This is a genomic window from Micromonospora sp. DT227, assembly GCF_049841835.1.
Lineage (GTDB): Bacteria > Actinomycetota > Actinomycetes > Mycobacteriales > Micromonosporaceae > Micromonospora.
This window is the reverse complement of record NZ_JBNCLA010000014.1, coordinates 1-57,671: the sequence shown is the minus strand read 5'-3', so window position 1 is coordinate 57,671 and position 57,671 is coordinate 1. Positions and strand designations below refer to the sequence as shown.

General features: G+C 72.6%; 41 protein-coding genes and 1 pseudogene (1 of these 42 running past the window's edge). 18 read left to right on the top strand and 24 right to left on the bottom strand.

What is annotated here, in order from left to right; translation table 11 throughout:
* Both ACLQ2W_RS31345 and ACLQ2W_RS31340 read right to left on the bottom strand, forming a co-directional pair.
* A protein-coding gene (locus ACLQ2W_RS31345; protein WP_425791186.1) for a tetratricopeptide repeat protein crosses the window boundary here: on the bottom strand, positions 1-1,159 show its 5' portion. Its footprint begins 962 nt before the window's first position; the window shows 1,159 of its 2,121 coding nt (coding positions 1-1,159); its start codon is at positions 1,157-1,159; its stop codon lies beyond the left edge, outside the window.
* A 77-nt stretch (positions 1,160-1,236) separates the two neighbouring features.
* Complete coding sequence (locus ACLQ2W_RS31340; RefSeq protein WP_425791184.1) at positions 1,237-2,427, bottom strand: hypothetical protein; 1,191 nt, start codon at positions 2,425-2,427, stop codon at positions 1,237-1,239.
* 331 nt (positions 2,428-2,758) lie between these two features.
* Between ACLQ2W_RS31340 and ACLQ2W_RS31335 the strand changes: the two genes are divergently transcribed.
* Positions 2,759-3,358, top strand: coding sequence for a flavoprotein (locus tag ACLQ2W_RS31335; RefSeq protein WP_425791182.1), 600 nt, complete (start codon positions 2,759-2,761; stop codon positions 3,356-3,358).
* Between the two features lie 163 nt (positions 3,359-3,521).
* Here the strand turns inward: ACLQ2W_RS31335 and ACLQ2W_RS31330 are convergent, their stop codons facing one another.
* The 3 genes from ACLQ2W_RS31330 to ACLQ2W_RS31320 form a co-directional block, all read right to left on the bottom strand.
* On the bottom strand, positions 3,522-4,754 hold the full coding sequence (locus ACLQ2W_RS31330) for a glycoside hydrolase family protein (RefSeq protein ID WP_425791180.1): 1,233 nt from the start codon (positions 4,752-4,754) through the stop codon (positions 3,522-3,524).
* Between the two features lie 158 nt (positions 4,755-4,912).
* Positions 4,913-5,515, bottom strand: a complete 603-nt coding sequence (locus ACLQ2W_RS31325) for a response regulator (RefSeq protein WP_425791178.1) — start codon at positions 5,513-5,515, stop codon at positions 4,913-4,915.
* Positions 5,512-6,666 (bottom strand): sensor histidine kinase, encoded by a 1,155-nt coding sequence (locus ACLQ2W_RS31320; protein ID WP_425791176.1) that lies wholly within the window; start codon positions 6,664-6,666, stop codon positions 5,512-5,514. The genes ACLQ2W_RS31325 and ACLQ2W_RS31320 overlap by 4 nt, the downstream gene beginning before the upstream one ends.
* A 107-nt stretch (positions 6,667-6,773) precedes the next feature.
* Between ACLQ2W_RS31320 and ACLQ2W_RS31315 the strand changes: the two genes are divergently transcribed.
* The 6 genes and pseudogenes from ACLQ2W_RS31315 to ACLQ2W_RS31290 all read left to right on the top strand — a co-directional run.
* On the top strand, positions 6,774-7,655 hold the full coding sequence (locus tag ACLQ2W_RS31315) for an ABC transporter ATP-binding protein (RefSeq protein ID WP_425791174.1): 882 nt from the start codon (positions 6,774-6,776) through the stop codon (positions 7,653-7,655).
* Between the two features lie 24 nt (positions 7,656-7,679).
* Positions 7,680-8,399: an ABC transporter permease gene (locus tag ACLQ2W_RS31310; protein ID WP_425791172.1), complete on the top strand. Its 720-nt coding sequence runs from the start codon at positions 7,680-7,682 to the stop codon at positions 8,397-8,399.
* Positions 8,396-9,076 (top strand): GOLPH3/VPS74 family protein, encoded by a 681-nt coding sequence (locus ACLQ2W_RS31305; protein ID WP_425791170.1) that lies wholly within the window; start codon positions 8,396-8,398, stop codon positions 9,074-9,076. The genes ACLQ2W_RS31310 and ACLQ2W_RS31305 overlap by 4 nt, the downstream gene beginning before the upstream one ends.
* Before the next feature lie 74 nt (positions 9,077-9,150).
* The gene (locus tag ACLQ2W_RS31300; RefSeq protein ID WP_425791168.1) at positions 9,151-9,411 is read left to right on the top strand and encodes a hypothetical protein; all 261 of its coding nucleotides are present in this window, start codon (positions 9,151-9,153) and stop codon (positions 9,409-9,411) included.
* A 622-nt stretch (positions 9,412-10,033) separates the two neighbouring features.
* The gene (locus ACLQ2W_RS31295; protein WP_425791166.1) at positions 10,034-11,854 is read left to right on the top strand and encodes a PIG-L family deacetylase; all 1,821 of its coding nucleotides are present in this window, start codon (positions 10,034-10,036) and stop codon (positions 11,852-11,854) included.
* Between the two features lie 15 nt (positions 11,855-11,869).
* Positions 11,870-12,730 (top strand): annotated as a pseudogene (locus tag ACLQ2W_RS31290) (sugar-binding protein); the annotation flags it as partial.
* Positions 12,731-12,855: 125 nt separating this feature from the next.
* On the opposite strand, the gene ACLQ2W_RS31285 reads toward ACLQ2W_RS31290, so the two are convergent.
* Both ACLQ2W_RS31285 and ACLQ2W_RS31280 read right to left on the bottom strand, forming a co-directional pair.
* A complete protein-coding gene (locus tag ACLQ2W_RS31285) occupies positions 12,856-13,512 on the bottom strand; it encodes a response regulator (protein ID WP_425791165.1) in 657 nt (218 codons plus the stop codon).
* On the bottom strand, positions 13,509-14,642 hold the full coding sequence (locus ACLQ2W_RS31280) for a sensor histidine kinase (RefSeq protein ID WP_425791163.1): 1,134 nt from the start codon (positions 14,640-14,642) through the stop codon (positions 13,509-13,511). Before ACLQ2W_RS31280 ends, ACLQ2W_RS31285 begins: the two co-directional genes overlap by 4 nt.
* Positions 14,643-14,828: 186 nt before the next feature.
* On the opposite strand from ACLQ2W_RS31280, the gene ACLQ2W_RS31275 reads away from it, so the two are divergent.
* On the top strand, positions 14,829-15,305 hold the full coding sequence (locus ACLQ2W_RS31275; protein ID WP_425791161.1) for a DUF6326 family protein: 477 nt from the start codon (positions 14,829-14,831) through the stop codon (positions 15,303-15,305).
* A gap of 122 nt (positions 15,306-15,427) precedes the next feature.
* On the opposite strand, the gene ACLQ2W_RS31270 is transcribed toward ACLQ2W_RS31275, so the two are convergent.
* Positions 15,428-15,763: a hypothetical protein gene (locus ACLQ2W_RS31270; protein ID WP_425791159.1), complete on the bottom strand. Its 336-nt coding sequence runs from the start codon at positions 15,761-15,763 to the stop codon at positions 15,428-15,430.
* Between the two features lie 359 nt (positions 15,764-16,122).
* On the opposite strand from ACLQ2W_RS31270, the gene ACLQ2W_RS31265 reads away from it, so the two are divergent.
* From ACLQ2W_RS31265 to ACLQ2W_RS31225, 9 genes are all read left to right on the top strand, one after another.
* Positions 16,123-16,647 carry a hypothetical protein gene (locus tag ACLQ2W_RS31265; protein ID WP_425791157.1) on the top strand — a complete coding sequence of 175 codons (525 nt, stop codon included), beginning with the start codon at positions 16,123-16,125 and terminating at the stop codon, positions 16,645-16,647.
* 207 nt (positions 16,648-16,854) lie between these two features.
* Positions 16,855-17,397, top strand: a complete 543-nt coding sequence (locus tag ACLQ2W_RS31260) for a CDP-alcohol phosphatidyltransferase family protein (RefSeq protein WP_425791258.1) — start codon at positions 16,855-16,857, stop codon at positions 17,395-17,397.
* A gap of 172 nt (positions 17,398-17,569) precedes the next feature.
* Positions 17,570-18,139, top strand: a complete 570-nt coding sequence (locus tag ACLQ2W_RS31255) for a CDP-alcohol phosphatidyltransferase family protein (RefSeq protein WP_425791256.1) — start codon at positions 17,570-17,572, stop codon at positions 18,137-18,139.
* 864 nt (positions 18,140-19,003) lie between these two features.
* The gene (locus ACLQ2W_RS31250) at positions 19,004-19,693 is read left to right on the top strand and encodes an AfsR/SARP family transcriptional regulator (RefSeq protein ID WP_425791155.1); all 690 of its coding nucleotides are present in this window, start codon (positions 19,004-19,006) and stop codon (positions 19,691-19,693) included.
* Positions 19,694-19,765: 72 nt separating this feature from the next.
* The gene (locus tag ACLQ2W_RS31245; protein WP_425791153.1) at positions 19,766-20,707 is read left to right on the top strand and encodes a TauD/TfdA family dioxygenase; all 942 of its coding nucleotides are present in this window, start codon (positions 19,766-19,768) and stop codon (positions 20,705-20,707) included.
* 13 nt (positions 20,708-20,720) lie between these two features.
* Positions 20,721-21,236: a flavin reductase family protein gene (locus ACLQ2W_RS31240; RefSeq protein WP_425791151.1), complete on the top strand. Its 516-nt coding sequence runs from the start codon at positions 20,721-20,723 to the stop codon at positions 21,234-21,236.
* Complete coding sequence (locus tag ACLQ2W_RS31235) at positions 21,229-25,659, top strand: amino acid adenylation domain-containing protein (protein WP_425791149.1); 4,431 nt, start codon at positions 21,229-21,231, stop codon at positions 25,657-25,659. The genes ACLQ2W_RS31240 and ACLQ2W_RS31235 overlap by 8 nt, the downstream gene beginning before the upstream one ends.
* 33 nt (positions 25,660-25,692) lie before the next feature.
* A complete protein-coding gene (locus ACLQ2W_RS31230) occupies positions 25,693-26,742 on the top strand; it encodes a ketoacyl-ACP synthase III family protein (RefSeq protein ID WP_425791147.1) in 1,050 nt (349 codons plus the stop codon).
* A 10-nt stretch (positions 26,743-26,752) separates the two neighbouring features.
* On the top strand, positions 26,753-31,900 hold the full coding sequence (locus tag ACLQ2W_RS31225) for a type I polyketide synthase (protein ID WP_425791145.1): 5,148 nt from the start codon (positions 26,753-26,755) through the stop codon (positions 31,898-31,900).
* Positions 31,901-31,966: 66 nt separating this feature from the next.
* On the opposite strand, the gene ACLQ2W_RS31220 is transcribed toward ACLQ2W_RS31225, so the two are convergent.
* From ACLQ2W_RS31220 to panD, 13 genes are all read right to left on the bottom strand, one after another.
* Positions 31,967-33,310 carry an NAD(P)/FAD-dependent oxidoreductase gene (locus ACLQ2W_RS31220; protein ID WP_425791143.1) on the bottom strand — a complete coding sequence of 448 codons (1,344 nt, stop codon included), beginning with the start codon at positions 33,308-33,310 and terminating at the stop codon, positions 31,967-31,969.
* On the bottom strand, positions 33,307-33,588 hold the full coding sequence (locus tag ACLQ2W_RS31215; RefSeq protein WP_405090142.1) for an acyl carrier protein: 282 nt from the start codon (positions 33,586-33,588) through the stop codon (positions 33,307-33,309). The genes ACLQ2W_RS31220 and ACLQ2W_RS31215 overlap by 4 nt, the downstream gene beginning before the upstream one ends.
* A gap of 33 nt (positions 33,589-33,621) precedes the next feature.
* Positions 33,622-38,559 carry an amino acid adenylation domain-containing protein gene (locus ACLQ2W_RS31210; RefSeq protein WP_425791141.1) on the bottom strand — a complete coding sequence of 1,646 codons (4,938 nt, stop codon included), beginning with the start codon at positions 38,557-38,559 and terminating at the stop codon, positions 33,622-33,624.
* Between the two features lie 25 nt (positions 38,560-38,584).
* Positions 38,585-39,808 (bottom strand): cytochrome P450, encoded by a 1,224-nt coding sequence (locus ACLQ2W_RS31205; protein ID WP_425791139.1) that lies wholly within the window; start codon positions 39,806-39,808, stop codon positions 38,585-38,587.
* A 100-nt stretch (positions 39,809-39,908) separates the two neighbouring features.
* Complete coding sequence (locus ACLQ2W_RS31200) at positions 39,909-42,056, bottom strand: MMPL family transporter (protein WP_425791137.1); 2,148 nt, start codon at positions 42,054-42,056, stop codon at positions 39,909-39,911.
* A gap of 154 nt (positions 42,057-42,210) precedes the next feature.
* Positions 42,211-42,480 (bottom strand): hypothetical protein, encoded by a 270-nt coding sequence (locus ACLQ2W_RS31195; RefSeq protein WP_405090146.1) that lies wholly within the window; start codon positions 42,478-42,480, stop codon positions 42,211-42,213.
* Positions 42,481-42,510: 30 nt separating this feature from the next.
* Entirely contained in the window at positions 42,511-42,822 is a 312-nt protein-coding gene (locus ACLQ2W_RS31190) for an ArsR/SmtB family transcription factor (protein WP_425791134.1), read from the bottom strand.
* An 83-nt stretch (positions 42,823-42,905) separates the two neighbouring features.
* Entirely contained in the window at positions 42,906-44,495 is a 1,590-nt protein-coding gene (locus ACLQ2W_RS31185) for a tryptophan halogenase family protein (protein ID WP_425791132.1), read from the bottom strand.
* Positions 44,496-44,689: 194 nt separating this feature from the next.
* On the bottom strand, positions 44,690-45,346 hold the full coding sequence (locus tag ACLQ2W_RS31180; protein WP_425791130.1) for a DedA family protein: 657 nt from the start codon (positions 45,344-45,346) through the stop codon (positions 44,690-44,692).
* Positions 45,347-45,484: 138 nt separating this feature from the next.
* On the bottom strand, positions 45,485-47,998 hold the full coding sequence (locus ACLQ2W_RS31175; protein WP_425791128.1) for an amino acid adenylation domain-containing protein: 2,514 nt from the start codon (positions 47,996-47,998) through the stop codon (positions 45,485-45,487).
* 147 nt (positions 47,999-48,145) lie between these two features.
* Positions 48,146-48,994 carry an SDR family oxidoreductase gene (locus tag ACLQ2W_RS31170; protein ID WP_425791126.1) on the bottom strand — a complete coding sequence of 283 codons (849 nt, stop codon included), beginning with the start codon at positions 48,992-48,994 and terminating at the stop codon, positions 48,146-48,148.
* On the bottom strand, positions 48,991-49,707 hold the full coding sequence (locus tag ACLQ2W_RS31165; RefSeq protein WP_425791124.1) for a thioesterase II family protein: 717 nt from the start codon (positions 49,705-49,707) through the stop codon (positions 48,991-48,993). Before ACLQ2W_RS31165 ends, ACLQ2W_RS31170 begins: the two co-directional genes overlap by 4 nt.
* Before the next feature lie 10 nt (positions 49,708-49,717).
* Positions 49,718-50,149 (bottom strand): aspartate 1-decarboxylase, encoded by a 432-nt coding sequence (gene panD / locus ACLQ2W_RS31160; RefSeq protein WP_425791122.1) that lies wholly within the window; start codon positions 50,147-50,149, stop codon positions 49,718-49,720.
* A gap of 205 nt (positions 50,150-50,354) precedes the next feature.
* Between panD and ACLQ2W_RS31155 the strand changes: the two genes are divergently transcribed.
* Positions 50,355-50,570: an MbtH family protein gene (locus ACLQ2W_RS31155; RefSeq protein WP_281939232.1), complete on the top strand. Its 216-nt coding sequence runs from the start codon at positions 50,355-50,357 to the stop codon at positions 50,568-50,570.
* A gap of 64 nt (positions 50,571-50,634) precedes the next feature.
* Here ACLQ2W_RS31155 and ACLQ2W_RS31150 read toward each other — a convergent pair whose 3' ends face one another.
* From ACLQ2W_RS31150 to ACLQ2W_RS31140, 3 genes are read right to left on the bottom strand one after another with little or no spacing between them, the layout of a single operon-like run.
* Positions 50,635-51,384: a thioesterase II family protein gene (locus tag ACLQ2W_RS31150; RefSeq protein WP_425791120.1), complete on the bottom strand. Its 750-nt coding sequence runs from the start codon at positions 51,382-51,384 to the stop codon at positions 50,635-50,637.
* Positions 51,368-52,618: an MFS transporter gene (locus ACLQ2W_RS31145; protein WP_425791118.1), complete on the bottom strand. Its 1,251-nt coding sequence runs from the start codon at positions 52,616-52,618 to the stop codon at positions 51,368-51,370. The genes ACLQ2W_RS31150 and ACLQ2W_RS31145 overlap by 17 nt, the downstream gene beginning before the upstream one ends.
* Positions 52,615-57,657, bottom strand: coding sequence for an amino acid adenylation domain-containing protein (locus tag ACLQ2W_RS31140; RefSeq protein WP_425791116.1), 5,043 nt, complete (start codon positions 57,655-57,657; stop codon positions 52,615-52,617). The genes ACLQ2W_RS31145 and ACLQ2W_RS31140 overlap by 4 nt, the downstream gene beginning before the upstream one ends.
* Positions 57,658-57,671: the final 14 nt, after the last annotated feature.

Below are 57,671 nucleotides of genomic sequence, written 5' to 3'. Positions count from 1 at the left end.
ACACCGAGTGGAAGGCCCGCTTCTCCAGGTCGGGCAGGAGCGAGGCGATCGCGATGGAGTTGTTGATGTAGCCCCGGGCCAGATGGTGGTCCCGCAGCTCGTCGGGGTGGAACCGGGTGTAGAGCATCGCCAGCGCGTACCCGGTGGACATCTGCAGCTCCGGGTCGGCGTACCGGCTGCGCAGGTCCAGGTAGGTCGGTTCCGCCTCCACGGTGCGCCCGAGCACCACCATCGCCGAGCTGGCCCGCGTGCTCAGCAGCCAGAACCGTTGCATCTGGGTCTCCGGGTCCACGATCGCCCGGCCGCGGGTCCCGTAGTCGATCACCGCGTGGTAGTAGCCCATCGCGCCGCAGTGCCGGGCCGCCTCGTAGAGCGCGTCCGCGCCGGCGCCGGCCGGATCACTGCCGCGCTCCAGGTGCCACGGGATCGCGCCCAGCTCCAGGCTCCACTCGCCGCGCTCACGCAGCCGCGCCGCGCGCGCGTCGTGCAGCCGTACCCGGTGGTCCGCGTCCGTCTGTTCGTACGCGGCCAGCTCCGCCGGGTCGGTGGAGGTGCCGTCCGCGTCGACGTACGCCTGCGCCAGCTCCTCCCGGTCCCGGCCGGCGGCGGCGCCCGGCCGGGGCAGGTCCGGCAGCCGGGTCGCGTACCGCTCGAGCGCGGCGGACAGCTCGGGCTCCAGGGGGCCGCCGTCGGTGCCGATGGTCACCTGCACCCGGTCCGGCCGGACCCGACGCAGGAAGATGGCGAGGAACTCCTGGTCCGTCGGGTCCGCCTGGTCCACCCGGTCGAACGCCACCCGCAGCGGCAGCCGACCGGTGGCGGCGGCGTGGCCGGCGACGAACTCGGTCGCCCCGTGCGCCAGCCGCCGGGTCCGGTTGGCCGGGTAGATCCTGGTCCGCTCCTCGGGTACGGCCAGGGAGGTGAGGGTCTCGGGCGCGGCGTCGATCGCGCCCCGCAGCTCCGGCGCGGCGGAGAGGATCTCGGTCAGGTGCCGGCGGACCAGGTCGGGCCGGCGCTCGTAGGTCTCCGGCACGATCAGCCGCAGCAGGCTGCCCAGCCCGGTGTACGGACCCCGCAGGCCCCGGTGCGCGTCGACCACGAGATCGGCCCGCTCGCCGTCGGCCGGCGACGGCCCAACCCGCCATTGGTGTGCAGTCATGCCTTGCTCCTCGGTTGGGATGGGTCCGGCGGCTCGGTGGCCGTCGTGGACGGTCGTGGTGGGCGGCCGGGCGGCGGTCAGCCGGCCGGAGCGGGGCTCGGGCCCTTCGCCCGCCGACGCTGGACCCGCCCGGCCAGCAGCGGCAGCAGCACCAGCTCGAACGCGACCAACAGGAGGGAGGCGACCGAGTCCCAGAAGCCGGGCCCGGTGGGCGAGCCGTTGACGAGGGCGCTGACCACCCGGGTGCCGAACCCCCAGATCAGCGGCGCGGTCCAGAGCGCGACGGTGACCAGCAGCACCCCGACGCCGGCGCAGGTGACAAGCGCGAACCAGGGGGCGAGCCGCCGGTCCCGCGGCGACCAGTCGCCCTCGGTCCAGTCGGCGCGGCGCACCCAGGGCAACCAGCCGAACCGGTCGCGCAGGTACGCCCGACTCACCTCGTCCAGGTTGGTGCAGCCCAGGGCCGTGGTGGCGACGTAGTACATGTCGGTGCGCAGGAAGACGTAGAACTGCCAGGACATCCGCAGCAACACGGTGTACGCCACCGCGAGCGCGAGCCGTCCCGGCCAGGACAGACCGTCGGACAGGTCGGCCGCGGCGGCGAGCACGAGCGCGCCGAAGAGCACCGCGTCGGCCAGCAGGCCGGCCGTCATCGGCAGGTAGCGCCGCCGCGCCGGCACGGTGAGCAGCGCGTCCAGCTCGGTCTCGACCACCACGTAGTAGAGCCGGCGGCCGATCTGCATCCGGGTGGGCAGGCCGAGCCGGCGGGCCGCGAGCAGGTGGTAGAACTCGTGCCAGAGGATGGCCGGCGACTGGCAGAGGGCCAGGCCCAACTGCACGCCGAGCAGGGACGGCACGAAGAACACGTGGTCGGCCTGGGGGCGCAGCTCCGGTCGGTTCACCATGGCGACGACGGCGGCGCCCATCACCAACAGGTAGACGAGCCAGGCCAGCGGGGAGAAGGCGAGCCGGCCGAGCCGGTGGAAACGCACCTTCGGCGGCGTGGCCAGCGGTTCCCCCTCGGCCCGGAGGAACCTCAGCTCGCGCATCGCGTCCACGAAGTCGGCCATGTCGACGGTCTCGCCGTAGGTGCGCCGGTACCACTGCTCGGCCTCGTCGACCGGCATGCCCCCGGCCAGTCGGCGCAGCAGCGCGACGCCGTCCTCGGGCAGCATGGCGAAGGAGGCGGCGTCGACGCGGCCGACCGTGATGCCGTCCCGCTCCGGCACGTAGGTGAGCGGGTGGAACTCCAAGCGGGTGGGTGACATCGGCCCTCCATCGCGGTGACGGCCGGTGACGGCCGCCCCGGCGCCACAGGCGTCGGGGCGGCCGGACCGGTCAGCAGCAGTCCGTGCAGTACAGCGGCGCAGACGTGGTGAGCTTGATGGAACCGGTCTTGCGGATCGTGATCTTCTTCATGACGTTCACCTCCTCGGACGGGCGTCGGGGTGGCTGGCCGGCCGGGGCCTGGGGAAGAACCTGCCACCCGGCCGGTCCGGACGGCATGGGGAACGGCCCCCAAACTCCCGGCGGGCGGGGGCGCGAAGACGGGGCCGCTCCCCCATGTCCGGGACCGGCTGGCCACGCCACGCTGTCGCCATGCGAGATGACGCACTGTCGGTGATCGTCAGCGGCTCGAGCGCCGCGATGGCGACCTCGGGGTACCTGTCCTGGCTCCGCCAGGAGATCGACCTGCCGCTGCGGGTGCTGCTCACGGCGAGCGCCGAACGTTTCGTGCCGCCCCAGGTGGCCGCCTGGTACGCCGACGAGGTCTGGACCAGCGCCGATCCGGCGCTGAATCCGACCGAGTTCGCGAAGCGTTCCCTCGGCCTGGTGGTGCTGCCGGCGACGGCCAACATGCTCGCCGCGACGGCCCTCGGCCTGGCCGGCACGCCGGCGCAGACCGCGCTGCTGGCCAGCGACCGCCCGTCGCTCTTCTTCCCCAGCATGAACCGCTCCATGTGGGTCAAGCGGGTCACCCAGCGACACGTCGAGGCGTTGCGCGACGAGGGGCACACGGTGGTGGAACCGCAGGAACGCGTGATCTTCGAACTGTGGCAGCGGGAGAACACGATCGGCATCGCCATGCCGCCGCCGGACACCGTCGCCGAGCTGATCGCGAGCTGGCTGGAGACCACCCTCGCCGCCGAGGGCGAGGAAGCCACCGAGGCCGAGCAGACCGCCGACCCGGTGGCCTGAGGCGGCCCACCACGGGCAGTGCTGCTCGCCTCCCACTACGCGCGGTGCACTCCGGGCCCCCGCTCGCACGCCGTCCGGCATCGCCGCTCCGGTGGACCTGAGCGCCGGTCACGGCCGCCACTCAGGTCCACCGGAGCAGGTCGTCCTCATCCTTGCGGGCGGCTCACGACCCGCGGTACGCGTCCCCGGCCGGGGTCAGGACGCCGTCCTCGCGATACAGCCCGAGTGCCGCCGCCTCCCCCGACGCGGGCAGCGCGAACAACGCGTAGCGCTCCACGTACGGGGCCGCCTGAAGCCGGGCGGTGGCCTCGCGGACGAACTCGGTCAACTGCCCGGCGCTCGGGTAGCGAGGATGACCGGTGAAGTTGGTCAGGCTGAACTCGGTGACCCACACGGGCAGTCCGTAGCGCTCGTGCACCGCCTGCACGTAGTTCATCAGGTGTTGCGGGGCGGCGGGGCCGAAGTCCGAGCCGTACCAGTGCAGGGCGATGAAGTCCACCCGCATGCCGCGCTGACGCGCCCCGCTCAGGAAGCGGTCCAGCCATCCGCCCGGGACCTCGCCGCCGAAGGCGACGGCCGGGCTGCCCAGCCGCATACCGGTCCGTTCGAGGCTCGGCCACAACGTCAGCGCCTGCTCGACGCTCATGTTCGCCTGCTGCGGCAGGTCGGGCTCGTTGAAACCGAGCAGCGTGGTGCCGGAGCGCCGCGCGCTGTCGAGTTCGCCGTCGTTGACCGCGCCGGCTCCCCAGATCATCGGTACGAACTCCGCCTGCGCCGGGACGTCGTCCGGGTTCGCGGACCAGTCGTAGTACCAGCCGGCCCCCACCGCGTGGACGCCGTCGGCGACCCGGGGGAAGGCCCACGTGCTCACGCCCTTCTTCCCCGCCGCGCCGGCCGGACGCGGTGCGCCCGGCACGCTCCACCGCTGGGCCGGGCCGCCGGTGCAGGTCCACAGCCGCAGGTGCGTGCCGTCGGCGTCGCCGGGGGCGTCGAGGCACTTGCCGGAGCCGGTGTTGACCAGTTGCCCGTCGGTGAACCGCCACTGCTGCGCGCCGGTGCCGTTGCAGTCGAACAACTGGATGCGCGTGCCGTCCGCCCGGCCGCCGCCCGCCACGTCGAGGCACTTCCCCAGCGCCCGCACCGGCCCCGAGCCGTCGTGGAACCAGTCCTGGGCGACCGTGCCGTTGCAGTCGGCGACCTGGATCGGCGTGCCGTTGGCGGTCTGCGTCCACGCCACGTCGACGCATCTGCCGCCGGCGCCGACGATGGTCGGATGGGAACTGGCCCGCGCGGTGGGCACCACGGCCAGACCCGCGGCGAGCACGGCCCCGACCGCACCGAGGACCACCACGGCGCGCACCGCCCGGTGCGCGCCGCCCCGCTGCCACATCTGCATTCGACCCCTCCACCACTCGCCGGACCCGCTCTACGACAGGCGGGACTGCGCCTTCAACGGTCGGGGACGACAGTCGGTTCACCGATCACGCGATCCGATCGGACCGCGACGCCGACAGGTGAGCACGCCGAACACCCCGAGCGGTCGCCGGACGGCCGCTACAGCCAGTCGTGTTCGCGGGCGTACCGGGCCGCGTCGTGGCGGGTCCGGGTCTGGGTCTTGCGCATGGCGTTGGAGAGGTAGTTGCGCACGGTGCCCGGGGCGAGGTGCAGCCGGGCGGCGATGTCGGCGACCGAGTAGCCCTCCCCGGTGACCCGCAGCACGTCGATCTCACGGTCGGTCAGCGGGCAGTCCTCGGTGACGGCGAGCGCGGACACGTCCGGGTCGATCCAGCGTTTGCCCGCGTGCAGGGTGGCGATGACCGAGGTGATGTGGGCCGGCTCGGCGGACTTGCTGACGAAGCCCTGCACGCCGAGCCGCAACGCCTTGCGCAGCACGCCCGGCCGGGCGTGCCGGGTCAGCATGAGGATCACCTGCTCGGGCCGTACGCGGCGGATCTCCGCGACCGCGTCCAGGCCGTCCACGCCCGGCATCTCCAGGTCGATGACCAGCACGTCGGGCCGGTGTCGCAGGGTCGCGGCAATCGCCGTCCCGCCGTCGGTGGCCTCGGCGAGCACGATGATGTCGCCCTCCATCGGCAGCAGCGCGGCCAGGGCCGTCCGCAGCAGCACCTCGTCGTCGGCGAGCACGATGCTCGTCATCGGCCGTTCTCCCTCGCCACCGTGGGGGCCGCGTCGGCGCGGGCGGGCGCGAAGACCGCAGCCGTACGGAACCGCCCGTCCCGTTGTTCCACGGACAACTCGCCACCGTCGTCCACGACCCGTTGCCGCAACGCCGCCAGGCCCCGCAGTTCGGGAAGCCCGGTGGCGGCCACGCCGTCGTTGACGATCGTGATGCCGGTCCCGGCGAGCGTGATCTGCACCTGGGCGGCCTGCGCGTGGCGCAGGATGTTGGTGGTGGTCTCCCGCAGCACCTGGCCGAGCAGTTCGCTGACCCGGGTGTCGACCTCGGCCTCCCGGGTCACCCGGACCCGGATGCCGGCGGCCTCGAACAGGTTCTTCGCGTTCTCGATCTCCGCGGTGAGGTTGAGCCTCCGCTGGGCGTACGCGAGTTCCTTGGTCTGCGCGATGGTGTCGCTGACCAGCGCGTACGTCTCTCGCAGCTCCTTCTCCACCCGTACGGTGTCGCGGTCCAGCAACCGCTGCGCCAGGGCGATCTTGAGCTTGACCACGTGCAGGGTGTGGCCCTGGATGTCGTGCAGGTCGCTGGCGAACCGGACCCGTTCCCGGACCACGGCCAGCTCCGCCTCACGTTCCCGGGTCTGTTCGAGCTCCCGGATGAGGTCGTAGAACCGCTCCCCCACCACCGTCAGGACCGTCACGACGACGGTGAGGACGGTCGGCACGAGGACGTAGCGCACCACGACGTCGCCCGGCTCGTCCCGCTGCACCAGCAGCCGCATCGCGCCGACCACGGCGACGAAGGAGAACAGCCCGGCCATCACCAGGGCACGGCGCCGCCGCACCTGGCGCAGCGCGAGCGAACCCACGGCGCAGATCCCCCAGTACGCGTTGGGACTGCCGGTCACCAGCACTCCCAGTGGCCACACCGTTGCCGCGACGACCGCGCAGGGCAGTGCGAACCGGCCGAGGTCGCCGGCCGTCCACCGCTCGAAGGCCACCAGGGCCGCCACCGCCCCGGGCGCCAGGACGGCGACGTGCCACCAGGTACGCGCGTCGGTGTAGACCAGCACCACGGCGGCGAACACCACCGGCGGCAGTGAGGCGGCGAGGTTGAGCCGGCGCAGCCTCTTCTGCGTCGACGCGGTGAAGCGCGGCGTTGGTGCGGTCACCACCCCAGTATCCGACGATCACCGACGGCGACCAGTGACACCACGTCACACGCGGTCATGACACCGCGCCACTGCCACGCCGGGCACACCCGCGCTGTCATGGGTGCATGTCCACCACACCCGTCATGGAAGTCGACCGGCTGAACCTCACCTACGGTGACTTCCACGCCGTCAAGGACCTCTCCTTCGAGGTACGACCTGGGGAGCTCTACGCGCTGCTGGGCACCAACGGGGCTGGCAAGACCTCGACGCTGGAGGTCGTCGAGGGGCACCGGAGGCAGACCTCCGGCACCGTACTCGTCTTCGGGCATCGCCCCGACGACCGGCGGACGGTGCGTCCCCGCACGGGGGTGATGCTCCAGGAGAGCGGTTTCTCCCCCGACCTCACGGTCCGCGAGTCCGTCGGTCTGATCGGACGGCTCAGCGGGCGCCACGACGACGTCGACCGGGTGCTCGACCTGGTCGACCTCACCGACCGCGCCGGCCGGAGGGTGGCTCAACTGTCCGGCGGCGAGAAGCGGCGGTTGGACTTCGCCACCGCGGTCTACGGCACCCCGGAGCTGATCGTCCTGGACGAGCCCACCACCGGCCTGGACATCCAGTCCCGCGACGCCGTCTGGGCGACTGTCGACCGGCTGCGCGAGAACGGCACCACCATCGTGCTGACCACGCACTACCTGGAGGAGGCGCAGCAGCGCGCCGACCGGATCGGGCTGATGCACCAGGGCGTCCTCCACCGCGAGGGCACCGTCTCCGAGCTGACCCGCAGCCTGCCGGCCGTGATCCGCTTCTCCCTCGCGGAACCGGCGCCGATGCTGCCGGTGCGGGCCGCCGTCGACGCCGACGGGAACGTCGTGATCGAGACGTTCGCCCTGCAGAAGGACCTGCACGCCCTGCTCGGGTGGGCCCAGGACCACGCGGTGGAGCTGCGCGACCTGCACGCCGGATCGACCCGGCTCGACGACGTCTTCCGCGCCGTCACCCGCTGAACCTCTTTCGAACCGGAGCGTCCCATGTTGTCCATCGCGTCCAGCGAGCTGATCCAGATCTTCCGGAACCGGCTGGTGCTGATCACCAGCCTGATCATCCCGGTCGTTGTCTCCGCCGTCTTCGTCCGCCAGCACGACATCTTCGCCGAGATCGGCAGCCTCGGCTACATCGCGGCGATCGTGCTGTTCACCGTGGCCGCGTTCGGGCTCTACGCCACCGCCGTCACCACGTTGGCCTCCCGACGCCAGAACCTCTTCCTGAAGCGACTGCGCTCCACCGCTGTCGCCGACTCCACCATCCTGGCCGGCCTGCTGCTGCCGCCCACCACGATCGCGGTGGTGCAGGTGGCCGCGATCCTGACCGCGCTGGCCGTCGTCGCCGGCGGGCCGGCCAACGCCGCCCTGCTGGTGCTGGCGGTCCTGGCGACCCTGGCCATGATGATCGGCCTGGCCCTGGCCACCGCCGGTCTGACCAACTCTCCCGAGCACGCCCAGGTCACCACCCTGCCGGTCACCCTCGGCGTGATCGCCGTAGCCACCTGGGTGGGCATCAGCGGCACCGAGAACCTCGCCTGGCTCAAGCGGCTGCTGCCCGGCGGCGCCGCCACCGAACTGACCAGGAACGCCTGGAACGGCGGCGTGGCCGTGACCGACTCCCTGCTCCTGCTCGCGCCCACCCTGGGCTGGGTCGTCGTCGCCGTCGCCCTGGCCACCCGACTCTTCCGCTGGGAGCCCCGCCGATGACCACCGAGCGCCGGTCCGACCCACCGACCCTGGTGGAGGATCTCCTGCTGCTGCTGTTCCAGCCCGGGTCCGGGACCATCGCGGGTGAGAACACGCTCTTCTACGTGCTCGGCGGCGCCGTCCTCGCGGACCTCGCCCTCGGCGACCACCTGGCCACGGAGGCCCGGGGCCGGATCAGGAGCGTGGCGGGTCACCCACCGTCGGACGACCTCCTGCGTCCGGCGTGGGACTACCTCTCCGCGAAGCCGAGGGGCGCGCAGACCGCCCTCGCGGCGATCGGCCCCCCACTGCGCGAGCCGGTGCTGGACAGGCTGATCGCGCACGGCGACCTCGACCGGAGGCCGCACAAGGTCCTCGGCCTGTTCCGCACGACGGCCCTCCGGGAGGGTGGGACCGGACGCCGGGCGCGTCTGCTCGCCGACGTCCGGCACGCCCTCTCGACGGACACGCCGCCACCGGCCCGCATCGCCGCGCTCGCGGCGCTGCTCTCGGCGAGCGGAACTCTCCCGCAGTTCGACCGCGAGATCCCGTGGACGTCGTCGGTGAGCACGCGGGCCAAGGAACTGGAGCGAGGCGACTGGGGAGCCGACGCCGCAGCGCAGGCCGTGAGCCGTACCGTGACGGCCACGGTCGTCAACAGCGCCATCGTGGCGATCACCGTGCTTCCGCGCGGCTGACGCGACCGTCCCGAGAGACTGGATCTCACGACGGCGCGCTGCTCGCCGAACTCGTCCCGCTCGGCCCGGCGTACGTGCACCTGGCCGGCACCGGCGAGCAGGTGCTGCTCGGACTGCGTCGCGCCTGGCCCGGCACGCTCATCGTCAACCCCTCGGCGGCGAACAGTCCGGTGGCGGCGACCCGGGACGACGCCGAGCGTTGGCTGGCCCACGGGGCGGACCTGATCTCGCTCGGCCGCGCGTACCTCGCCAACCCCGACCTGGTCGAGCGGTTCCGGGCGGGTCCTGCGGGTCGGGGAAGCGTTCGACCCAGCAGCGCTGCTCGAACCGGTTGACGACGCGTCGCGACGCTGGCCGCGCCGAAGATGCGCGTCGAGATCCGGGTGACCGCCGTCGTCGGCCGCACCTGACCGGTCCCGCGCGACAGGCGACGACGCGCACCGGGTGCGCCGGGGCCGGCCTACCGCCGACCCGGCGCGTCCGGTCGGAAACGGCTCCCGGCCGGGTCTCAGCGCGCGGCGGCAGCACCACGTCAATCACGCTTACTTCATACGGCGAACGAATTAAGCGGTCAAGTGGCCGAACGGCTGATGCGGCGTACACCCGAAGCACTTTGGCAGCGAAAACACTGCCGGAACCGAGGACGGGGCGCACCGGCAAGGCCTGGCGCGCCGCACTCGCGCGCCGCGGTTTGCTGGACGACTTGTTTTCTTCTGGAAATTAAGAAAGTCCTTGCAAAGCATTGACGAGCCGCCGCGCCGGTCCCTAGCGTCTCCGGCGAAGGCCTTCCAGTGTGTACGGACCGCCGTGCTACCGGCACCCGTCCCACGCCGGCACTCCCGGGCCTGCCGCCCCCTGGCGGCCCCACTCAGCGTCCACCCGCGACCCCCGCCGTCGGCGCAGCCGCGCCCGACGTCGTCGGCCGCTGCGCGGACCTCGCCGCACGAAAGGATCTGCATGCGCATCAAGGCGTTCCTGCTACCCACGGCGCTCGCCCTGGCCCTGTCCGGGACACCGGTCGTCGCCCACGCCGCACCCCCCACCGCCCGCCCCACCGACGCGGTCGACCTGGACGTGCTCTTCGTCAGCGCGCACCCTGACGACGAGGCCGGCAGCCTCGCCACCCTCGGCCAGTGGAAGGAGAAGTACGGCGCCAAGGCCGGTGTCGTCACCATCACCCGCGGCGAGGGCGGGGGCAACGCCGTCGGCCTGGAGGAAGGACCGCCGCTGGGCATCATCCGGGAGCGCGAGGAGCGCACCGCGATCGGCAAGGCCGGGGTGGAGAACCTCTACAACCTCGACCGCGTCGACTTCTGGTACACGGCCTCGGCGCCCCTGTCGGAGCAGATCTGGGGCCACGACGAGACGCTGGGCCAGATCGTCCGGGTGATCCGGCAGACCCGGCCCGAGATCCTGATGACGATGAACCCGTCCCCCACCCCCGGCAACCACGGCAACCACCAGCAGGCCGCCCGGTTCGCCGCCGAGGCGTTCCACGCCGCCGCCGACCCCAGGGCCTTCCCCGAGCAGCTCACCCGGGAAGGGCTCACGCCGTTCCGGGCGGCCAAGCTGCTGCGTACCGGCGGCACCGGCACCTCGACGGCCGGGCCGCGGTGCGCCTCCAGCTTCGTGCCGACCGTCCCCACCGACCAGGTGTTCGGCGTCTGGGAGGGCACTCGCGCCGCCGACGGCCGGACCTGGGCCGAGATCGAGGTCGACGCCCGCCGGGAGTACGTCACCCAGGGCTGGGCGAGCACCGCCGCCGCCCCCACCGACCCCGCCGCGATCCGCTGCGACTTCTACACCCTGGTCGACAGCCGCGTCCCGTACGACCCGTCGGACACCTCACCCGAGGCGATCCTGCGCGGGTCGGTGCTGCCCCCGGCCGCCGGCGGACTGCCCCGCGGCACCGAGTTCCAGCTGACCGCCGACCGGTTCGACCTCGCCCCCGGGCAGCGCGTCACGGTCACCGCCCACGTACGGGCGCCCCGCAACCGGGCGCTGACCGCGCCCCGGATCGCGCTGCGGCTGCCCGAGGGCTGGACCGCCACCGGCTCCGGCGCGCTCCGCGGCGCCGTACCGGCCGGCAAGGAGCGTACGGCCACCTTCACCGTGACCGTCCCGGCCGGCGCCGGCACCAACGCCCAGCACCTGCTCGGCGCGTCGCTCACCACCGGCCAGGGCGCCGGCCGGACCGACCGCGCCGTCCGGGTGGTCGCCGACGTGCGCGGCACCCTGGAGCCGCTGCCCGAGGTCGGGCTGTTCCGCAGCTGGGCCGGCGACAGCGGCTACCCGCAACTGGACACCCTGATCAAGCCGGTGCTGACCATCGGCTCGGGCAAGAGCCGGACCGTCCGGATCGACCTGCGCAACCACGGCACGACGACGCAGAGCGGCACCGTCGCCCTCGGCCTGCCGGCCGGCTTCACGGCGGACGCGGCGACGAAGAGCTACACCGGCCTGGCGCCGGGCGCCACCGGCGCGGTCACCTTCACCGTCACCAACAGCGACGCCGGCCTGCCGACCGCCAACGAGGGCGGCGACGGCGGCGACTACGGATTCACCATCACCACCACCAGCGGCACCGGCAGCACGGTGGAGACCGGCGCCCTGGAGATCGTGCCGACCAGCGTGGTCCCGCGCGCCGGGCAGAACCACGCCGTCGACGGGGTGGCCGGCCCCGGCGAGTACCCGGGCGAGGAGCTGGACCTGTCCCGCATCTGGGAGGGACAGGCGACGACCCCGCAGGACGCCTCGGCCACCGGGCGGATCGCCTGAACCGAGGACGCCCTCCTCGTCTTCGTGCAGGTCACCGATGACGTCCTCGGCAAGAAGGTGGTGCCCCAGGACTGCAAGCGACAGCGGCGCACCGACAGCGTCGAGATCATCGTCGACCCCAAGGGGAACTCGACGGACACCTCCACCGTGTTCAAGGCGGGCATCTTCCCGGTCACCGACGACCCCGCCAACGGCGACCCGCCGTGCTGGCAGCGGGACGCCGACAACCGGCAGGGACCGGGTGCCACGACCGCCCCCGGCATGACCGTGGTCAGCAAGGTCACCGCCCCGTACACCGGTTACACCATCGAGGCCCGCATCCCGTTCGCGGTGCTGCCCGACGCGATCGACCCGACGCACATGGGCTTCAACGTGCTGGTCTACGACTCGGACACCCAGGACCTCAGCTCCCAGTCCCGGCTCGGCTGGTCCACGTTCACCGGCGTCCGCGCCGACCCGTACCGGTACGGGCTGGTCACCCTGCCCGGCCTCACGCCGGCGGACCGGCAGCCCACCGCCCCCGTCTTCCCGGACACCGCCGCGCGCAGCGTGCACAGCGCGCAGACCATCGCGCAGTCGGCGGTGGACGGCGTCGCGCCGGCCGCCGTGGCCCGGCTGCCCGAACGGGCGCTGCGACTGACCGGCCAGCGACAGGTGGCCGGCGGCGTGCGGGTGACCGTCCGGGCCGACCGCGCCGGCACGGCGTACCTGCACACCTACGACGGCGACCGGTCGCTCGGTGAGCGCACGGTGCGGCTCCGTCCCGGACGCCCGGTCACCGTCCTGGTGCCGGTGACCGGTGGTACGCCCACCTCCGTCCTGGCCGCCTTCGAAAGCGGCGGTGCGGCACTCGCCCGCCAGGTCCCGCTGACCTGATCCGCGTGCCGGAACCCCCGCCGACCGGCGGGGGTTCCGGCTCGTCCGCGACCCGCCCGAGGTGAGTTCCGCGCCTTGTCCGGCCCTCCGGCGCTCCCGCTTCCGGATGCGCATGCGGGCACCGGTCAAGCGCCGACGCGGCGTGTCTCGTAGGCCCACATGACGATCTCGACGCGGTTGCGGGCGTTGAGTTTGCGCATCAGGGCGGCGATGTGGGTCTTGACGGTGCTGAGGCTGATGGCCAGCTCGTCGCCGATCTCGCTGTTGGTCCGCCCGCGGGCGGCAGCGAGCAGGACCTGTTCCTCGCGAGCGGTCAGCGGCTCGACCGGCTCGGGGGGCACCGGACGCGGACGGCTGTTCGCGAAGGAGGACAGGAGCCGCGCGGTGATGTTCGGGGCGATCAGGGCGTCGCCGCGGGCGGCGGCATGGACGGCCTGGGCGAGCATCTCGGCGCCGGCGTCCTTGAGGAGGAAGCCTCGGGCGCCTGCCTTCAGCGCACCGTAGACGTACTCGTCGAGGTCGAAGGTGGTGATGACGACGACGGGCAGCGGATCGGCGACGTCGGTGCCGGCGAGCCGGCGGGTGGCTTCGATCCCGTCGACCTCGGGCATCCGGATGTCCAGCAGGCACACATCGGGACGCAGCGAACGGGCCAGGGCGATCGCCCGGCGGCCGTCGGCGGCCTCACCGACGACGGTGATGCCCGGCTGGGCGTCCAGGATCATGCAGAGCCCGGCCCGGACGATGTCCTGGTCGTCGGCGACCAGCACGCGGATGGTCATGACGCCCGCGCTTTCCGGGGCAGCGAGGCGTCGACGCTCCAGCCGCCGTCCGGGTCGGGGCCCGCCCGGAGGGTGCCGCCGAGCAGACTCGCCCGCTCGGCCATGCCGCGCAGACCGTAGCCGGCGTGCGGGGAGCGGGTCGTGGTCGCCGCACCGTCGTCACGCACCCGCAGGCGCACCTGGCCGCGGGATGCGGTGACGTCGACGGTGACTCCGGTGGCGCCGGAGGCGTGGCGGGTCGCGTTGGTGACCGCCTCGGCGGCGATCAGGTAGAGCGCGGTGCCGACCGCCGGCTCGACGGTCTCGACGTCGCCGGAGACCCGCACGCGGACGCCCAGCACCTCGCCGCCGGGACGAGCGAGTCGTTCGACGTCCGCAACCCCCCGTCGGGGGGCGAGGTCGGCGTCCGTTCCGTCGCGCAGCACCCCCACGAGGGCTCGCATCTCCCTGAGCGTCCGGGACGCCTCCTCCTCGATCGTGACCAGGGTGGCCAACGCGCGCTGCGGGTCCGCGGCGGACAACGCGCGACCTGCCTGTGCCTGGACGGCGATGGCCAGGACCCGGTGGCCGACCGTGTCGTGCAGCTCGCGGGCGAGTTCGTTGCGCTGGCGAAGCCGCACCTGCTCGATGTCGCGGTCGTGGCTTCTGGCGCGGTAGCGCACCGCCGCGCCGAGCGCGGCGGAGAACAGGAAGAACCCGTACCCGGCGGTCTTCTCCGCGGGTGAGGTCGGGTCCGCGACGAGGGTGACGGGTAGCCAGACGAGGATGATGCCGAGTCCGAGGGCGGCCTCTCGACCTGCCCCCCAGCGCAGCAGGGCGTAGGGCAGCACCAGCAGCCCCGCGATGCCCAGCAGACCTGTGGCATCGATGACCGCGATCCTCGCGATGTCGAACGCGAGAACGGTCCCGAAGGCAACGGCGACCGCCGCCAGCGGCCGCGTGCGTCGCCAGAGCAGACACGCCGCGACCACGACGCTGACACCGACCAGCAGCGGTGCCCAGGCCCGGTCGTCGCGCAGCAGTATCTCGACGAGCGAGATCGCGACGAGAGCCGAGGACAGCGCCCAGTCCCGCCAGACCCGCACCGGCGGGCGGGCGGGGCGTGGCTCAGCCCAGATCCCAGCAACCATGCTTCCCCCTCGCGGACAACGTAGGGGGGTCGCCGCTCGGGCGAATCAGCCGAAAGTACGGCGGCTTTCCCGTGCCGGGGACCGGGACAGCGCGAGCCCGCGAGCGGATGTGGCACCCGTCGGCGCTGCTCATAGTGAAGACGTCGGGTGAGCCGACCCGGCTGACACCAGCACCCAGGAGAACCGATGATCAGAACCGACAAACCAGCCGGTGCGCTCCAGGAGCCGCACCTCCCGGTCCAGGCGAAGCTCGCCGCGGCCTGGACCAGCTTCATGTTCCTCTACATCTACGTCGACTACCTCGCCCTGTACAAGCCCGGCTTCATCGACGAGATCCGGGGCGGCGTCGTTCACGAGTTCGACACCGGCCCCACCTTCGTCGCCCTCGCGCTCACGCTCATGGCCGTCCCGATCCTCATGATCCTGCTCTCCACGACACTCCCGGCCCGGGTCAACCGCACCGCCAACCTCGTCGTGGCGACGCTCTACATCCCCGTCTCGGTGTACAACGCGGACGGCGAGTCCTGGACGTACCTCTCCTTCTACGGCCTCTCCATCGGGATCGAGCTGCTGCTCCTGGCCTTCGTCCTGCGCGCCGCGTGGACCTGGCCGCGGGGAACTCGAGTCACCGCCGGCCGCGACCTCGCCGAGGCCCGGCGGTGACGGCGGCCCGGGACACGAGCCGGGGGTCCCCGACGGTCTGAGGCCGCGTCGCGTCGTACGACCCGGAAACACCTACGGTGCGGGGCAAGTGTCGACCTTGCCGCGCACCGTTCGGGGTTCGGTCACCAGGGGGGACAGCCGATCGAGACCTCGGGGCTCACCGCGAGCACCGTCCCCGCACCGTTTCGAATGGTCGCCTTCGCGGTGGCGAAGGCGATGATGTCCTCGGTCCAGAACGAGTGCCCGGCGATGGTGCCGTCAGGGGCCACGGTCTGGGTACGGCTTTCGGACTCCAGGTCGGACATCTGCCAGACGTCGACAGTGATGGTCACCGTCGTCCCGGGCGTCAACCCGTAGCCGTCCCCGTACCCCCAGATCTCGAGCTCGTTGCAACCTCCCCCCGCCACGGCGACAGGCGCGGCAGCCGCCACTGCCACCGTTCCGGGCGCGATCGCCAACAGGGCCGCCCCGGCCAGCGCAGTCGAGACGCGTCCTACCCTCGTCCTCAATCCGTTCATCATTTTCTCTCTCTCGACAAACAGCCGTTCGGGCGGGAGAAGGGTATGGGCGACATCTATAGCCGGCCTATGTCGACGGACCCGACCCGCTCGATCACCAGACGGACCACGGCAGCTCCCCGCGCGTCACGCGCCCGTGCAGGACAATGGTCCTCACGACCGTCCCGGTGCTCGCGACGCCCGTGCGCGATCTGCTCTCCGGGAGTCCATTCGTGGCGGCGCCGATCCGTCACTGCAGCCAGGGTGGTGCCGACCTCCATGGAGTCCCGATCGCTACGCCGCGACCTCCCTGAGGCAGCGTGATTCCCGAAGTACTGGGCACCGTGGGAGTCGGCTTCATCTCGGCCTTTCTTCCCGTCGTGCCTGCCGAGCCGTACCTCGTCGGGCTGGTCGCCACGACGACGACCAACCCCGCGCTGCTGGCCGTCGCGGCAGCCCTTGGTCAGAGCGTCGGCAAGCTGACGATCTTCCTGACCGCGCGCGGGACACTGCGGTCACCGATGCTGCGTCACTGGCTCGCCCGGAAGCGGGCCCTCGTGGCCCGGCGCGGCGATTCCGCGAGCCAGCACCCCGGTCGGCTGCGCCGCATGGCGAACAGGCTGGTCACGGTGGTTTCGGCGGATCGCCACCGGATCACCGGCCCGCTGCTGCTGTTCGTGAGCGCCTTCACCGGCGTACCACCGCTCATCGTGATGACCTTCACCGCCGCCGCCGGCAAGATGCGCACGGCGGTCTTCGCGGCCACCTGCCTCCTCGGCCGCACGGCCCGCATGATGGTCGTGGCACTGCTCCCCGCGCTCGCCGGCCTGTCGCTCCATCTCTGACAGTTCGACACCCGTCCGCTGATCGGACCGACGCCGCCCCGGCAATCCGCCAGGAAAAGCTTGCACGTGTCCCGTCGACTTAGGCGTTGGCCTATATGCTCGGTAACCCGAGAGGAGATCTTTATGATCACCACGGACGGACAGCCGACCCGGTCGCCGGTGGCGCTCGATGCCAGCCACGGATGGGCTCGCGACGTCCCGACCTCGATCACCAACGTCCCCAACGCGATCACCGTTGTCCGAACCGTGGTTTCCGTCTTCCTGGCCGTCACCGCGATCTCTTCCGGGAGTGGGCCACTGCTCGCCTGGGCCGTCGGCGCCTATTGGTTCGGCGACATCCTGGACGGTTGGGCGGCCAGGAAGCTGGGACAGGAGACACGGTTCGGCGCCGTTCTCGACATCGCCTGCGACCGGTTGTGCTGCGCGCTCTGCCTCGCCGGCCTGATGCTCCGCTTTCCGGAGATGACCGCACCCCTCGCGCTCTTCGCCGCGCAGTTCCTCGTCCTCGATCTCGTTCTCAGCCTGTCGTTCCTCCGGTGGCCGGTGCTGAGCCCGAACTACTTCCACCTGGTGCACCCCGGGGTCTACCGGTGGAACTGGTCGCCGGTGGCCAAGGCGGCGAACACCGGCGGCCTGGTGGTGCTTGCCGTGGTCGCGCCGTCGCCGGTCTGGCCGGCGCTCTTCGCCGTCGCTGTCGTCCTGGTGAAGGCGGCTTCGCTCGTGGTCGTCCGACGGCTGCCGCGCCCCTAGCCGCCCCGGCCGGAGCCCACCGCCCGGACGAGAAGCACCTGGACGAGGCGGGGCGTGGAGCGGCAGGAGCAGAGGTGATCGAACAACCGGGCTGGAGACGGCATCACTCCCCGCCACGCACAGGTGGGCACTCGGCCCCCGACGGGCCGGTGCGCAGCGTGCCGAACACGCCATCACCGCGGTACGCCTGGTGGTTTGCCTCGCCCTGGCGATCCCGGCCTTCGTCCGCAGCGGTGCCCCGCTCACGCTGGCCGCGATCATCGCCTACTCGGCCGGGGACGTCGCCGACGGCCAGACCGCCCGCCGGCTGCGCCAGGAGACCCGGCGCGGCGCCGTCTTCGACATCGTCGCCGATCGGGTGTCGGGCGTGGCCGTCATACTCGCGCTGACAGCGGTGCGGCCATCGATGGCAGTCCCCCTCCTGCCATTCCTCGTGCAGTTCGACGTGCTGGGCTGCATCCTCAGCCTTCGATTCTTGCACTGGCCGATCCGAAGTATCAACTACTTTTACCTCGTCCACCTCGGCGTCTACCGGTGGAACTGGTCGCCGATGGCCATGGCCGTCAATACCGCGATCCTGGTTCTGCTCGTCGCCTTCGTGCCGTCGCCGGCCTGCGCCACCGTTTTCGTCATCGCCGTGATCATGGTGAAAGTCGGATCATTGCGCGCGCTTCACCGCCTTGCCGCCACGTCTTCCGAGGTGAGCGCGGCAGCACGGCACCCTGTCCGAATTATACATTAAAACGGATAAGTAAATTTCGACGTCTGCTGATTGACGACTACGCAGCGGGGGCAACAATCGTTACAAATGCGGCATAGCATGCGTCCGGAAACGGCGCCGTAACCCTGCGATGACAGAGCGTCCCCGAACGATGGAGCCGCAGCGCCACCGGAATCCGCCCGGCTCGGCCCGCCACCGGGCCCGGTGGTGATCGGATGACCGTGACCTGCGCCGGAACCGTTCGGCCGGCAGGTCGCGGTCTTTGTATGGGGACCACCAATAGCCCGTTGACCGGCGGCGGATGCGGTCCCGGCCAACTAACACAGATCGCGGGAACCTGCCAAGTGCACGCGATCGGCGCCGCACGCAATCCTCCGCTCGGATTGCCTCTCCGGCGCGCCGATGTGTACCTTCCGTGTAAGCGGTGATTGACTGGTAGATCGCAGGCAGACAAGACACTTGTTTGTGGTTGCGGCCGACGGCGGATCGTTCTGCGGAGCACCTTAACGATCTGCTCCGGAGATGCCCTGTCCGTCCGGCTCGTGACCTACCACGGCAGTCAACGGGGGACGTCGTGCATTTGTATTCTCGTCCGGACAGTCGGCTCTTCACGCCCACGTTGGGAACTCCCCGCGGGTGCACCTCGTCCGGCCCCTCTCCTCGCGCGATAGCCGCGCCGCCGTCCCGGTCCAGGCCGGGGCGGAGCGCGCCGGACGGTCGCGCCGCCCTCGCCGGTCCGCCGGCGGCGACGAGCGCCGTCCGCTCAGGAACTGCCTCCCACCAAGCGCCCGCGCCGCGGGGTCGAACGAAAGGCAGACGATGCAGTTCCGCATCCTAGGACCGGTCGGCCTCTGGGCCGACGATGACGAGGTGCCGCTCCACGGCATGAAGCAGCGCACCCTGATGGCCGCGCTCATGCTGTCCCGCGGACGGGCACTCTCCGACCACCAGATCGGAGAGCTGCTGTGGGGCGCGGACCCGCCCGAGACGTTCCAGGCCCAGATCTACACCTACGCGTCCCGGCTGCGACGCCTGCTGCGCGACTCCATCCAGATCGTGCGGCGGGGGGCCAGCTACACGCTGCACATGCCGGGCACCCGCTTCGACTACGAGGAGTTCACCGACCTGTCGGCGAAGGGAACCGCCGCGCTGCGGGAGGACCGGCCACAGGAGGCGAGCGAGATGCTGCGCCAGGCGCTGGACCTGTGGCGCGGGCCGGCGATGACCGACGTCACCGAGCAGCTCTCCGACCGGGAGCGCCCGGCCATGGAGGAGGCCCGGCTCACCGTCCTGGAGAACCGGATCGACGCCGACCTGGCCAACGACCGCCACGAAGAGGTCACCGCCGAACTGCTCGGCCTGGTGCGGCAGTATCCGCTGCGGGAACGGCTGAGGGCCCAGCTGATGCTGGCGCACTACCAGTCCGACCGGCAGGCCGACGCGTTCGCCGTGTTCCACGAGGGGCGCCAATGCCTCGACGACGAACTGGGTGTCCAGCCGGGAGCGGCCATGCAGTACACGTACCAGGCGATCCTGACCGGCAAGCAGAGCGCGGACAGCCCGGCGGGCCAATAGGCCGGATACCGACGAAATATAGGCCTGCGGCAGAGGGTCGGCATTGACCGACTCGCCTGGAAGGACCCGCAGATGGCCGTCGACAGCACCTGGACTCCGCTGGAGATCTCCCCGCACGACGTCGGCTGCGAGGCCGAGCCTCGCGCCCTGATCGACTACGTGCGGGGAGAACCCGATCTCACCGATCTGCTGGCTCGCGAGAAGGCCGTGGTGTTCCGCGGTTTCCAGGCCACACCGGACGCGCTGCCCGGCGTGCTCGATGAGCTCCTGCCGGACCGGCTCGCCTACGTCCACGGCAACTCGCCGCGTACGAAGGTGGGCCAGAACGTCTACACCTCGACCGAGTACCCGCCGGAATTCACCATCTCGATGCACAACGAGCTGTCGTACGGGCACGCGTGGCCCTCCCGGCTCCTCTTCTTCTGCGAGACGGCTCCCGAGACCGGCGGCGCCACCCCGGTGGTCGACGGCGAGCGCTGGCTCGAGTCGCTCGACGACGACGTACGCGACGCCTTCGCCGGCGGGGTCCGGTACACGCAGAACCTGCACAGCGGCCGCGGTCTCGGCAAGAGCTGGCAGGACACCTTCGAGACCGACGACCGCGACGCCATCGAGGGCTTCCTCGGCGACTCCGAGGCGGAGTGGGAGTGGCGCAAGGACGGCTCCCTGCGGGTGATCCAGCACCGGCCGGCCACCACCGAGCACCCGATCACGGGCACGCGCGTCTGGTTCAACCAGGCCGACCAGTGGCACGCGGCGGGCCTCGGCTCGGAGACCGCCGCGGCGCTGGCGAGGGTCATCCCGGCCGACGAGCTGCCGCAGTCGGTCACCTTCGCCGACGGTTCGCCGATCCCGGACACGTACGTCGAGCAGATCCGCGACCGGGGCCTGGAGCTGGCCGTCGACGTCGACTGGCACGCCGGCGACGTCCTGCTCATCGACAACGTGCTGGTCGGGCACGGCCGCCGCCCGTTCACCGGCAAGCGGCGGGTCCTCGTCGCGATGTCCAGCTGAGCTGGGGGTCGTCATGACCGCGAACCTGCACGAGCAGCGCATCGGATCGTCCCTGCGGCGTAGCGCCAGGCGGTTCGCGACCGGCGTCACGGTCGCCGCCGTCCGCCACGGCGCGGACTCGCATGCGCTGACCGCCAACTCCTTCCTGACCCTGTCGCTCGAACCGCCGCTGGTCGGCCTCTCGGTAACCGCGTACGGCCGGATGCGGGCCCTGATCGAGCCCGGTGACCTGCTCGGGATCAGCGTCCTCTGCGAGAGCCAGCACGAGTACGCGCAGCACTTCGCGGCCCGTGAGCGGGGCGTCCTCCCGTCGCACCTGCCGCCGCTGACGACGGCCGAGCCGGCCCCGCTGGTGCCCGGCTGCCTGGCCTGGTTCCAGTGCCGGATCGCCCAGATCCACCCGGTCGGCGACCACGACCTGCTCGTCGCCGACGTGCTCGAGTGCGACGTCGCCAACCGTGACGACCCACCCCTGATCTTCCTGGACGGCGGGTACCGGACGGCCGGAACCGAGGTGCGCCATGACTGACCAGCTGTCCCACCGGATCCCGCTCTCCGCGGCGCAGCAGGGCGTCTGGTTCGCCCACCGGCTGGACCCGACAGGCCAGCAGATGAACTGCGCCGAATACCTGGACATCGTCGGGCCCGTCGACGCCGGGCTGATGCGTCACGCCTGGCGGCAGGTTGCCGGCGAGGCCGACGCGGTGCGTACGGCCGCGATCGTCGAGGACGACGGCGATCTGCTGCAGATCATCGCGAGCGAGCCGCTGTCGGAACTGGAATGCCACGACCTGAGCGGGGCCGCGGACCCGGCCGCCGAGGCGCGTCGCTGGGCTACCGCCGACCTCACCCGGGCGGTCCAGCCGGCGGCGGGCGGGCTCGTCTCGGCCGCGCTGCTCACGCTTGCCGACGACCGTCACTGGTTCTACTACCGCCTGCACCACGCCGTCATCGACGGCTACGGCGTGCTCCTGCTCGGGCGGCGGCTGGCCGAGGTGTACACCGCCCTCGCCGCGGGTCCCGAGCGGCAGGCCGAGGCGTCCGGCCCGCCGCTGGGGTCGATCGAGCTGCTGGTCGGGCAGGACCGCGCGTACCGCGACTCGGCGGCGTTCGCCCGCGACCGCGACTACTGGGCGGGCCGCCTCGGTGACCAGCCCGAGGTGATGCGGATGCCCGGGCGACCGGCCGCCCCCGAGCGGCCGCTGCGGCTGAGCAGCCCGGACCGGCTGGGCGACGGGGACGTCGCGGCGCTCTCCGAGGTGGCCCGCTCCAACCGCACGACCTGGCAGGTGGTCCTGCTGACCGCGATCGCCGGGTACGTGCACCGCGTCACCGACCGCCGGGACGTGATCCTGGGCCTGCCGGTGGCCGGGCGGCGAACCGCGGCGGCGCGCCTGGTTCCGGGGATGGCCACCAACTCGGTGGCGCTGCGCATCGACGTCGACCCCGCGAGAAGCCTGACCGAGCTGATCCCGGCGATGGCGGCCGAGGTGGGCGGCGCGCTCCGACACGAGCGCTACCGCGCCGAGGATCTCCGCCGGGCGCTGGGTCTCACCGGCAGCGCCAACCCCTTCCTCGGTCCGATGGTCAACTTCATGCCCTACGAGCAGGAGCTCCGCTTCGGCGCGGCGTCCGCGACGTTCCACAACCTGGCGTCGGGCCCGATCGTCGACTATTCGATCTCCATTTCCGGTACGCCCGGCGGCCCGATGCCGCTGATGTTCGAGGCGAACCCCGAGCACCACGACGAGCAGGGGCTGCGCGCGCACAAGGACCGGGCCCTCGCCTTCATCCGGGCCGTCCTGGCCACTCCGGACACGGCGGTCGGCCGGCTCGAGGTGCTGACGCCGGACGAGCGCGCGGCCGTGCTGGCCGCCTCCCAGGCACCGGAACGCTCCGACCCGAGCGACCGGGTCACCGTCGAGAAGCTGGTGGAGCGGCAGGCGTCCGCCACGCCCGACGCGGTCGCGTTGGTGCACGGCGACGAAGAGGTGACCTACACCGACCTGGCGGCGCGAGCCGCGGCCGTGGCCCGCTGCCTCGCGGCCCGGGCGGTCGGACCGGAGGACTTCGTCGCGCTGGCGATTCCCCGCTCCCCCGGGCTGATCGTCGCCATGCTGGGCGTGCTGCGGAGCGGCGCGGCCTACGCCCCGATCGACGTCGCCTATCCCGAGGGCCGGATCCGGTTCATGCTCGAGGACCTTCGTCCGCGGTATGTGCTGGTCACCGAGGAGACGGCCGGCTCGGTGCCGGACGGCGCGGAGCCGATCCTGCTCAGCGAGGCCGAGGTGTTCGCCGGGGACGCCGCGCCGGCGGGCGCGGAGGCCGACCATCCGGCGTACGTCATCTACACCTCCGGATCGACGGGCACGCCCAAGGGGGTGGTCGTGTCGCGTCGGGCCATGCTGAACTTCGTCCTCGACCACGCCGACCGGTTCGGCTTCGACGCCGGCAGCCGCTCGTTGCAGTTCGCGTCGCCCAGCTTCGACGTCGCCACCGGGGACATCTGGCCGGTGCTCGTGCGCGGCGGACGGCTGGTGCTGCCGCAGCCCGACGAGGCCGCCGGCGCCGAGCCGCTCGTCGGCCTGCTGCGGCGACAGCGGATCACCCATGCCGCGATCCCGCCGGTGATGCTGGCCCAGCTACGCGGTGACGCCCTGCCCGAACTCGTCTCACTGATCACCGGTGGAGAAACACCCGGTGACGATCTGGTACGCCGCTGGGCCGCCGGCCGCCGCATGGCCAACGTGTACGGCGTGACCGAGGCCGCCGTGGCCAGCACCGTCAGCCCGCCGCTCGACACGGTGGAGACGCCCGCACCGATCGGTCACCCGATTCGGGGCACCCAGGCACTGGTCCTCGACTCGCAGCTCACCCTCACCGCGCCGGGCGTCGCGGGCGAGCTCTTCCTGGGCGGGGCCGGGCTGGCTCGCGGCTATCTCGGCCGGCCGATGCTGACCGCCGAACGCTTCGTGCCCAACCCGTACGGGCCGGCGGGATCGCGGCTGTACCGCACCGGGGACGTGGTGCGCCGGCGCGCCGACGACATGCTGGAGTTTTCCGGGCGTACCGACAACCAGGTGAAGATTCGTGGTTTCCGCGTGGAGCTGGGCGAGGTCGAGGCGGCGCTGGCGGCTCATCCCGCCGTTGCCGCCGCGGTGGTCGTGCTCCGCGAGGACCAGCCGGGGCACCGAATGCTTGTCGGCTACGCCCGGTCGGCCGACGGCGCGCAGGTGACCGGCGCACAGCTGCGCCGCTTCGCCGGTGACAGGCTGCCGGAGCACATGGTCCCGGCCGCGGTGGTCCTGTTGGACGAGCTGCCGGTGACTCCCCACGGCAAAGTGGACCGCAAGGCGCTCGCGGCGCCGGTGTTCCAGGCGGGCGGCGGCCACCGGCCGGACCCCACCTCCGTCGAGGGTGTGCTGTGCGAGCTGTTCGCCGAGGCGCTCGGGCAGCGCGAGGTCGGCGTCGACGACTCCTTCTTCGAGCTCGGCGGCGACAGCATCCGCGTCTTCCCGCTGGTGGCCAACGCGGCGGAACGCGGCCTGGAGTTCAGCGCCCGCGACGTCTTCCAGCACGCCACCGTGGCGCGCCTCGCCCAGGCCGTGCGCCGGATCGCACCGGAACCCGAGGCTCCGGCCGGTCAGGCGGAGCCTGACCTGCCCTGGCTGGACGGCACCCGGCGGGCGGCGCTGGCCGAGGAGTATCCGGGGATGACGGCGGTCCTGCCGGTCTCGCCGCTGCAGGAGGGCCTGCTCTTCCAGCATCTGGTGGCCCGGGGCGGCCGGGACGCCTACACCTCCCAGGTGCGCTTCCACCTGACCGGGCGGGTCGACCCCGACCGGCTGCGATCGGCCGCGGACGCGCTGCTGGAACGCCACGAGAACCTGCGGGCGGTGTTCCGCTACGACGACGGCTTCGCCGGGCCGGTCCAGGTCATCACCGGCGTACGCAGGGCGGGCTGGGCCCACACCGACCTGTCCGAGGCAGCCGACGCGGAGGCCGAGGCGGACCGGCTGGCCGCGGCGGACCGGGAACGCGGCTTCGACCTGACCCGCCCGCCGCTGCTGCGCCTGCACCTGATCCGGCTCGGCGACCGGCACCTGCTCACGCTCACCGCCCACCACGTGCTGTGGGACGGCTGGTCGACCGCGATCCTGGTGCGGGAGCTGTTCACCGCGTACGCCGGGGGAACGCTCGGCCCGGTCACGCCGTACCGAAACTATCTGCGCCACCTCACGGGCACCGACGGGGAGGCCTCGCGCCGGGCGTGGCGCGAGGCGCTGGACGGCCTGACCGCGGCGACCCTCGTCGCGCCGGGCGCACAGCCGGCCGCCGGCCCGCAGACCCAGCTGCGCCGGGACCTGGACGAGTCGCTGAGCGCCGCGCTCACCGACCGCGCCCAGGGCCTGGGCGTCACGCTGAACACGATCGTCGAGGCCGCCTGGGCGACCGTACTGTCCCAGCTCACCGGGCGCGACGACGTGGTGTTCGGCGCCTCCGTCTCGGGCCGGCCGCCGCGGCTGCCGGGCGTCGAGAACATCGTCGGGCTGCTCACCAACACCGTTCCGGTACGCGTGCGCCTGCGCGCCGGCGAGCCGGCCGGCGCCCTGCTCCAACGCGTCCAGAACGAGCAGGCCGACCTGATCGCCCACCACCACCTGGGGCTGGGCGAGATCCAGCGGCAGAGCCCGCTCGGCGGTGAGCTGTTCGACACCGCGATCACCTTCGTCAACTACTCGTTCGACCCCGCCGCGTGGGACGCCGCGCTCGACGAGCCGCGGCTGACGGGCGTCGAGGTGGTGGACGACACCCACTACCCGGTACGGCTCGTCGTCGTGCCGGGCGAGCGGATCCACCTGCGGCTCGGCCACCGGCCCGGACTGTTCCGTCCGCGCGCGGCCGAGCAGCTGCTGGACCGGCTGGTGCGCGCGCTGCGCGACGCGGCCTGAGCACCGCGGACAACGGAAAGGAGCGCGGCGGTCGTGCGAACGCCGGACATCTTCATCAAGGGGCTCGGGACCTACGTACCCCCGACCGTACCCATCGAGCAGGCGGTCGCCGACGGGCGGTACCCGGCCGAGGAGGTCGGCCTGCACCAGCTCGCCGGCGCCGCCGTGGCCGGCGACGTGCCCGCGCCCGAGATGGCGTTGCACGCCGCCCGCGAGGCGCTCGGGCGCGGCGGGCACTCCCCCACCGACGTCAGCCTTCTGCTCTACGCCGACTCCTGGTACCAGGGGCCGGACGGCTGGCAGCCGCAGTACCACCTGCAGCGGCACCTGCTCGGCGGCGACCTGCTCGCGATGGAGGTACGGCAGGGCTGCAACGGCATGTTCGGCGCCCTGCAACTCGGCGCCGGGTTCCTCGGCGACGGCGCCGCCCGGGCCCGGGCGGCGCTGCTCGTGGCGGCGGACAACTTCGGCACCCCGCTGATCGACAGGTGGCGGATGGGGCCCGGCTACGTCGCGGGTGACGCGGCGAGCGCGGTCCTGCTCAGCACCGAGCCCTCGTTCGCCCGGCTGCTCTCGGTCTGCTGCGCCGCCGTGCCCGGGGCCGAGAAGATGCACCGCGGCAACGAGCCGCTCTTCCCGCCGGGCCCGACCGTCGGGCGGTCCCTCGACTTCGCCGCCCGCAACGCCGACTTCAAGCGGGAGGTGCTGGCCGACGGCACCGGCACCGCGGCCCTGGTCGGCATCCACCGCCAGACGCTCGCCGTGGTCGATCAGACCCTCGACGAGGCGGGCATCGACATCGGCGACGTGACGCGGGTGGCGTACATGAACTACTCCCGGGAGATCGTCGAACAGCGCTGCATGGCCGTCCTCGGCCTGGCCATGTCCCGCTCCACCTGGGAGCACGGCCGCACCCTCGGCCACCTGGGCGCCAGCGACCAGATCGTGGCCCTGGACCACCTCCTCGCCACCGGCGCCCTCGAAGCCGGGGATCACCTGCTCATGCTCGGCGTCGGGCCGGGCGTGACGGTGTCCAGCGCCGTGGTGCGGATCGAACACCCTGCTCCCTGGTTCGAACAGTGAGGAGACACTGATGGGGACATCCGACATCGCGCCGATCGCCGTCATCGGCGCCGGCTGCCGGTTCGCTGGCGACGTCCACGGCGCCGACGACTTCTGGCGGCTGCTGGTCGACGGCCGGGACGGCATCGGCGACCCGCCCACCGAACGGTGGGCGGCGTATCAGGACGTCGGCCCGGACCACGCCACCGCCGCCCGCCAGGCCGCCGTCCCGGGCGGCTTTCTGCGTGACATCGACGTCTTCGACGCGGCGTTCTTCGGGCTCTCGCCGCGCGAGGCCGAGCTCATGGACCCGCAGCAGCGGCTACTGCTCGAGGTGACCTGGGAGGCGCTGGAACACGCCGGCATCCCGCCGCACGACCTGGCCGGCGGGGACACCGGCGTCTTCGTCGGCGTGGGCTCCGACGACTACGGCCGCCGGATGCTGGAGGACCTGCCGTCCATCGAGGCGTGGACGGGCATCGGCAGCGCCATGTGCGCGGCGGCGAACCGCATCTCGTACGCGCTCGACCTGCACGGGCCCAGCGTCGCCGTGGACACCGCGTGCTCGGCCTCGCTGGTCGCCACCCACCTGGCCACCCAGGCGCTGCGCGACGACGAGTGCCGGATCGCCCTCGTCGGCGGCGTCAACCTGATCGTCTCCCCCGGCCTGACGCTCACGTTGCAGGCCGCCGGCGCGACCGCGCCGGACGGGCGTTGCAAGCCGTTCGACGCCGAGGCCAACGGGTACGGACGGGGTGAGGGCGGGGGCGTCCTGGTCCTCAAGCGGCTCGACGACGCGGAACGCGACGGCGACCGGATCCTCGCGGTGATCCGGGGCAGCGCGGTCCACCAGGACGGCCGCACCGGCGGCATCATGGCGCCCAACGGCGACGCCCAGCGCAGGCTGCTGGCCGAGGCGTGCCGCCGCGCCGGAGTGGACCCCGCGTCGGTCGACTACGTCGAGGCCCACGGCACCGGCACCCGGCTGGGCGACCCGCTGGAGGCGGGCGCGATGAGCGCCGTCTACGGCAGCGGCCGGCCGGCCGGGCAGCCCTGCCTGATCGGCTCGGTCAAACCCAACATCGGCCACCTGGAGGCCGGCGCGGGCATCGCCAGCCTGATCAAGGCGACGCTGGCGCTGCACCACGGGACGCTGCCGCCGAGCCTCAACTTCCACGAGCCCAATCCCCTGATCGACTGGAGCGGCTCCGGGCTGCGCGTGGTCACCGAGCCCACGCCGTGGCCGAACCATGACTCGCCGCGCAGGTGCGGCGTCTCCGGCTTCGGATACGGGGGCACGATCGGGCACGTCGTGCTGGAGCAGGCGCCGGTCGACACCGCGGCGCGGACGGACGCCTCGGCCCCGGGTGCCCCGGACGCGACCGGGCCGCGGCTGTATCCGCTGTCGGCCGGCTCACCACCGGCGCTGGCGCAGCGCGCGGAGGCGCTCGCCGACCAGCTCACCCAGGACGAGACGCTCCCGCTCGACGCGGTCGGCCGGACCCTTGCCGTACGCCGCTCGCACCTGGGACACCGGGCGGCGATCGTCGCCACCGGCCGCGACGAGCTCGTCGAACGGCTGCGGCTGGTCGCCGAGGGCCAGCAGGACCGGGATGCCGTCCTCGGCTCGCCCGGCGACGATTCGGGACGCGGCCTGGTCATGGTCTTCTCGGGCCACGGCGCGCAGTGGGCCGGGATGGGCCGCGATCTGCTGGTCGGTGAGACTGCGTTCGCCGAGGTCATCGACCGGCTGGAGCCGATCTTCCAGGCGGAGATCGGCTTCTCGCCGCGGCAGGTCCTGGTCGACGGCGACCTGGAGAGCGTGGACAGGATCCAGACGATGATCTTCGCGGTCCAGGTCGGCCTGGCGGCGGTCTGGCGTTCCTACGGGGTACGCCCGGACGCCGTCATCGGCCACTCGGTCGGTGAGCTGGCGGCCGCCGTCACCAGCGGTGCGCTCAGCCTCGACGACGGCGCGCGGCTCAGCTGCCGGCGCTCCAAGCTGCTGCGCCGCATCGCCGGTCAGGGCGCGATGGCCATGGTCGCCCTGCCGTTCGCCGATGTCGAGGAACGCCTGCGCGGACGCGACGACGTGGCCGCCGGCATCGCGGCGTCACCGTTCTCCACTGTCGTGTCCGGTGCGCCGGAGGCCGTCGAGGAGCTGATCGAGCGGTGGGGCGCCGATGACGTCACCGTCCGGCGGGTCGCCTCGGACGTCGCGTTCCACAGCCCGCAGACCGATCCGTTGCTCGCCGATCTCGCCGCCGCCGCGGACGACCTGGACACCGGCAAGCCCCGGCTGCCCATGTACAGCACGGCGCTGGCCGACAGCCGCGGCGCCGGGACGCTGGACGGCGCGTACTGGGCCACCAACCTGCGTCAGCCCGTACGCCTGACCGACGCGGTCCGGGCCGCCGTCGAGGACGGTTACCGGGCCTTCCTGGAGGTCTCGGCGCACCCGGTGGTCGCCCACTCGATCCGCGAGACGCTCGGCGAGACCGACGCCCCGGACGCGTTCGTCGGCACCACCCTGCGGCGCAACCAGCCCGAGCGGGCCACCCTGCTGGCCGCGGCCGGCCTGGCGCACTGCCACGGCATCGCGCTCGACTGGGATCGCCTCCAACCGGCAGGTGGCCACGCCGACCTGCCCGGCATCCCGTGGCAGCACCGACCCCACTGGCACGAGACCGCCGTCTCCGGCCCGGGCGGCCGGCGCCCGCACGACCCGGCGTCGCACACGCTGCTGGGCGCCGCGTCCACGGTGGCCGGTCCGTCCGAGATCGAGGTCTGGCGTACCGACCTCGACCGGGAGAGCCGGCCCTATCCCGGCAGCCACACCATCGGCGGTGTCGAGATCGCGCCGGCGGCCGTCTACCTGACCACGTTCCTCGGCGCGGGCGGCGCGGACCGCACCGTGCTGACCGAGGTGTCCCTGCGGCTGCCCCTGGTGGCTCAGGAGCGCCGCGAGGTTCAGGTGGTCCGGGACGGATCCGGCCTGCGGCTGGTGTCCCGGTCGCCGGGCGAGGACGGCGTCTGGCTCGTGCACGCGACGGCGACCGCCGCTCTCGACGACGGGGTGGCGGCCGCGGCGCTGCCCCGGACGCGCTGGCGGGCGGCAGAGCCGGGCGGCGTGCGGGAGTACCTGGCCGGGGTCGGCGTGCCGACGATGGCCTTCGACTGGGATGTCGAGGAGCTGCTACGCGGCGACGACGCGCTGCGGGCCCGGGTCACCGTCGGCGACACGAGTTCGTGGGCCGGGGTGCTCGACGCGGCGTTCTCCGTCGCGCCGACCGCACTGCCCGGCGAGCCCGTGCTGCGCATGGTGGCCGGCGTCGACCGGGTCCGGGTGACGGGCACGCCGCCGGCCGTCGCCGACATCCACGTGGTGCGCGATCCGTCCGCGCCGAACCGCCTCGACGTGCGTGTCAAGGGCGCGGGCACGGACGGTCGCGCCGAGATCACCGGGCTCGCCTACGCCGCCGTCGACGACGACACGCTGGCCACCGCCGCGCCCGGGGAGCTGGTCCACGAGCTGCGCTGGCGCGAGCTCACGGCGGACGAGGACACCGGCCCGGTGCCCGCCCTGGTGCTGGTCGGCGACCCGGATCGCACCGGCGCACTGGCCGGCGCGCTGCGCGCGGCGGGCGTCACGGTCGACGTCGCCGACACGGCACCGGAGGACACCGTGCTGCCGGGCGGCGAGTCGGCGGACGTGGTCCTGGTGGCCGGTCCCGTCCCGGGCGCCGACGCCGATCTGCCGGAGCAGGCGGCCCGCGCCACGTGGGACCTGCTCGGCACCGCACAGCGGCTGCTGGCGCGGGACCGGCGCGTCCGGTGCCTCACCACCGGGGTGCTGGAGAGCGAGTCGCCGGCCGCGCTGGCCCAGTCGCCGGCGTGGGGGCTCGGCCGGGTGCTCGCCGGCGAGTACGGGGAGCAGTGGGCCGGCATCGTCGACCTGCCCGCCGGCGACCCCGCCGCGGAGATCACCACGCTGCTCGCCGTGCTGCGCGGAAGGCGGCGCGAGGAGGTCGTGACCGTACGCGACGGCGTCGCGCGGGCCGCCCGCCTGGTGCGCACGGACCGCGAGCCTGCGGGCGGGCCGCTCGCCTGCCGTGCCGACGGCACCTATCTGGTCACCGGCGGCCTCGGTGTGCTCGGCCTGGACGTCGCCCGGTGGCTGGCCGAGCGGGGCGCACGGCGCATCGTGCTGGCGGGACGGACCGGGTTGCCCGCCCGGGCCGACTGGGACACGACGAAGGACACCGAGACGGCGCGGCGGATTCGCGGCGTCCGCGAACTGGAAGGGTCGGGTGTCACCGTCAAGGTGATCGGCCTGGACATCGCCGACGCCGCCGCGGTGGCGCGGGCCCTCGCCCCTGACGCGCTCGGCATGCCCCCGATCTGCGGCGTCGTCCACGCCGCGGGCGTCCTCGACAACCGGATGGCGCACGCGGTCGACGAGCCGTCGCTGCGCACCGTGCTGCACCCCAAGGTGGCCGGCGCCTGGGCGCTGCACCGGACGTTCCCGCCGGGCAGCCTCGACTTCTTCGTGCTGTTCTCGTCGTGCGGCCAGCTGCTCGGCCTGCCGGGCCAGGCATCGTACGGCGCCGCCAACGCGTTCCTGGACGCGCTCGCCACCCACCGCGGCGACGTGATCAGCTTCGGCTGGACGTCGTGGCGTGGCCAGGGCATGGCCGTCAACGAGACCGTCGACCAGGAGTTGCGGTCCCGCGGCACCACGCCCGTCTCCCCCGCCGAGGCGTTCGCCGCGTGGGACTACGCGCAGCAGCGCGGCCCGGGCCACTACCCGGTCCTGCGGATGCTGCCGGGCGCGGAGGTGACCGAGCCGATCGCGCTGCTGAGCGAGGTGGCCGTCGCCGAGGCGGCCGGTCCGGCCGCGGAGGAGGACCTCGGTCTCGCCGGTCTCGACGCCGGCGAGCTGCGCGAGCGTCTCCTGGACGAGGTGAGCAGCGACATCGCCGCCGAGATGCGGATGCCGGTGGATTCGCTCGACCCCCGGCGCTCACTTGTGGAACAGGGACTCGACTCGGTGATGACCATCGTCATCCGGCGGCGCCTGGAGAAGCGGTTCGGTCAGCCGCTGCCGACCGCCCTGCTCTGGCAGAAGCCGAGCATCTCGGGGATCGCCGATCACCTGGCGACGCGACTCGCCGCCTGATCCGCGCGGCCTACGCACCGAAAGGGCCGGGCCGGGAGCGAATCCCGGCCCGGCCCTTTCCGTGGGTCAGAAGCTCGGCGCCGCGGTCGGCGCCTTCAGCGTGCCGAGGTACTTGTGCCACAGGTGGTCGGGGTTGCCCTCGACCGTGGCCAGCACCTCGCGCATGGCGGCCAGCGCCTTGGGCTCCTCGCCGTCGTAGACATCGCCCTGCAGCATCTTCAGCACGTCGAGGCGGTAGCGCGGGTCCTGGACGAACGCGGTGAAGAGCACGTTCAGCCGGTAGTAGATGGAGATGAACTCGTACCAGTACTTCACCGCGCGGCGCAGCTTGTTCTCGTACGTGGCGAAACGCTCCTTGCCGAAGTCACCCGCCTGGTGCGCCGCGATGATGTCCTGCGCCGCGATGCGGGCGCTGTTCAGCGCCACGCTGACGCCGCTGGAGAAGATCGGGTCGACGAACCGGGCCGCGTCGCCGACCAGCACGTACCGGTCGCCGCAGATCTGCTTCATGGAGTAGCTGTAGTCGCCCTCGGTCTTGAACGGCCGGACCTGCTGCGCGTTCTTGAGCGCGTCGTGCAGGTCGGGCCGGCTGGCCACCATGTCCCAGAAGAAGCCGTCCTGGTCGCCGCCGAACTCGCGGAAGCGACTCTTCTGGCTGACCACGCCGACGCTGGTGACCTTGTCGGTGATCGGGATCTGCCAGACCCAACTGTCCTTGACCTGTAGGAAGTGCACGAAGATGTGGTCCGCCTGCGCCTCGGTGGGCGCGAGGGCCCGGCGGTCCAGCCCTTCGAACCAACTGTGCACGGCGTACTGGTCGAAGACCGGATCCGCGACCTTCGTGCGCAGTTGCCGGCCGAGCATCGTCTGCCGGCCCGACGCGTCGACCACCATCCGGGCGGTGTACGTCAACCGGCGCGGACCGGCGCTGCACTCGACCGAGACCAGCTCCGGGTCGTCGAAGTTCACCCGGTGCACCCGCATGCCGTTGAAGACGGTCGCGCCGCTCTCCTGCGCGTGCTTGAGCAGAATGGCGTCGAACCGCCCCCGGTCGACGTGGAACGTGTAGTCGCGGTCCACACCCGGCTGGTTGCGCTCGACGAACTGGACGTCGGCGGTCCAGCCGTGGCTGAGCCCGTCGTGTCCGAGCAACGGGATGTATCCCGAGAGCCCCGAGGTCCACGAGGCGCCGTACTTCTTCGGGAAGTCCGCCTCGTCGATCCGGCCGATCGCGCCGATCTCGACGAGCACCGGCGTGGTGGCGGGGACGAGCGACTCACCGACGTGCTCGCGCGGGAAGACGGCGCCCTCGATGACGGCCACCGAGATGCCGGCCTGAGCCAGGTAGGAGGCCATCGTGGAGCCCGCGGGCCCGCCGCCGACGACCACGACGTCGTAGTCGGCGGTCACCGCCGGCCTCCCGTCGCCGCCGGAACCGGGTCGGCCTCGTCGAGCAGAGCGGCGATCGAGCGTACGTCTGCGAAGTTCTCGGCGTCGATCTTCTCGAGCGGCACGAGCAGGCCGAGACGGTCCCGGATGAAGGTCATGAGGACCGCGATCCGCAGCGAGTCGAGCACCCCGGACGTCATCAGCGGAGTGGTCTCGGTGATCGGGCCGTCGTCCACGGCGTCGGGGAACTGCTCCCGCAGGAACGCGAGGATCGCCGGCTGATAGGTGTTCTCGGACATCAGAAGCCTTTCTTTGCTGGGGGTACGGTCCGGTTACGCGTCAGAACTGCTGGCCACGACCTCCTCATCGGACATGCCGGCGATCTCCGCGGTGACGGCCTGCTCGACCGCCGCGGCGATCTCGGCGACCGTGTCCCCGTCGAAGATCGTTCGCATCGACAGGGGAACGTCGAACGCCGCCTGGATCGCGGCGATGACCCGGATCGCGAGGATCGAGTTGCCGCCCGCGGCGAAGAAGTGGGTGCCGGCGTCGACCGGCACGCCGAGGTGCTCGGCGAAGATCTCGGCGATGCGCTCCTGCACGACGCCGCTGACCGAGGCGCTCGGTGCCGCCTCGGCCGGCGCGGTCGCCGGCGGCAGCGCGCCGCGGTCCAGCTTGCCGTTGGCGGTCAGCGGCAGCCCGGCCAGCGGCACGAAGGCGGCGGGCACGAGGTAGGCCGGCAACCGCTCGGCGCAGAAGGCCGCGAGGTCCGCCGGAACGGCCGCGGGATCGGCCGGGACGACATACGCGACGAGCGCGGCGGCCTCGCCCGTGCCGTTCACCACGACGGCAGCGGTGCGTACCGCCGGGTGATCGCGCAGCACCGCGGCCACCTCGCCCGGTTCGATCCGGTACCCGCGCACCTTGACCTGCTCGTCCCGCCGGCCGAGGAACTCGATCGTGCCGCCGGGCAGCAACCGGGCCAGGTCGCCGGTGCGGTAGATCCGCGAGCCGGGCGGCCCGGACGGGTCCGGCAGGAACCGCTCGGCGGTCGCCGCCGGTCGCCCGGCATAGCCGCGGGCCACGCCGGCGCCGCCGACGTGCAGCTCACCGACCACCCCGATCGGCTGAGGCGCCAGCCGATCGTCGAGCACGTGCAGGGTGACGCCGGGAAGCGGGCGGCCGATCGGCACGCGTTCACCGCGCACGGGCGCGGTCACCGGATGGATGCTGGCGCCGACGGTCGTCTCGGTCGGGCCGTACTCGTTGATCAGATTCTCCGGGCCCAGCGCGGCGGCCCACGCGTCGGCGAGCGGGACCGGCAGCTCCTCGCCGGCGACCACGATCGTCGCGGCCAGCGCCGACATCTGGCCGGCGTCGAGCTGGTGGCGGAGGATGTCGAGGTAGCCAGGGGTCAGCTTGATGAAGGAGAACGATCCCGCGGCCAGCAGCCGGCCGCCCAGCTCGGTCAGGTCGAGGTCCTGCGGCAGCAGCCGGACGGCCTGCCCGGCCAGCAGCGGCGCCCACAGGTTCGGCACCACCAGGTCGAAGGCGACCGAGAGGAACACCGGCGCGCCGCCCGTGCCGCGGGACGCGAGGTCCTGCACCGCCCAGTTGACGTGCCCGGCCAGGCCGGAGTGGGTGACCTGGACCCCCTTGGGCGAACCGGTCGACCCGGAGGTGTAGATGACGTAGGCGAGCGCCTCGACAGCCGTGTCCCGCTCCGGGCGCCGCGCGTCGGCGGCGTCGATCACGGCGGCGTCCCGGTCCACCGCGACCACGGCGACGTCGTGCCCGGCGTCGCCGAGCCGGTCCAGGTGGGACTGCGCGGTGACCAGCAGCCGGGCGCCCGCGTCGGCGAGTACCAGCCCGGCCCGGGCCGCCGGCGTCTGCGGGTCGAGCGGCAGGTACGCCGCGCCGGCCTTCCAGATCCCCAGCAGCGCCACCGGCAGCACCGGCCCGCGGTCGAGCAGGACACCCACGGTGGACTCCGGCCCGGCGCCCGCAGACCGCAGGTGGTGCGCGAACCGGTTGGCGGCCGCGTCCAGCTCCGCGTACGTCAGCTCATCCTGGTCGGTGACGACCGCGATCGCCCGGGGCGTGGCCGCCGCCTGCCGCTCGAAGCCGTCGAGCACCGTGACGTCGCCGGTCCGCGCCGGGACCGACCGGTACCCGGTCAGCAGTTCCCGCTCGCCGGCCGGCAGGAAGTCCAGCTCCGACAGGCGACCGGCGGGGTGCGCGCAGATCGCGGACACCAGTTCGATCAGTTGCCCGGCCATCCGCTCGATCGTTGCCCGCTCGAACAGCGACGTGGCGTATTCCAGCAGGCCGACCATCGCGCCGTCCGGCTGCGGCCGGACGTAGAGCGTGAGGTCGGTCTTGGCGACCCGGGAGGCGTGCACCAGGGTGTCCAGGTCCGCCTCGTCCTCGGGGGCGCCCGAGAGTTCGGCGCCGTGGAAGTCGAACGCCACCTGGTACAGCGGGGTACGGGACGAGTCGCGCGGCGGCGCGAGATCGGCGACCAGTTCGTCGAAGGGCAGGCTCTGGTGCGAGAGCGCCTGTTTGCAGACGTCCCGCACCCGCTCCAGCGCCTCGGCGACCGTCATCGCGCCGTCGAGCCGGCAGCGCAGCACCACGCTGTTGAGGAAGAACCCGACCACGTTCTCGGTCTCCGGCCGGCTGCGGCCGGCGACCGGTGCGCCCACCACGACGTCCCATTGCCCGGTGTAGCGGGCCAGCAGCACGGCGAGGGCGGTCAGCATGGTCATGAACGCCGTGGCGTCGCTGTCGCGGCCCAGCTCGGTCATCGACCGGGCGAGCGGCTCAGGGATCGCGAACGGGACGACGGCACCGGCGCTGTCGCGGACGGCCGGGCGGAGCCGGTCGGTGCGCAGCTCGGTGGCGGTGGCCCCGGCCAGGTCCGCGCGCCAGTGGTCCAGGTCCGCGCGGCGCGCCGGCGCGTCGGCGGCGGCGCGTTCCCAGGCGGCGAAGTCGGCGTACTGGATCGGCGGCTCGGGCAGGTCCGCGCCGCGGCCGGCCAGCAGCTCGTCGAACTCGCGGGTCAGGATCGCGGACGACCAGCCGTCGCTCGCGATGTGGTGCACGAGCAACACGAGGGTCCGTGAACCGTCCGGGACGGTCTGCGGGTCGGTGTGCAGCAGCGCCCGCACGAGGTGGCCACGTTCCAGGTCGAAGCCCGCACCGGTGGCGTCGGCGAGCACGTCGCCGAGCCCCGCGCGGGGCACGGCGACGGTCCGCAGCGGGACCGGGCGCGGCTCCTGCACGTACTGCTTCGGCTCGCCGTCGACGACGGCGTACCGGGTACGCAGCGACTCGTGTCGGGCGGCCAGCGCGTCGAGCGCCTGCCGCACCGCCGACTCGGGTACGCCGGCCGGGACCGTCAGGAAGACGCCCGAGACCCACTCCCGGCTGCCCGGGTCGAGGCGGTCCAGCAGCCAGATCCGCTGCTGGCCGGCGGAGAGCGGCAGGCCGCCCTCGCGCGGCGCCCGCTCGATCCGGTGGTGGTCGTGGCGGGCGGCCTCGACCAGCTCGGCGTGCCGGGTCACGGTCGCCGGCGACAGCAACGCGTCCAGCGCGATCGTGCGGCCGTACGCCGAGCGCAGGCGGTTGGCCAGCTGCACCAGTTGAAGTGAGGAGCCGCCCAGCCGGAAGAAGTCGTCGTCGCGCTCGACCCGGTCGACGCCCAGCACCTCGCGCCACAGGCCGGCGATCCGCGACTCCTCCGGCGACGCGGGCGCGTCGGAGGTCTCCTCGGATCCGGTGTCGGGTACGGGCAGTGCCCTGCGGTCGACCTTGCCGCTCGACGTGCTCGGCAGGGCGTCCATCGGCACGATCGCGGCCGGCAGGTGGGTGGCGGGCAGCCGCGTCGCCAGGAAGCCCGACAGCGTCGTCAGGTCGGCTCCGGGCGCGGCGACCGGGTAGGCCGCGAGCCGCATCGCGCCACTCGGCGCCCGATACGCCGAGACCGCCGCCGCCCGTACCGCTGGGTGCTCCAGCATCGCGGCCTCGACCTCGCCGGGTTCGATCCGCACGCCGTTGATCTTGAGTTGGTCGTCGAGGCGACCGGTGAACTCGAGAGCGCCGTCCGCGCGGCGGCGCACCCGGTCACCGGTGCGGTAGAGCCGCGCGCCGTCGCCGGCGGGGTCGGGCACGAAGCGCTCGGCGGTCAGCGCCGCGTCGTTGAGGTATCCGTGCGCCAGGCCGACGCCACCGAGGAGCAGCTCGCCCTCGTCGCCGTCCAGGACGGTGCGGATGCCCTCGATGGCCCGGCCGATCGCCACCGGCCCGGACCGTTGCAGCGGGTCCACCTCCTGCGCCACGGCTTCGATCGAGCATTCCGTCGGGCCGTACGTGTTCCAGACGGTGACCGGCTCGGTGTGGTCCTCGACCTCCGCCAGGAAGTCCTGCACCAGCTCGGCCGTCAGCTGCTCACCGCCGCTGGACAGCAGCCGCAGCCCGGTGCAGCGGTCCCAGCCCGTCTCGTGCACGAGCGCGCGCAGCAGGGACGGCACCACCTGCAGCACGGTGACGCCGTGCTCGGCGACCAGGCGCACGAGCGACGCCGGGTCGCGCTCCGCGCCGTCGGGCGCCACCACCACCGTGCCTCCGGCGCGCAGGGCCGCGAAGATCTCCCAGCCCGCCGCGTCGAAGGTGACAGGCGTCTTGAAGAGCACCCGGTCGGCGGCGCCGAAGCCGTGGCAGCGGACCCGCCAGGCGAGCTGGTTGTCGAAACCGGCATGCGGGATCACGACGCCCTTCGGTCGTCCGGTGGATCCCGAGGTGAAGAGGACGTAGGCGGCCGAGTCCCGGTCGATCGGACGGAGGGCGGGTTCGGCCGGGCGGTGCGCGGACGTGGCGAGGGCGTCGTCGAGCACGACGGCGCGGGCACCGACGGCCTCCACGGGCGCCCGCGTGTCCGCCTCGGTCAGGGCGAGCCGGGTGCCGCTGCCGGCCAGCAGGTCGCGGAGGCGCTGCGCCGGATGGTCGGGCGCGAGCGGGAGATAGGCCCCGCCGGCCCGCCAGATCGCGAGCAGGGCGATCACCAGTTCCGCGCGGCGGCGCAGGAGCACACCGACCGGGTCACCGGGCCGCAGCCCCTGCTCCACCAGGAGTCCCGCCAGGCGGTCGGCGCTGCTGTCGAGTTCGGCGTAGGTGACCTCCCGGTCGCCGTCGGCCAACGCCACCGCGGCGGGTCGCGTCGCGGCGTGCCGGGCCACCAGCGCCGAGGTCGGTACGGCTTCGGTTGTCATGTCGATCTCCTCGCGTCGTCGCGGGTCAGCCGAGGGGGGTGAACGTGATCGGCAGCCGCTGCAGGAACCGGAAGTTGACGCTCTCCAGCCAGTCCGGCTCGGCGTCGACGGTGTGCAGGTCGCCGGCCCGGCGCAGCAGGGCAGCGATGCCGATCTCGATTTCGGTCACGGCCAGGGCGGCACCGAGGCAGTAGTGGATCCCGTGCCCGAAGGACAGCTGGTCGGCCGCGCGGCGGGCCACGTCGAGCCGGTCCGGGTCGGGGTAGTGCTCAGGATCTCGGTTGCCCGCGCCGAGGACGAGCGTGACCGTGTCGCCCCGCCTGATGTGCCGGCCGCCGATCTCCAGGTCGTCGAGCGCCACCCGGGAGGTGAACTGCACCGAGCCGTCGTAACGCAGGAACTCGTACGCGGCGCCGTTCGCCAGCTCGGGCCGTTCACGCAGCAGCGACTGCTGGTCCGGTTGCTGGATGAGGGCCAGCACCGCGTTGCCGATGACGTGCGTGGTGGTGGCCTGCCCGGCGTCGATGAGCAGCAGGAAGTTGGCGAAGACCTCGTCGTCGGTGTAGTCCGCGTCATCGAGCTGTCCCGCGATCATCCGGCTGAACAGGTCGTCGGCGGTGCCGGCCCGGCGCGCCGCGGTCTGCCGGTCGAAGACGGCCCGCAGTTCGTTGATGCGCGGCACGGCCTTGCGCGACTGCGTGAAGAACTCGTGCAGCAGGCCGGGCCAGTCGCTCAGCAGGTGCAGCGCATCGTCCGGCACCCCGGCCAGCCTGCCGACGACGCGGCGGGTGAGCGGTTCCGAGAAGTCGCGGATGACGTCCATCCGCCCGCTGCCGACCACCTGGTCGAGCAGGTCGTCGGCGATCTCCTGGACGAGTGGTCGCAGCTCGCGGATGAAGCGCGGGGTCAGGCCCGGCTTGATGAGCCGCCGCAGCCGGGTGTGCCGAGGCGGCTCGTTGAACAGCATCATGTCGGCGAGCGCCGTCTTGAGCGGCTTCATCTCGGTACGCGCGCTGGCCGGCAGCTGCTCGTAGAACGACTCGACACGCGCGCCCGTGAGCCGCTCGTCCTTGGAGAGCTGAACGATCTCTTCGTAGCCGAGGACCAGCCAGGTCCGCATCCACTCGTCCCACACCACGACGCCGTCGGTCCGCATCGCGCGATACAGCGCGTACGGGTCGAGTTTCCATTGCGGGTCGTAGAGGGCCAGCAGGCTCGGCGGCCGCGTCACGGCGGAGGTGTCAGTCACCTCTCCAAGCGTCCGGAGCGGACTATATTTCTCCGGTACCGAACCTATCGCGCCCCCGCGACGGTGGTCGCGGGGGCGCGGGTCGGCTCAGTGCCCGGGGTCAGTGGGCGTGCGCGTAGACCTCCGGCTCGGCCTGGTCGGTCTTCAGCTCCCGTTCCCGGGAAAGGCTCCGGCGCGACCAGGCGCGGTCACCCAGCAGCGCCAGCGCGGCCGGCAGCAGCACACCACGCACCACCGTCGCGTCGATCAGGATCGCCACCGCCATGCCGACACCCAGCATCTTGTACTCGATGGCGGAGAGCGTCACGAAGACCGAGAAGACGCCGATCATGATGGCGGCGGCGCTGGTCACCACGCCGGCGCTCGCACCGACACCGCTCACGATCGCCGTGCGGGCGTCAGCACCGGCCGCCCGACGCTCGCGGACCCGGCTGAGGATGAAGATGTGGTAGTCCATGCTCAGCCCGAACAGCAGCACGAAGATGAAGAGCGGCAGCCAGTCGGTGATACCGCCGTACGCCGTGAAGCCCAGCAGGCCACTCAGATGCCCGTCCTGGAACACCCAGGTGAGCACGCCGTACGCCGCGCCGATCGACAGCAGGTTGAGCACGATCGAGGCGACCGGCAGCCACCAGGACCGGAACGCGAGGCTCAGCAGGACGAACGCGAGCAGCAGCACGAAGGCGAACACGTAGATCATGCGTTGCCGTACCTGCTGGGTGAAGTCGTACGCGAACGCCGTCTTGCCGGCCACCGCGAACTTCGCACCGGGCACCTTGCCGAACGTCGCGGGCAGCACCTCCTGCCGCAGTTCGCGCAGTGCCTGATTGGAGCGCTGGTCCGTGCCGTTGCCGTCGAGCGGGACCCGGACCACCAGCGCCTCACCCACCCGCATCACCGACACCGGCTCGTGCAGCAGTCCTCCGCTGGCGCCGATCCGCCGGCGCAGCTCGTCGGTCGCGGCCGTCATCTGCGGGCTTGCGGCGTCGGCTCCCCAGACGACCACCTGCTCCGGCGCGGCCGCTCCGGGGAACGCGGCCTGCATCCGGACCGCGCCGTCGACGGCGGGCACACTGCGCGGCAGGCTGTTCGTCGGTCCGGCGTCCTGGAGCCGCATGTCGAGCGCCGGCACCATCAGGCCCACCAGTACGAGGACCGCGACCGTGCCCCAGAGCAGCGGGCGGCGCACGACGTTGCGGGCCACGGCCGTCCAGAAGCGCGACTCCCGCGCGACCGTGCGCCGGCGGCCGAGCCACGGCACCCGCGCCCGGTCCACCCGATGGCCGAGGATGGCCAGCAGCGCGGGCAGCGCGGTCACCGAGCCGATGACGGCGAGACCGACCACGGTGATCGTGCCCATGGTGAGGCCGCGGAAGTTGTCGAGGCCGGTCATCCAGAGGCCGCCGACGCAGAGCATGACGGTCAGCCCGGAGATGACCACGACACGTCCCGAGGTGCGGGCGGCGATCTCCAGCGCGGCGCCGGTCTCCCGGCCGGCGGCCCGTTCCTCCCGTTCCCGGCGCAGGTAGAACAGCGAGTAGTCGACGCTCACGGCCACGCCGATCAGCAGGATCATCGACGAGGTGGCGCTGTTGATCGGGACCACCAGGTCGACCACCGACAGCACGCTCATGGCGGCGGCCACGGTGGTCGCGGCGAGCAGCAGCGGGATGCCGGCGGCGATCAGCGACCCGAACACGACCAGCAGGATCAGGATCGTCAGCGGCAGCGACGTGGTCTCGGCGGTCTTGAAGTCCTTCTTGATGGCGTCGTCCACCGTGGCGGAGAGACTCCGGTCGCCCGCCTGGTCGATGCGCACGCCGGTGTGCTTGGCCGCGACGGCGCTGACCGCGTCGGTCGCCTTCTCGTAGTTGTCGAGCATCGCGTCGTCGGGCCCGGCGACGACGAAGGTGACCAGCCCGGACCGGCCGTCCGCGGACACCTGTCCGGGTGCGGCCGGGTCCAGCGGTGAGCGGACGTCGGACACCGCGGACGGCATCTCGCGCAGCTCGTCGACCACCTCGGCCGCGGCCGCCCGTGCCTCGGGGTCCGACGCGAACCCTGAGCCACCCGACCCGCTCGGATGAATGAGCACGTTCTCCCGGATGGGTAGGTACTCCGGCTGGTCGCGTAGCGCCTGCTGGGCCACCCCGGACTCGCCGGGATCATGGGCCGGTGCGCCGTTGCCGCTGATCAGCGAGCTGCCGAGGACGGTGGCCACGACCAGGACGAGCCAGCCGACCAGCACCGGCCATCGATGGCGTACGGACCAGCTCGCGACGCGTTCGGCGAACGGTTTCCGAACGTCTCCAGTTTGGATGGACACAGAGATAATTCCCCTCTTGGAAAGGACGGCGTTTCTCTGTCGTGCCTCCGAGCGCCGGGCCCGTGCACCACGAGCGCTACTCGACGTCCTTGAGGATGTGCTCGATGGCGGCCAGACGCTCCTCCAGGCCGGCCATTCGGGTGTCGATCCCGGCGAGCTTCACCTCCACCGCCTCCTCAGCGGCCGTGGAACGCTTCGCCAACTCGCGATAGTCGTTGTCGCGAGCAATGGCAGCCTTGGCGCGCAGCGTCTTGGCGACCTCGCGGATCACCAGGGCAAGAACGGTGATCACCAAGGCGAAGAGCCCGATGGCTCCGATGACTTCCTGCCAGGCCAATGCGTCCATGCCAGCATTCCCCTTTTACCGCTGCGACTGTCATTTGGTGAGTGTCCGCACCGCGTCCGCGATGGTTTCCGGCGTCAGGGTCAGCGCGAAGTCACGGACCTCGTAGAACTTCAACGCCTTGCCGTCCTCGGAGAACTCGAGCTGCGAGTCCACAAGGCCCGCCGCCTCCAGCTTGCGCAGGTGGACCTGCAGCAACGCCCGGCTGATGCCCAACTCGCGGGCCAGCTGACTGACATAGTTGCGCCGCTTCGCGAGCACCCCTATGACCCGCATGCGATGCGGGTTTGCCAGCGTCGCCAGCGTTTCGACGAGTTCGTCACCGTTCACCGTAGCGGGCTCCACGTGACCTCCTGCATGTGCATAAAAAACTTAGCACATGCCTACCCAGGCAACAACCGGACCCGGCGCGGACCGCTCACCGCGGCTCAGCCGTGCAACTGGCGCAGGTACTCGTACGTGCTCGGCAGCGTGTCCAGCAGCTCGCGCTGCTTCCGCTTGATCTCGGCGAAGATGGGCTCGGACCGCTGCATCGCGCCGTCGCGGTAGGTGAGCGCCGGCAGCGGGTGCTCCGGAAGCACGTCGAGACCCGCGAAGACGCAGTAGTAGCTGCTGTTGGTCCAGTAGTTGCGGAACTCCGCCTCGAAGTTGGCGTAGTAGGTCGACTCGTCGGTGATCGGCATGTTGATCGCCAGCCCGGCACGGTACTGAGCGATCTTCCGCTTGATGTCGTCGGCCAGGACCAGTTCCTTGCAGGCCCGCCAGAACGGGGTGTCCCGGCGCGGGGAGAGGCTGAAGTGGGCCTGCAGGAAGTCCCGCGAGTCGTCGAACATGTGCTCGATCTCGTCGTTGAACGAATCCCGCAGCGCCGGGTCGAAGTTGCGGTCGGGGAAGAACTTGCCCAACTGGTAGAGCGCGGCGGTGATGAAGTAGATGCCTGTCGACTCCAGGGGCTCGAGGAAGCACGAGGAGAGCCCGATGCTGACCACGTTGCGCACCCAGGCCCGGCGGTTGCGGCCCACCCGGAACGTGATGTGGTTCAGCGGCTGCGTCTCCGGGTCCAGCCCCCACAACTCGCAGAACTGCCGGGTGGCGGTGTCCTGATCGGCGAACCGGCTGGAGTAGACGTACCCGGTGCCGAAGCGGCCCAGCATCGGAATCTTCCACGTCCAGCCCGACGGCATGGCGATCGAGGAGGTGAACGGCTCGACGCCGTCGGCCTCGTCGTCGTGCGGCACCGCCGTGGCGACCGCCCGGTCGTTCAGCAGGTTGTCGCTCATGTCCAGGAACGGCTCGCGCATCACCTTGTTGATCAGCAGGCTGCGGAAGCCGGTGCAGTCGACGAACAGGTCGCCGTCGACGGTCCGGCCCGACTTCAGCCGCAGCGAGGTGATGTGGCCGCGCTGATCGACCTCCGCGTCGACCATCTCGTCCTCGATGTGGATCGCACCCTGCTTCTCGGTGGCGAACCGCCGCAGGAACGCCGCGACGAGGCTGGCGTCGAAGTGCCAGGCGTAGTTCGTCCACTTGGTCCCGTCGGCGAACCGCGGCGCCAGATTGGCGTCCATCACGGGCGACTCGCGGTAGCAGGCGTAGTCGAACGGCTCGTCCGTCTCACCGGCGAAACGCTTCGCCGCCCAGTAGTGCGACAGCGGCAGGTTCTCCGAGTTCGGCAGGATCCCGAACAGGTGGTAGAAGTGGTCGCTGTAGCCGTTGAGCTGCCGCGGCTTCGGGGAACCGGCGCCGGGCGTACGCCAGTTGACGAATTTGATCCCCATCTTGAAGCTGGCGTTGCACTCCCGCATCCAGTCCTCCTCGGCCAGTCCGAGGAAGTCGAAGAAGGTCTTGTGCAGGTTCGGCACGGTCGCCTCGCCCACGCCGATGCTCGGGATGGACGGCGCCTCGACGACCGTGATCCGGACGTGCGGCCCGAGCGCCCGGCCGAGGTAGGAGGCCGACATCCAGCCGGCCGTCCCGCCGCCGAGGACGACGACACTTCTGAGCCTGTTGTCTTCCATTCGCATGGCACCCTTCGGATCGGATCCGTGTCCCGGGTCGGGGACGGATCGTGGCCTGCCGCGCGGCGAATCCGCGCCGACGCCACTGTCGCGAAGGGCCTTGATAGGCGGCCTATATTCCAGCTATCCGGGCGAATCCCGGACAGGATGACGGCCCGGCGCGCCGAAGCGCGCCGGGCCGTCATGGCGAAAGGTCAGACGGCAACCGGCTCCCGGCGCTCGACCTTCCGCCGGGCGCCGACACCGAGCCGCGGGGGGTCGGCTGTGGCGGCGGCGCGTCGGGCGGCACGACGGGCCCGGACCTGGAGGACGACGGCGACCGCCGCACCCAGGACGATGCCCGGAATCGCACCGATGAGGGGATGATCGGCGAAGGCCATGCCGCCGAGACGTCCGAGGCCGTTCATGTAGAGCGACCACAACACGCCGGCGAGCACGCTCACCGGCAGGAACCGGCGCAGCGGGAACCCCACCGAGCCGGCCGCCAGCGTGGCGGCCGTGCGCCCGCCGGGCAGGAAGTGGGCGATCAGCAGCGCCACGCCGCCACGCCGCTCCAGGGCGCGTTCCGCGCCGGCGAGCGCCGCGCCGAGGGCACCGACGCGAATCCCACGGAGCCGCCCGAACGTGCTACGGCCCAGCAGGTAGGCCAGGTGGTCGGCCGCTACCGAGCCGGCGGCGGCTGCCACCAGCAGACCGACCGGGTGCGGCCGGCCCGCGACGGCGAGCGCGCTCAGGCAGATCGTCAGCGAGTCGGACGGCAGGACGGGGAAGATGCCGTCGACCATGACCACGAGTGCGGTGAGAACGTAGATCCACGGCGATCCGGCCAGGTGCATCAGGTGCGCGAGCATCGTTCCACCTCCTGTCCGATCACGGCAGGCACCGCACTGGTGATGTGCAAAACCAGACTTGCACATGCCGATCGGAGTTAACAAGAGCGACGCCCCGGAGATTGACCCTGACGTTTCTCGGCGTCGATCTGCCGACCATCAGGGGGATTCGGCGCTCACCAGGTGATCCGCCAGCTCAGCGAGCCGCGGATGGCGGTACAGCTCCCTCAGCGGTAGGCGCGGCAGCCCCCGCTCGCGCATGAGGGACGCGATGCGGACCGCGTACAGCGAGTTGCCGCCCAGCTCGAAGAAGTTGTCCGAGCCGTCCACCGGCACACCGAGCACGTCCTGCCACACGGCGGCCATCGCCCCCGCCAGACCCCCGTCGGCAGCGACCGCAGGCGTGGACGCGGGTGCGGGCGGGCGGCCGACGGCGGGCGCCGGCAGCCGGTTGCGGTCCAGCTTGCCGTTGACGGTCAGCGGCAGGGACTCCACCGCCGTCACCGTCGCGGGCACCATGTACTCCGGAAGCATCCGGGCCGCCCGCTCCCGGACTCCCGCCACGCCGTCCCCGCACAGCACGACGTAGGCGTCCAGGCGCTGCTCGGCGGCGTCGCCGTTGCGGCCGCCACCGACCACGACGGCGGCCGCGGTGACGGCCGGGTCGGCGAGCAGCACGGTACGGATCTCGTCCAGCTCGATCCGGAAACCCCGGATCTTGACCTGGCTGTCGATCCGCCCGAGATGCTCCAGGCTGCCGTCGGCGCGCAGCCGACCACGGTCGCCGCTGCGGTACATCCGACCGCCGGACCACGGATCGGGAACGAAGCGCTGCGCCGTCAGGGCGGGCTTGCCCAGATAGCCGGCCGCCACTCCCCGGCCGCCGACGCAGATCTCACCCGGCGCCCCGATCGGCTGCAAGCGGCCCCGCTCGTCGATGACCCGCAGCGACCAGCCGGGCAGCGCCCGCCCGACCGAGCGCGACCCGGCCAGCGCGTCGCCGCGGGTCACCGTGTGCTCGGTGACGTGCACCGTCGTCTCGGTGATGCCGAACATGTTCACGGCACGGCACGCCGGCTCGGGGTAGCGGTCGTGCCACCGCAGCAGCAGCCGCGCGTCCAGCGGCTCACCGCCGAAGATCACCAGGCGGACCGCGAGCCGCCGATCGGACCGCGCGTCCTCCGCGACCAGCTGCGCGAAGGCCGACGGCGTCTGGTTCAGGACGGTCACCCGTTCCTGGGCGAGCAGAGCGTGGAAGTCCTCCACCGAACGCGACGTCCAGTACGGCACGACGACCAGCCGGCCGCCGGTCAGCAGCGCCGCCCAGATCTCCCAGACGGAGAAGTCGAACGCGCCGGAGTGGAAGAACGTCCACACGTCGGCCGTCCCCAGCCCGAAGTTCCCCCGGGTGGCCGCGACCAGCGCCGTGACGTTCTCGTGCGGGACCACCACGCCCTTCGGGCGCCCGGTGGAACCCGAGGTGTAGATGACGTACGCCGGCGCGCCGTGGTCCCGGTGCCCGACGAGCCCGTCCGCCTCCCCCGCCGCCAGGTCGGCGGTGGTCAGGACCGGCGGGAGGCCGGGTCCGTCGAGCACGCTCCCGTCCGCGACGATCAGGGCCAGGCCCGCGTCCCGCACGGTGTACTCCAGCCGGGCCCGTGGGTAGGCGGGGTCCATCGGGACGTAGACAGCGCCCGCGCGGACCGCCGCGAGCATGGTGACGACCAGGTGCGACGAACGCTCGAGGCAGATGCCCACCCGGTCGCCGGGCCGTACGCCCGCCGACCGCAGCGCCGCGGCGAACCGGCCGGCCCGCTGGTCCACCTCGCGGTACGTCAGCGTGTGCCCGTCGCAGGTCAGCGCGGGCGCCTCCGGGTGCAGCGCGACCCGGGCCGTGAAGAGCTCGTCGAGATGGGCGCGCGATCCGGACGGCTCGGGCGTCGCACCGAGGGCCGCCACCCGCGCGTACTCGTGCTCGTCGAGCAGCTCGACGTCGCCGGGCTCCGCGGCCGGGCCGCCCAGTTGGGCATGCACGTGGGCGACGTGGGTGGCGAACCGGCGGGCCGACGCGCCGTCCACCGCGCGCTCCTGGTGATGCAGCTCCAGGAAGCGCTCGTCGCCGCCGCGCCGGACGAGGAAGGTGAGCGGGAACGGCGCCGCCGGGCCGGGACGGTAACGGGCGTCGAACTCGCCGAGCAGGACTCCGGCGTACGGGCCCTGGTCGCCGCCCGTGACGAACGGCCCGGGGGCCTGCGGCGTCGGGCCCAGCGTCGCGACGGCGGGAGACCGCTCGTCGTCGTAGCGGGCGAGGACGGCGGCGACCGCGTCGGCGAGCAGGCCGTCGGTCGGTCCGGGGCCGAGCGGCACGCGTACCACCCCGGTACGCCCGCGCGCCGCGGGGTCGGGCACCGCCCAGTCGAACGGGGACGCCCCGGGCTCGGGCAGCGGCACGGGCGCGGCAGCGCGCGACCCGGGCCCGCCGCGGTGGCCGAGTACGACGTCGGCGACGAGCGCGAGCGAGGCCGCGTCCACCGCGCCACGGTCGGCCACCAGGATCAGCTCGGCCGCACCGCCCGGGTAGGTCAGCACCACGGCCCGCAGCGGATCGGCCGGGTGCGCCAGCTCGGCCCGGCGCCGCCGGTCGGCGAGATCCGATCCCACGGGCGCGGGCACGCGGTCGACCCACAGGCGCGGACGTCGCGGGCCCGGCCACCAGACCGCGGCCGCCTCCTGAAAACGCCGTTCGAGATCGGCCGGGTCGCCTGGGGCGGCGACGCACCAGCCGTGGTTTCCGGACAACACGGTCAATCTCCCTCGCACTCAGCGGGCAGTGAAGCCGCCGTCGACGGTCAGCACGCTTCCGGTGACCTGGCGGGCGCCGTCACCGGCGAGCCAGAGCACCGCACCGGCCACGTCGTCCGGCTCGATCAGGGTGTTCATCGGCTGGTCACGGACGAACGTCTCCTCGTGCTCGGCGACCGGCACCTCGAGCGACCGCGCGATCTCGGCAAGCATCCGGCCCTCGACCCGCGGGTCGTCGCGGACCGAGCCGGGGCACACCGCGTTCACCCGCATCCGGTACGGCGCGTAGTCGAGCGCGGCGGCCCGAGTCAGTCCGATCAGGCCGTGCTTGGCCGCGACGTAGCCGGCGAAGTGGCGATAGCCGACCAGGCCGGCGGTGGAGGAGACGTTCACGATGCTGCCGGAGCGCCTGCGCATCATCAGGCCACCGACGGCGCGGATCGTGCGCCAGGCGCCACTGAGGTCGACGTCGAGCATCAGCTCCCACTGCTCTTCGTCGATGTCGTGGACCGCCCGGCCGGACGGCGCGGCGATGCCCGCATTGTTGACCAGCACGTCGATCGTGCCGAACCGCTGCGTGGCGGCGTCGACGGACTCCTCGACCGCGCGCAGGTCCCGCACGTCGGCCTGCCGGGCCAGCACCGCGGCGCCGGCGTCGCGGCAGAGCGCGGCCGTGTGCTCCAACTGGCTGGGCGAGGCCATCGGGTACGGCACCCCGGGCAGGTCCTGCGCGACGTCGAGCAGGACCAGGTCGGCGCCGGCGCCAGCCAGCGCCACCGCGATGGCCCGGCCCAGGCCACGCCCGGCCCCGGTCACCATCGCGGTTCGGCCGGTCAGGTCGTCGGCGGTCGTCGACACGGCGGTCATGACATCCCCGGCCGGGCGAACAGGCTGCCGTCGATCAGCCGCAACAGCGCGCGCTCGCCGCCGGGCTCGGTCAGGTACATGTGACCGCCGGGCAGCTCGGCGCTGGTGAAGGCGGCGGTCGTGGTGTCCGCCCACTGGCCGCACTCGGCCGGCGTGACCAGGTCGTCGCCGTCGCCGCGCACGGCCGTCACGGGCGTCCGCAGCGGCGGTCCCGGCGGCGGGCGGTAGCCCTCGTGCATCGCGACGTCCGCGCGCAGCATCGGCAGGATCATCTCGCGCATCTCCGGGTCGTCCATCGCCGGATGGCGGTAGCCGGCCAGGCGGCGGACGGCGGCCAGGAACGCGTCGTCGTCCAGGCCGGCGGCCGGATCCTCGCGTACGGTCCCCGGGCCGGGCGATCCACTGACGACCAGCCCGGCGATCGGGCCGTCGGCGGACATCCGCCGCGCCAGCTCGTACCCGAGGACGGCGCCCAGGCTGTGCCCGAAGATCACGATTCGCCCGGCGTCGTCCAGCCGGGGACGCAGCCAGGCGTGCGCCTCGTCGACCGCGGCGGCGACGGCGGTGTGCGGCTCGTCGTCCAGCCGCTCCTCGCGGCCGGGCAACTGGACCGCCAGCACCCGCCAGTCGGCGGGCGCGGCGGACTGCCACTTCTTGAAGAATGACGCGCCTGACCCGGCGAAGGGCAGGCAGATCAGCGTGACCGACGGCACGGTGGTCTCCTCAGCTCGGCTGGTGGACGGGGTCGACCACGTCGCCGCGGAACAGCCCGGAATCTTCGGGAACCTCGGCCGGGTCGTCACCGAGGAGGCGGATCCGGTTGCGCTCGTCGACGAAGACCACGCGTGGCCGTGCGGTCCGCACCTCGGCCTCGGTGTACATCCCGTACGCGATGATGATCACCAGGTCGCCGGGGCTGATCAGCCGCGCCGCGGCGCCGTTGATACCGATCATTCCGGTGCCGCGCGCCCCCTCGATGACGTACGTCGAGAGCCGGTTCCCGTTGTCGACGTCGACGATGTCCACCTTCTCGTCGGCGGCCAGGCCGGCCGCGTCCATGAGGTCGCGATCGACGGTCAGTGACCCGACGTAATGCAGGTCGGCCTGGGTCACCGTAGCGCGGTGGATCTTCGACTTCAGCAGCGTCGTAAACATGATTCGTCCCTCGACAGTCGTCAGTCACCATGTGCACGCCACCGTCGGTCGATCTCCGATATTGCGGCTATATGCCGCCTATCACGGCAGCCACCGTCCGTGGCCGCCGCGCCGCCGCCCGGCCGTCCGTAGCTGGTGTATAGGCGGAATATCGGCGGGTCCGCAGGATCGCTAGCAATGACACCCGTCCGGTGAAGGAGGCGTCGTGGCCGACGAACGCGAAGACAACCAGCGGTACAAGGTCGTGCTCAACGATGAGGAGCAGTACTCGATCTGGCCGGCCGACCGGGACGTCCCCGCCGGCTGGCGCGGCGACGGCGTCGAGGGCACCCGTGACGAGTGCCTGAAGCACATCGGCGAGGTGTGGACCGACATGCGCCCGCTGAGCCTGCGCCGCCGGATGGCGGAGACGGCGAGCTGAGCGGCGCCGCCGGATGGCGGTGTGCCCCACGGGCACACCGCCATCCGCGCGTGCACTCCCGGGATCATGCCTGGGTGAGCAGCTCGATCAGCTCCTGCGGCAGGTCGTTGAGGTAGAAGTGCCCACCCGGCATGCTGCGCGCCAGGAAGCCGGAAACCGTGTGCGCACGCCAGCGCCGCATGTCCTCGACCGTGGCGGACTCGTCCCGCGAACCGGCGACGGCGACGATCGGGCAGCCGAGCGGCGGACCCTGCTGGTACTCGTAGCTGCGGATGGACCGCAGGTCGGCCCGCAGGGTCGGCAGCAGCAGGTGCCAGACGTCCTCGTTCTCCAGCACCACCGCGCCGGTCCCGCCCAGGTCGCGGACGAACTCGCGGATGCCCTCGTCGTCCAGCAGCGGCTTGCGGGCCACCACGTCGGAGGGTGCCTTGCAGGCCGACACGATGAGCCGCGCCAGCGGCGCCGGAAACCGCGGGCGTAGCCGGCGGGCCACCTCGAAGGCGACCATGGCGCCCATGCTGTGACCGAACAGGGCGGTGTCGCGGCGGATGCCCGGCCCGATCGCCTCGACGATCTGATCGGCGAGCGCGGCGATCCCGACGGGCATCTCGGCACCCAGCCGGTCCTGCCGCCCGGGGTACTGCACGGCCGCCACCTCGACGTCCGGCGGGGCGGCCAGGGCCAGCGGCCGGAACGCGGCGGCCGTGCCGCCCGCGTGCGGGAAGCAGATCAGCCGTCGCGTCGCGGCCGGCCGCCTGTCGAATATCCGCAGCCATTCGCGCGTCGCGGACGTGCGGTCATCCACGGTCGTCATCCGGGCCTCCTCGAGATGTGCGCGCGCTGCGCACGGCGGGGCTGAGTACGGCGGCCACCGCGAGGGCGAGCATCACCCCGCTGATCCCCGCCACGGCGGCCGCGGTCGGCACGGCGGCCAGCAGGAAGCCGGCCCCGAGCGCGCCGAGCGAGTTGGCGCCGGAGCCGAGCAGCCCGGCCACGCTGCCGACCCGCCCCTGTAGGGCATCCGGCGTGATGCTCAGCTGGTAGGTGCCGGCCACGACGTTGAGCAGCGCACCCAGCATGGTGGTCGACGCGAAGAGCAGCGCCAGCAGCGGGATCGGCGGGCCGAGCGAGATCAGGAACATCAACACGGCCCACGCGATCAGCACCGAGACCAGCACGGTGACCAGGTCCAGCCGGCGGTTGACGGCGGACCCGGCCAGCGCGCCGAACACGCCGCAGGTGCCGGAGACGGCGCCGATCACGCCGATCACGGCAGGTGAGCTGCCGGCGTCGCGCACCATCACCAGCAGCGCCAGTGACAGTATCTGGAACAGGATGTTCGTCACCGCCACCAAGCCCAGCGCGCTGCGCAGAAACCTCTGGTGCAGCACCCAGGAGATGCCCTCGGTCAGGTCCCGGCGCAGGTTGCGTGCGGTGCTCGCGCGCTCCTGCTGGAAACTGCCCCGGACGAACAGCAGACTGCCCAGCGCGAGCAGGTGGCTGAGCGCCGCGAACAGGAACGGCGCCGCGCGCAGCAGCACGAACAGCGACGAGCTCAGCGGTTGCCCGACCAGCCCGGCGGCGCGGGTACGCGCCTCGTTCTGCGACATCGCGGAGCTGAGCTGCGGCGCGGGCACCACGTTGCTGACCGCGGCCCGCTCGGCGAGCCGGTAGACGATCGCCGCGGTGCCCTCGACGAAGGCGGCCGCCATGAGCAGCGGCAACCAGAGCGCGCCGAGGGCGACCGCGACGCCGACGGCGCCGACCGCGGCCAGTGCCGTCACGTTGCACCAGATCATCGTGCGGCGGCGGTCCCACCTGTCGACCATGACCCCGGCCGGCAGCTGCACCAGCAGCATGGGCAGCAGCCCGGCGAACCCGGTCCAGCCGGCCGCCACGGTCGAACGGCCCGCGAACACCAGCAGCATCGGGAAGCCGACGGTGGCGACGGTGCCGCCCAGGCTGGTCAGCCCGGCGCCGATCCAGAGGGCCAGGAAGTCCCGGTTGCGGCGCAGCGGCACGACGGGCGTGTCGGTCAGTGCGGTCATCGCGACTGCCCGCCGTCCACGCCGGCGACGAGCCGCTTCGCCACGGCGGCGCCGGCGTCGGAGTTGGTCAGCACGACCACCCCGGAACCCCGCCTCAGCCGGCACAGCGAGATCGCGTGGTAGCCGTCGGCCGAGCCACTGTGGCCGTACCCGAGATCGGTGGCGCTCTCGTCGACGACCGTGCCCAGGCCGTACGCGCTGTCCGGATGCTGCACGGTCAGCAGGTCGCCGGCCGCCGGCCGGGACAGCAGCGCCTGCGGGCGACCCAGGTGCGCGCGGCGTATCTCCAGCGCCAGCCGGGCCAGGTCGGCCGCCGTGGTCCACAGGCCACCCGCGGCCATGTCCGGCCAGCGCAGCCAGCCGCCGTCGAGCGGCCGGCCGGCCGCGGTGTGCCCGGTGGCGACCGAACCCGCGTACCGTTCGGGGAACTCCTGGCCGAAGTCGCTGGCCGCCATCCCCACGGGGTCGAGCACCAGCTCCCGCATCAGGTCGGCGAGCGGCGTGCCGGTGACGTCGGTGAGCACCTGCTCGACCACCCAGTAGTGCGCGTTCGCCTTCTCGAAGGCGTCGCCGGGCGAGCCGTGGACTCGGAAGTCCGGCCCGCGGAGCAGGTCGGTCACGGCGGGCAGCCCGCCCTCCCGCGGGTAGCCCGGCGCCGGGGCCGGCGCGATGCCGGACCGGTGCGCGAGCAGGTGCCGCAGCGTGATCGGGGAGTCCGGCGGCAGGAAGTCGCCGCGAAGGTAGTCGCGTACCGGCCGGTCGAGGTCGAGCACGCCGCGGTCGGCCAGGCGCAGCACCCCGAACGCGGTGACGTGCTTGCTCAACGAGCCGGCCTGGAACAGGGTGTCCGCGGTCACCGGCTCCGGCCGTCCGGCCGTCAGCAGGCCCTCGGCGTGCAGGTCGACCAGTTCGCCGTCGCGCAGCACCGCCACGCTCACGCCGGGAACCTCCGGTGTGGTGAGCGGGTCGTGCCAGGCGGCGGAGACGGGCGTGACCTCCGCCCGAACCGGCTCCGCGGTCGCGGCGACGGCGCGCAGCCTGTCGTCGGCGTAGACCTGGACCAGCGAGAGCGCCAGTCCGTCGGCAGCCGCCGCCGAGATCAGCCGGAAGACGACGAGCGAATTGCCGCCCAGCTCGAAGAAGCGGTCGTCGCGGCCGACCGGGTCGACGCCGAGGACCTGTGACCACAGCTCGGCCATGCGCCGCTCGGCCGCCGACCGCGGTGGCACGTACGGCCGGTGCGCGAGCGCGGCGCCGTCCGGGTCGGGCAACGCGGCCCGATCCAGCTTCCCGTTGTGGGTGAGCGGGATGGCGGGAACCGAGACGTACGCGGACGGCACCATGTACTCCGGCAGCCGCCGGGCCAGCCACTCCCGCAGGTGCAGCCCGGTCACCGGCTCGCCGGCCGGCACCAGGTACGCGGTGAGCCGGTCGCCGCGCAGCAGCACGCGCGCCTCGTTCACCTCCGGGTGGTCGCTGAGCACCGACTCGATCTCGCCCGGCTCGACCCGGTTGCCGCGCACCTTGACCTGCTCGTCGAGGCGGCCGAGGTGTTCGAGCGTGCCGTCCGGCAGCACCGTGGCGAGATCGCCGGTGCGGTACAGCCGGGCGCCGGGGGCGCCGAACGGGTCGGGGACGAAGCGGTCCGCGGTCAGTCCGGGACGGTCGAGGTAGCCGCGGGCGATCGACTCGCCGCCCAGGAACAGTTCGCCCGGCACGCCGACCGGCAGCGGGTCCAGCCGCTCGTCGAGCACGTACGCGCTGGTCCCCGCCATCGGCCGGCCGATCGGGACCGTGTCGCCGCCCCGCCAGCCGGTCAGGACGTGCTCGGTGCTCGCCACGGTCGCCTCGGTCGGCCCGTACGAGTTGATGACCCGGCCGTCGCCGAACGCGCCGTACAGCCGCGCCGCCGCCGCGCCGCGGAACGCCTCGCCGCCCAGCGACAGCCGGTCGGTGACCGCCTCGAACTGCTCGTCGGTCAGCTGGCCGGCCAGCAGGTCGAACAGGCTGGGCGTCAGGTCGACGAGGTCGAACGGCCCGTGCCGCAGCAGCCACTCACCCAGCCGCCCCAGGTCGAGGTCCTGCGGCGCGAGGTGCACCGGCAGGCCGTCGGAGAGCGCGATGAACAGCGAGGTCACCGACACGTCGAAGGAGATCGAGCAGAACAGCGCGCTGCCCGCCCGCCGGCCGCCGCCGAGGTACTGCGGCCGCGCCCAGCGCAGGTAGTTGGCGAGCGCACCGTGGCTGATCTGCACGCCCTTCGGCACACCCGTCGAGCCGGAGGTGAAGATGACGTACGCGGTCAGATCCGGGTCGTCCATCCGCGGCGGCCGCCCGGCGGGGGCGCTGTCGACGGCGGCGGCATCGTCGTCCAGCAGGACGCCGCGGCTGGCGAGATCCGGGTCCGCCGCGATGATCCCCGCGAGCGCCGCCTCCGAGACGATCACCTCGGGGTCGGCGGTACGCAGCAGGTCCCGCAGCCGCTGCGGCGGGTTCGCCGGGTCGAGCGGCACGTACGCGCCGCCGGCCTTCCACACGCCGAGCATGGTGGCGACCAGGTCGGGGCCGCGGCGTAGCAGCACCGCCACGCGCGACTCCGCCGTGACGCCACGGCTGCGCAGGTACTGCCCGATCCGGTCGCCGCGGGCGTCCAGCTCGGCGAAGCTGAAGCGCCCGTCGTCGGTGACGACGGCCGGGGCGTGCGGCGTCCGGGCCGCGTGCTCCTCGATCTGGTGGAGCGCGGTGGTCCCGACGGGGCCGGCCGGCGCGGTGCCCTGGGCGAGCAGCCAGTCCCGTTCGCCCGCGGGCAGGTGCACCCGGTCGGCGCGGGTGCCGGCGGCCATCGCCTCGAGCACCGCCCGGTACATCGCGATCACCCGCTCGCCGTGCTCGCGGTCGAGCACCGCGTCGTCGGCCTGGAGGACCAGGCGTTCGTCGCTCGCGGTCACGGCGTACGGGAACTCGTTCCGGCTGAAGCCGCCGCCGTCCGTGGTCGGTGGACGCCGGCCCGCGGGGGTGCCGAATTCCTCGTAGCTGAAGAAGGTGTGCAGCAGCCGCCCGCCGTCGGTGAGTTCCACCTGCATCGCCGGCATCGGGAAGTTCCGGTGCGGCCACATCTCCAGCTCGCGGTCGAAGGCGCGGCGCACCTCGTCCGCCCAGTCGGCGGCGGCCGGGTCGACCGGGAACGGCACCGTGTTGAGGTGCGAGCCGTACACCAGCTCGGCGCCCGCGGCCTCCGGGCGGCAGTGCACCACCAGGCCGGTGTGGAACCGGCGCTCGGGGCTGAGCTGCCGCAGCACGGCGAGGTGCGCCGCCAGCAGCACGCTCTTGATCGGCGTGCCGGCCCGGGAAGCGAGTTCCCGCAGCGGGCCGGCGAGGTCGCCGAACTCGAGGTCGAACCGGTGGGACCCGGTTCCGCTGCCGCCCAGTCCGGCCGGCAACACCAGTGGCCCCCGCCCGGTGACCAGGTGACGCCAGTACTCGCGGTCGTCCGGCGAGGCCAGCGCGCGCACCTCGGCGGCGATGGTGTCGGCGAAGCGCACCGCCGGCCGGGGCCGCTCCGGCGGCTCCTGCCCGGCGCGGAGCGCCCGGTACGTGTCGAGCAGGTCGGCACGGAGCCGGCTGAACGTCCACCCGTCCACGATCAGATGGGACTGGGTGATGAAGAGCGTCCATTCGCCGCCGGGCAGCAGGTGCACCCGGATCCGCAGCAGGGGCGCGGACTCGTGCGGCAACGGTGTGCGGCTCTCCTCGTCGAGCGCGTCACGCAGGGCCCGTTCGCATGCGTCCGCCGATTCGCCACGCAGGTCGGCGACCCGCACCGGCAGCGCCGCGGCGGCGTGCACCACCTGTAGCGGAACCGGGTAACCGGTCAGGTCGACCGAGGTGCGCAGCACGTCGTGCCGGGCGACCAGTTCGTCCACGGTGCGTTGCAGCGCGTCGGCCGAGAACGGCTCCGTCGCCGGGATGCGCGCGGTGGCGACCCGATGGTAGTTGAGCGGCCCGGCCGACGCCGTCATCTCCACCAGCATGCCGAGCTGGTTCTGCGAGAGCGGGTAGGCGTCGGCCGCATCCGCCGGAAGCCTGGTCCGGTCCTCGTCGCCGATCAGCGCGAACGGCTCGACGCCGGTTTCGGTGGCGTGGCCGCCCGCGGTCAGCCGCTCGGCGAGGGCGGTCACCGTGCGGCCGGAGAGCACGTCCCGGGCGGTGACGGCGAGGCCGTCCTCGCGGAGGCGGCCGGCGACGGCCACGGCGCGGATGGAGTCGCCGCCGAGTTCGAAGAAGCTGTCCCGGATGCCGACCCGGTCCACGCCGAGCACCTCGGCCCACACCACGCACAGCCGCTCCTGCACCACGTTCTCCGGCGGCACATAGCCGCCCTGGCCGAACGCCCGACCGTCCGGCTCCGGCAACGCCCGCTTGTCGAGCTTCCCGTTCGCCGTCAACGGCAACCGATCCAGCACCACGAACGCCGCCGGCACCATGTACTCCGGCAACGACACCGCCAACGCCTGCCGCAACGACGCCACATCCAACCGCGCACCCGCCACCGGCACCACATAGGCCACCAGCCGAGCCTCCACCCCGCTGCCCCGCAGCAGCACCACCGCGTCCCGGACCCCGGCACAACCCGACAACACCACCGTGATCTCACCCAACTCGATCCGATAACCACGCACCTTCACCTGGTCATCAGCCCGACCCACAAAATCCAGACTCCCGTCCGCACGCCGCCGCGCCAGATCACCCGAGCGATACAACCGCCCACCCGACCCGAACGGATCCGGCACGAACCGCTGCGCCGTCAGACCCGGCCGACCCAGATACCCACGCGCCACCCCCGGACCCGCCACACAGATCTCACCGGTGACACCCACCGGGACGAGTTCTCCGTACGCGTCGAGCAGGTGGACACGCAGATCGCTCAGCGGCCGCCCGATCGGGTTGCCGGCGCCGGCTTCCAGGTCGTCACCGGTCAGCCGGTGGTAGGTGGTGTGGACGGTGGTCTCGGTGATGCCGTACATGTTCACCAACGCCACCCGCGCCAACGGAT

What these genes read in the sequence shown, in the direction of transcription:
- ACLQ2W_RS31240 (WP_425791151.1), top strand. Translation starts at nt 20,721, where the DNA reads ATGACCGCGAACCTGCACGAGCAGCGCATCGGATCGTCCCTGCGGCGT.
- ACLQ2W_RS31275 (WP_425791161.1), top strand. Translation starts at nt 14,829, where the DNA reads ATGATCAGAACCGACAAACCAGCCGGTGCGCTCCAGGAGCCGCACCTC.
- ACLQ2W_RS31335 (WP_425791182.1), top strand. Translation starts at nt 2,759, where the DNA reads ATGCGAGATGACGCACTGTCGGTGATCGTCAGCGGCTCGAGCGCCGCG.
- ACLQ2W_RS31245 (WP_425791153.1), top strand. Translation starts at nt 19,766, where the DNA reads ATGGCCGTCGACAGCACCTGGACTCCGCTGGAGATCTCCCCGCACGAC.
- ACLQ2W_RS31185 (WP_425791132.1), bottom strand. Translation starts at nt 44,495, where the DNA reads ATGGAAGACAACAGGCTCAGAAGTGTCGTCGTCCTCGGCGGCGGGACG.
- ACLQ2W_RS31325 (WP_425791178.1), bottom strand. Translation starts at nt 5,515, where the DNA reads ATGACGAGCATCGTGCTCGCCGACGACGAGGTGCTGCTGCGGACGGCC.
- ACLQ2W_RS31170 (WP_425791126.1), bottom strand. Translation starts at nt 48,994, where the DNA reads ATGACCGCCGTGTCGACGACCGCCGACGACCTGACCGGCCGAACCGCG.
- ACLQ2W_RS31235 (WP_425791149.1), top strand. Translation starts at nt 21,229, where the DNA reads ATGACTGACCAGCTGTCCCACCGGATCCCGCTCTCCGCGGCGCAGCAG.
- ACLQ2W_RS31330 (WP_425791180.1), bottom strand. Translation starts at nt 4,754, where the DNA reads ATGCAGATGTGGCAGCGGGGCGGCGCGCACCGGGCGGTGCGCGCCGTG.
- ACLQ2W_RS31225 (WP_425791145.1), top strand. Translation starts at nt 26,753, where the DNA reads ATGGGGACATCCGACATCGCGCCGATCGCCGTCATCGGCGCCGGCTGC.
- ACLQ2W_RS31295 (WP_425791166.1), top strand. Translation starts at nt 10,034, where the DNA reads ATGCGCATCAAGGCGTTCCTGCTACCCACGGCGCTCGCCCTGGCCCTG.
- ACLQ2W_RS31150 (WP_425791120.1), bottom strand. Translation starts at nt 51,384, where the DNA reads ATGACGACCGTGGATGACCGCACGTCCGCGACGCGCGAATGGCTGCGG.
- panD (WP_425791122.1), bottom strand. Translation starts at nt 50,149, where the DNA reads ATGTTTACGACGCTGCTGAAGTCGAAGATCCACCGCGCTACGGTGACC.
- ACLQ2W_RS31195 (WP_405090146.1), bottom strand. Translation starts at nt 42,480, where the DNA reads ATGGACGCATTGGCCTGGCAGGAAGTCATCGGAGCCATCGGGCTCTTC.
- ACLQ2W_RS31305 (WP_425791170.1), top strand. Translation starts at nt 8,396, where the DNA reads ATGACCACCGAGCGCCGGTCCGACCCACCGACCCTGGTGGAGGATCTC.
- ACLQ2W_RS31315 (WP_425791174.1), top strand. Translation starts at nt 6,774, where the DNA reads ATGTCCACCACACCCGTCATGGAAGTCGACCGGCTGAACCTCACCTAC.
- ACLQ2W_RS31145 (WP_425791118.1), bottom strand. Translation starts at nt 52,618, where the DNA reads ATGACCGCACTGACCGACACGCCCGTCGTGCCGCTGCGCCGCAACCGG.
- ACLQ2W_RS31280 (WP_425791163.1), bottom strand. Translation starts at nt 14,642, where the DNA reads ATGGTTGCTGGGATCTGGGCTGAGCCACGCCCCGCCCGCCCGCCGGTG.
- ACLQ2W_RS31180 (WP_425791130.1), bottom strand. Translation starts at nt 45,346, where the DNA reads ATGCTCGCGCACCTGATGCACCTGGCCGGATCGCCGTGGATCTACGTT.
- ACLQ2W_RS31285 (WP_425791165.1), bottom strand. Translation starts at nt 13,512, where the DNA reads ATGACCATCCGCGTGCTGGTCGCCGACGACCAGGACATCGTCCGGGCC.
- ACLQ2W_RS31310 (WP_425791172.1), top strand. Translation starts at nt 7,680, where the DNA reads ATGTTGTCCATCGCGTCCAGCGAGCTGATCCAGATCTTCCGGAACCGG.
- ACLQ2W_RS31215 (WP_405090142.1), bottom strand. Translation starts at nt 33,588, where the DNA reads ATGTCCGAGAACACCTATCAGCCGGCGATCCTCGCGTTCCTGCGGGAG.
- ACLQ2W_RS31250 (WP_425791155.1), top strand. Translation starts at nt 19,004, where the DNA reads ATGAAGCAGCGCACCCTGATGGCCGCGCTCATGCTGTCCCGCGGACGG.
- ACLQ2W_RS31340 (WP_425791184.1), bottom strand. Translation starts at nt 2,427, where the DNA reads ATGTCACCCACCCGCTTGGAGTTCCACCCGCTCACCTACGTGCCGGAG.
- ACLQ2W_RS31210 (WP_425791141.1), bottom strand. Translation starts at nt 38,559, where the DNA reads ATGACAACCGAAGCCGTACCGACCTCGGCGCTGGTGGCCCGGCACGCC.